Below are 42,636 nucleotides of genomic sequence, written 5' to 3'. Positions count from 1 at the left end.
CTATTCGTCGGCCGCGTCAGATGTGTATAAGAGACAGCCCGATCCCGGTGGCGGTCGTCGGCATCGTCGCGCTGCTGGTGCTCGGCATGGTGGCGTTCCGCGCCGACGACCTGCCGCTCATCGGCGGCGGCACCACCTACGACGCGTACTTCTCCGAGGCCGCCGGGCTGAAGCCCGACCAGGAGGTCCGGGTCGCGGGCGTGAAGGTCGGCAAGGTCACCGGCGTCGAGCTGGAGGGCGACAAGGTCAAGGTCACCTTCCGGGTGAAGGACACCTGGGTGGGCGACTCAACCCGCGCCGCCATCATGATCAAGACGCTGCTGGGGTCGAAGTACCTCCAGCTCGACCCGCTCGGCGCCCGTGCCCAGGACCCCGACCGGCCGATCCCGCTGGAGCGGACGATCGCCCCCTACGACGTGACGACCGCGTTCCAGGACCTGGGGCGGACGTTCGAGCAGCTCGACACGGCCTCGCTGGCGGCGAGCCTCGACACGATCGCCACGACGTTCGAGGACACCCCGGCCAGCGTCCGCGTGGCGCTGGAGGGCCTGTCGTCGCTGTCGAAGACGATCGCCTCCCGGGACGCCGAGCTCGCGCAGCTCCTCGCCGGCACCAAGAAGCTGTCGGGCACCATCTCCGCGCAGAACGCCCAGTTCGAGGCGCTGTTCGAGGACGGCAACCTGCTGCTCGCCGAACTCCGCCGGCGGCGCGAGGCGATCCACGCGATCCTCGTCGGCACGCGGCGGCTGGCCGACGAGCTGGTCGGCCTCGTCGACGACAACCGGCGGACGCTCGGCCCGACGCTCCAGTCGCTGAAGAAGGTCACCGACCTCCTCGAACGCAACCAGCGGAACCTGGACCGGACGCTGGAGAACGCCGCCCCCTACCTGCGCCTCGTCGGCAACACGACCGGCAACGGCCGGTGGGTCGACGGCTACCTGTGCGGCACCGTCCCCAAGGAGTACCTGGAGAACGGCCGCTGGACGCCGCCCGTGAAGGGCTGCGAGCCGCCGCACCTGACGGGAGGCCGGTGACATGGCGTCGTCCCCGACACGCACCGCGAAGCTGCCCCGGCTGCCGTCCGCGGCCCGGGACCGGCAGGTGCGCGTACTCGAAGCGATCATCCTGGTCTTCGTCCTCCTGCTCGCGGTCGCGCTGATCCCGATGCTGGGCGACGGCCCCGGGCGCAGGATCACCGCGTACTTCGCCACCACCATCGGCGTCTACCCCGGATCCGACGTCCGCGTGCTCGGCGTGAAGGTCGGCACCGTCGACTCCATCGAGCCGCTCGGAACCCGGGTCAAGGTCGACATGAACGTGGACGAGGACGTGGACGTCCCCGCCGCCGCCCACGCCGTCGTGATCGCCCCGAACCTCGTCTCCGACCGGTACGTGCAGCTCGCCCCCGCCTACAGCGGCGGCCCGAAGATGGCGCCCGGCGCCACGATTGACGTGAGCCGCACCGCGACGCCGCTCGAACTCGACCAGCTCTACACCGCCGTGCGCACGTTCGCGAACGACCTGGGGCCGCAGGGGCTGAACGCCCAGGGCGCGCTGTCGGACGTGATCAGCGTCGGCGCCGCCAACCTCGGCGGCAACGGCAAGCTGCTCAACACCACGATCGCCGACCTCGGCAAGGCGTCCCAGACGCTCGCGGACTCCAGCGGCGACCTGTACGCCACCGTCGCCAACCTCAACAAGTTCAGCGAGATGCTCCGGAACAACGAGGGGCAGATCAGGCTGGTGGAGAACCAGTTCGCCGAGGTCAGCGGCTTCCTCGCCGCCGACCGGGACGAACTCGGCGCGGCGCTGGAGAGCCTCGCGCGGGCCCTCCGCGAGGTGAAGCTGTTCATCGCCGAGCACCGCGAAGAGCTCAAGGTCAACGTCGACCAGCTCACCCGCATCACGAAGGTCCTCGTCGAGCAGCGCGCGTCCCTCGCCGAGATCCTCGACACGGCACCGCTGGTGGCGCAGAACGCGCTGAACGCCTACGACCCGAAGACCCGGTCGCTGGTCGCCCGCGGCAACCTGCTGGAGATCACCAAGGCGTTCGGCAGCCTCGACCACCCGGGCGTCGACCCGCAGGCGACCAACGCCAGCCCGCTGTGCGCGTCGGCGGTCTCCGCGCCCGCGACGATCCGCGAGCAGTGCGAGCGGCTCCGGAGGCCCGGCCTGGCGGCCGTCCCGCCATCGCAGGCGGGTGGCGCGCCCCCGCTGCCGCTACCGCCCGCGGGCCCGACGTACACGGGCAACGGCGACAAGGGAGGCCGCTGATGCGCGTGCCGGCGAAGGTGATGGCGGTCTGCACCGCCGCGGCCGTCCTGACGGGCTGCTCGATGCAGGTCGAGGACATCCCGCTTCCGGGCGGCGCCGACCTCGGCGACCACCCGTACACGGTGAAGGTGCAGTTCGAGGACGTGCTGAACCTCGTCCCGCAGGCGGCGGTCCGGGTGAACGACGTCCCGGTCGGGCGGGTGAAGACGGTGTCGCTGCCGAAGGGGTCGTGGGACGCCGAGGTCACGCTGCTCGTGAACGGCGACGTGCGGCTCCCGGCGAACGCGACCGCGAACCTGGAGCAGTCGAGCCTGCTGGGGGAGAAGTACATCGAGCTGTCCGCCCCCGCCCAGCCGGCCGCGCAGCCGCTGACCGACGGCGCCGTGATCCCGGTGGCCCGCACGTCGCGCAACGCCGACGTGGAGGAGGTCTTCGGCGCGCTGTCGCTGCTGCTGTCGGGCGGCGGGCTCCCGCAGATCCGGACGATCAACAAGGAGCTCAACCAGGCGCTCGGCGGCCGGGAGGACACGATCCGGTCCGCGCTGCGGAACCTCGAACAGCTGACCAGCACCCTCAACCGCAACCGCGAATCGATCACCAGCGCGCTGGACGGGCTGAACCGCCTGTCGTCCACGGTGCGGTCCCGCAACGGCCAGGTCGAAACGGTCCTGAACGACCTGTCGCCGGGGCTGAAGGTCCTGGAGGACCAGCGCGGCCAGCTCGTGGAGATGCTGCGCGAGCTGGAGAAGCTGTCGGACGTCGCGGTCAAGACGATCAACGCGAGCAAGGACGACACGGTCGCGAACCTGCGCTCCCTCGCGGTCATCCTCCGCAAGCTCGCCGACTCCGGCCGCGACCTGCCGAAGTCGATGGAGGTCCTGCTCACCTTCCCGTTCACCGACGAGGCGCTCAAGGCCGTCAAGGGCGACTACTTGAACGGCTACCTCACCGTCGTCGCCGCCGAGGGGTTCAACTGCGTCGTCCCGCCGGTGAAGGAGGAGGGCCCGTTCGACGGCATCGAGGACGAGGACGCGCAGGCGCGCGGCGCGCAGGATCCGGCGGCACGGGCGCTGGCCGCGGACGGGGCTCCTCCAGGGCCGCGGCCGGAGCCGTGCCCCACCACCGGCCAGCTGAACGTGCCGGGCGCGCAGTCGCCGGAGGCCCCGCGCCAGGTCACACCGCAGGTTCCGTCCGGCGAGCCCGGCCCGGGCGTCCCCGGCGACGCACCGCCCCTGCCGCTGCCGACGCTCGGGGAGGGCGACTGACATGCTGACACTGGGCACCCGCATCAAGATCGTCACGTTCATCGTGATCGCCCTGGCCGTCGTCGGCTACACCAGCGTCCGGTACGCCGACCTCGGCCGATACGTCGGGATGAGCGGCTACTACACCGTGCGGCTCGACTTGCCGGCGACCGGCGGGCTCTTCGAGGGGTCGGCGGTCTCCTACCGCGGCGTCACCGTCGGCGAGGTCGGCAAGCTCGACCTGAGCGACGACGGCGTCATCGCCGACCTCCATATCGAGAACTCCGCGCCGGACATCCCGACGAGCCTGGAAGCGGTCGTCGCCAACCGCTCCGCGGTGGGTGAGCAGTACGTCGACCTGCGGCCGCGGACCGAGGCCGGGCCCTACCTGGCGCACGGCGCCATGATCCCGCGCAGCGCGTCCACCACCCCGGCGCCGGTGAACGAGACGCTCAAGAGCCTCAACGACCTCGCCGGGTCGCTGCCGCTGAACGACGTCCGGATCCTGATCGACGAGCTGGGCCTGGCGTTCGCCGGGCAGGGGCCGCACCTCCAGCAGCTCCTCGACACCAGCGCCCGGTTCGTGGCGGCGTCCGACGCCGCCTTCCCGGAGACCCGCGCACTGATCCACAACGGTGAGGACGTGCTGCGCACGCAGAACGAGCTGTCGGGCGCGTTCAAGTCGTTCTCGCTGAACACGCGCCTGCTGGCCCGGCAGCTCCGCGACTCCGACGCCGACCTGCGCGAAGTCATCCGGTCCGGGCCGGGCGCGGGCGCCGAGATGTCCCGCCTGCTCCGCGACCTCGACCCCGGGCTGAGCGTGCTGCTGGCCGACTTCCTCACCCTGGCGCGGCTGGGCCAGCCGCGCCAGGCCGCCATCGAGGAACTGCTGGTCCGGCTGCCGCAGGTCGCCGGGATGGTGTCGACCCTCGTGGCCGGCGACAAGCTGCGGGTCGGCTTCGCGACCACGTTCTTCAACCCGCAGCCCTGCACGCGCGGCTACGGCGGGACCCGCTACCGCAACGGCCTCGACCTGTCCAAGGCGCCGGCGTTCAACAGCGGTGCCCGGTGCACGGAGGCCCCGAGCACCGGCATCAACGTGCGCGGTGCGGCGAACGCGCCGCGCAAGGGGGTTCCGGAGCCCGCCAAGCCTGGGTCGCTGTCCCGGACCGAGGTCACCGACCTCCTCAGCACGTTCGGACTGCCGGCCGTGACCGAGCCGGGCGTGCCCGCGGATCTGCGCGGCCTCCTCGGACTGGGGGGCGCGCGGTGACCCGCGCCGCGGCGGCGCGCCGCGCGGCCGTCCGGGCGGTCCCCCTGATCCGCCCGGCCGGCTACGTGCTGGTCGCCGTGGCCACCGTCTTCCTCTGCACGTCCCTCTGGTCGCTCTTCCAGGCCGGGCGGGGCGCCGACAACGAGTACGCGGCCGAGCGGGACGACCTGACCCGCACGGCCGTGCAGCACATCACGCAGCTCAACAGCATCGACCCCAAGCGCGTCGACCTCGACCTCGCGCACCGGCTGCGCATCGCCACCGGGCCGTTCCACGACGCCTTGGAGGCGGAGATGCCCGCCGCGCGCCAGAAGTTCGCCAAGCAGACCGCCCCCTCCCACGGCAAGATCACCGCACTCGCCGTCACCGACTTCGACCGGTCCGCCGGGAAGGCGACCGTCATCGCGTCCGTCCGGATCTTCACCGAGGCCACCGGGGACGACGGCCGGCGCACCGAGCAGCGCAAACGCTACGAGGTCGGGATGCAGCGGGTCGGTGGCGCCTGGAAGGTCAGCGAGCTGAACCCGCTGCCGCCCGGGGGCAAGCCGGCCGAGGGGAGCGGGTCGTGAGCATCACCGAGCAGGAGCCGCGGACCGGACGGGAACGCCCGGCGCGCCGCGGTCGCCCCCCGCGCAGGAGACCGGTCCGGCGCCCGTCGCTTCCCATGCTCAAGCGGGCCGCCGGGCTGGGCTGGCCGGTGGCCCTCGCCCTGGCGATCTGCGTGTCCGCCTTCGCCGTCGACGGCTGGGCCGACAGGCGGAGCGAGGGTTCACCGGCCGCCAACCGGGCGCTCGTCGACAAGGCCGCGACCGAGAAGGTCATCGTGGAGGTCTCCGCGCAGGTCGCGCGGATCTTCACCTACACCCACACCGACCCCGCGGCCACCGAGCGGGCCGCGAACGAGGTGCTCACCGGAGACGCCATCGGCGAGTACCGCAAGCTGTTCGGCGTCGTGAAGAAGAACGCGCCGGTCATGAAGCTGTCCCTCACCACGAGGGTCGCCAAGGCCGGGGTGATCAAGCTCACCGAGGACGGGACGGCGGTGCTGCTGGTCATGCTCGACCAGACGGCCACCCGCGACGGCAAGCGCACCGGCCCGCCGGTCGCGGCCCAGCTCATCGTCACGGCGCGCAACGACCAAGGCTGGCGCATCAGCGACCTCCGGGCCGCCTGAGGAAAGGGGTGGAATCACGGTGAGCAAGATCAAGACCGCCGTGCCGAAGGCGGAGGAGCCCGAGGCCGAGGTCCCCGAGCCCGCCGAGGACACGGCGGCCGCCCCCGAGCCCGAGGAGCCGGACGCACCCGAGGCGTCCGGGGACGTCGACGAGTCCAAGACTTCCAAGAAGACGGGTAAGTCCGGGACGGCCAAGAAGGCGGATGAGCCCGCGCCGCGCCGCCTCTCCCGGGACCCGCTGATCCGGGTGGCGTCGCTGGTGACGGTGATCGCGGCGGCCGCCGCCGCGTGGTTCGGCTGGTCGTACAACACCGCGGCGGGCAATGACGACCTCGCCTATGCCGCCGAACGCGACAAGGTTCTCGCCGTCGCGAACCAGGCGATCGTCAACCTCAACACCCTCGACCACCGCAACGTGGACGCCGGGCTGAAGGTCTGGCAGGACTCGACGACGGCCGAGTTGTACGACGAGATCGCCAAGGGCCGCTCGCGGCTGGAGGCCGAGGTGAAGAAGGCCGAGACGACGAGCACCGCGAAGATCCTCGAATCCGGCCTCACCGAACTCGACACCCGAGCCGGGAAGGCCGCGGTCATCGCGGCCGTCCGCATCACCATCACCGGCGCCGAGGGCAAGCCCGGCGAGAACACCCGCCGGTTCGCCGGCCAGCTCACCAAGACCTCGTCCGGCTGGAAACTGTCGGCCCTCGGCCAGGCCCCGACCGGAACGCCCTGACGGGGAGGAGACGAAATTGGCAGCGATCAGCACCATCGGCCGGGTGTTCCCCGGCACCGCGCGCATCCGCCTGGCCGTCCTCCTCGGCGTGCTGACAATGGCGCTGGGCGGAGTGGCCGCCTGGTCGTTCGATCAGGAACGCGGCCTCACCAGCGCGGCCTCGGCGGACAACGCGGCCCTCAGCGACAACGCCCGCACCAGCGAAGTCAGGGGCCAGATCACGACGGCCGTCAACACAGTGTTCTCGTACAACTACGCCGACGTCGCCAAGACGGAGAAGGCCGCTCAGGAGCTCCTCACCGGAAAGGCCGTCCAGCAGTACAACCAGCTTTTCGCCCTGGTGCACAAGCAGGCGCCGGCGCAGAAGCAGGTGCTCACCACCACGGTCACCGACACGGCGGTGAAGACGCTGACCGGTGACCGCGCCCGCCTCCTGGTCTTCGCCGACCAGCGCAACACCCGCACCGACAAGAACGAGACGAGCTACTCCGCGGCCGTCTTCGCCGTCGACGCCGTCCACACCGACGGCAAGTGGAAGATCACCGAGATCGACACCCTCGGCGCCTGACGCGCCGAATCCGGGAATACTGAACGGAGGACCAAAATGCGACGGCTCGTTCACCGGGCGTTAGCCGTGATCGCAGCCACGGCCACCATTCTCGGGCTCACCGCGGTCCCTGCATCCGCCACTCCCTTCACCGGGACGAACACTTCCGACTTGCTACTTGTCGACGTGACTCTAGGCACCTTGGTGACCTGTACATCAACAAGCCTCGTCGGCGATGCGCCAGGCCCACCTGGTTCCGCACTCAAGATTACCGACGCATCCTTCTCGGAGTGCACACTGGACGGGTCACACCCCGTTACGGATGGGCTCGACGTGCATATAGAGGCGCGGTTTCTGCCCTGGAACTTCACCATCATCAGTGGCTACTGGGGTCGGCTGACGTATGTTGAGCTCGAATTGTGGATACCCGCTCTGGGATGCCGGGTACTGATCAATGCGCCTGTAGGCGTCTCAGGTACTTACGCGAGCGGCTCCCCGAACGTCCTTCAGCTGGAAGCCTTCAACCTCGAGGCGTCAGCGGTCTATCCCCAGTGCGGTTCGGGTCTGTTCAGGAACTTTCACCCCGTCGGGCTCCTGGCCCAGTACGAGATCTCCTAGGTCGGCATGACATCACGCTTCTCGGCCAGTACGAAGTGGTGCCGCCGGGGCAGAGCATCACCAGTCCGTGAGCAGGCGGGTGCACTGCGGCGGGCCGACGGTGAGTCTCGTGACCAGATTGGATGAGATGTTGTAACTCAGCGACAATCGAATAGTGATCGAATGCTAAGTTGAAGACAAATCTGAAGCATCCGACCAAGTGACCTTAAAAAAGCCTTGACCGGCTCTTGATACGTACATTACCGGCAGGTACATTCAACTTAGAGAACGGCAGGACTGGGTGGTCTTGCGCAGAAGTCGAAGGAGTTCGGCTTCCGGGGTTCTGCTCCCGCCAACCCGGAGGAGTTCGTTTCTGCAGAACGCGGTCAGTGTCCCTACGAGTAGAAGAAACCACCCCCCTGAAGGGAAACAGAACTGACATGCGAAAGATCACCCGCAAGGCTCTGACCGTCTCCGCGGTCGCCGCCAGCACCGTTGCCCTCACCGCCCTCCCCGCCGCGGCTGCGACGGGGATCAGTCTCCCCGGAGTGACCACCTCCCCCGCGGCCATCACGGGGCAGAACAACGGTTCCGTCGTGGCTTTCAACACTCGCAGCGGTGCGGTCCTGACCTGCACCACTCTGACGGCCGCAGGCACCGTGAAGCTCGGGACGAATGTGTCCACACCCGAGGCCCAGGTGACGGGCCTCACCTTCAGCAACTGCACGGTCAACGGGCTGACGGCCACCGTGACGGCTCAGAACCTGCCGTGGTCCCTGTCGACGACGAACATTACTGCCTCGGGAGTCACGCCCGGCAAGCTGACCGGCGTCCGGGTGGCCGTGAACATCCCCAGCCTCTCCTGCACGGCCACCTTCCAGGGGTCGACCGCTACGAACGGAGAAATCGCCGGTACCCACACCAACCCGGCGAGCGCCGGGGCCCCGAGCAAGCTCTCGCTGCCGTTCGGGGCCGCCAACAACCTCCGGGCGACCGGCGTCTCCGCTGCCTGCCCCGCCAGCCTGGTCCTGCCGAACGACGGAGCCTCGCTCGCCGGCGTGGTCGACCTCCGAGGGGTCAGCTCCACCGGCAACGAGGGGCCGACGGTCATTCGCACGTGACGAAGTGAGGGCACGGCCCTGAACGAAGCCGCACCCGGGCGCCCGCCGCCCGGGTGCGGCTCCCATAGATCGAGGATGTGAGATGCACCGGATGTTCAGAGGCGCCGCGCGGATCGCAGCGAGCGCGCTGACAGCGGCTAACCGGGGAGGGGCGGCCGACATGAGAAAGGGGGCCGGAAGGACTGCGGTCCCCATCGCAGTTGTGGTCACCGTCGCTACTCTTACAGCGGCCCCCACTGCGGCATCGACGCTCGAAGTCGACGTCTCACTGCCCGGGGTGACAGCACCCTCCAACGAGGGCATCTCATGGCAGAACAATGGTTCCGTCGGGGCTTTTAACACTCGGAGTGGTGTCGTTCTGATCTGCAGCGGTCTTCATGCCGAAGGCACAATTAATGTCGACGACAATCAACCTGCGACTGGAATTGGCTCGGTAGCGTCTTTGACCTTCAATGGATGCACGATAAATGGGCTACCGCTCCAGATAACGCCGATGAACATGCCTTGGCGCATGGACGTCACAGGTGCTACCTCGTCGGGAGTTGCGCCTGCAAAGCTGGTTGGTGTCAAGCTTCATATGTATTGGCCGAGCTTTGGGTGTCAAATGTATCTTGAGGCACCGAGCGGCGCAGATGGAGAGATCGCTGGCGAGTATCATGACCCAGCAAGTCCTGGAGCTGCCGGGAAGTTTCATATCCCGTACCTTTCTTCTATCAACAACCTTAGTTTGAACGATCTCAGTGGCGCCTGCGCGAAAAGTCTGTTCGCGCAGGGCGATTCGTTCCAGTTTTTCTTTGTTGCTGATCTAAGAGGTAACTCGGCTACCAATAACGAGGGGCCGACTCTACTTTCCAAGTTGGTTCCATGAGGTGAGGCGCAAGGCTTCGAATTGCTCTGTCTCCGGGCGCAGTTGTCCGGATGCGGTTCCCATAGATCAAGGATGTGAGATGCACCGGATGTTCAGAGGCGCCGCGCGGACCGCGGCGATCGCTGCACTTATCGTGAGCAGCGGGGCGTTGGTCGCCGTTCCGCCGGCGATCGCGGACATCGGTGCGGACATCGGACTGGTGTGTTCCGGAAAGGCTGGAACACACCAGGTGGCCCTGCGGATCGACTCGACCATCCCGTCGTCCGGGGCTGTCGGTCAACCGGTCCAACTGGGCACCATCAAGGTCGACGTCAGTCTTCCTCCCGAACTGGTGAAGGAAGTCGAGCCGGCTCCCTCGGTCGAGGCGTCGGCACCGCCGGTGACGGGAGTGACGCCGTCCTCGGCTGCTGCCCCTGCGCTTGGAGGAGTCGCGGAGATACAGGTCGCCGTCCGCGGCCCCGGTGGCGACCGGCGCGGCGGATGGCCGGCCTTCGCGTTGGCGGCCGCGCCGCCGCGAGGTGACGGAGCGGTCCACCTGACCGGTAGCGGGGTGGCCCCGCCGGTGGTCCCGGAATCACCGGGTGGGCTCTCATGGTCCGCGGGGGCGGTGGGCCTGTCGCTGGTGCCGGATGACACGGCGGGGCAGGACTCGGAGGAACTGGCGCTGCGTTGCGCTGCGGAGAAAGAGACGGTGCTCGGCACCGTACAGGTGAGACGCGAGAGCGGGATTGCGGTGCCCGGCGCGTCGAGCGCGTCACCCCGTCAGGCCGCCGCTCCCGAGGAGCACTTGTGCGAGACGATTCCCGCCCGGGGGGAAGACCCGCGTTACGCCATTAGCGACGATCCTAAACTGAAGGAGATCTACGAATCCCCGGAAACTCCGAGCACGTTGTTCCCCATGGACGGTCCTGGCGAGATGTACTGCATCAAAGCCACTGGGTTCTTCAATGTCAAGAAGGCTGGGAACGCCGTCCCTGTAGCCGTGGAGAACAACGTGCGGGCGCTGACCACGTCATATGTCGGTAATCCGCTTTTCGGCCCGAACTGGTCGGAGTTCCACGGATATTTCGTTAATCAGACATACCCGACTCCTGCCACGATGCTGGGTTTCGGTTTCATGCCGACTCGTGCGACGGCGACGGCCCTCCAGGTCGGTGCTCCGGGATCCGGAGCGGCTGACCCGATCACCGGAAATATGCGGATCCTTCAGCGACTTGCGACGTTCGCCATCCCGGACCCGACCGTCGAGAACCAAGAGATCCGAGCCAACGCGTATATCCGGATCAAAGCGGATCAGGCCGAAGTCAACGGAGTGCCCCTCGATCTCGGTGATAAGTGCACGACAAGTCCGACCCTGCTTTCTGCGAGCGGGTTCATGGGAAATCTGAGAACCGGGACGACTCAATACGACCAGGGGCAGACCCTCATCGCCCAAGATTTCGCGATTCCGGCCTTCTCCAATTGCGGAGTTGGCGAAGATCTCAGTCCCATCCTCACCGCCAGTGTCTCCGGGACGGGAAACTATGCGAATCTGGAATCAGGGCAGTGGTGCATTGTTATCAATGGCCATAACTGTGTGGATGGTGCGGGTGCGCTTCCTCGTACCTTCACCGTCAATCCGGGTGGGACTGTGACCGCGGTCGCGAGACCGTTTACCCTGACCCAGGGGAATGCAGAGTTCAGGTGTGAGTCAGCGACGATGCAGCTCGATATGGACCGTGGGCACTGGCAGTCTCGCTTCAGGCTGGCCAAGGGCGACATGTCCCTTGCCGGCTGCGAGGTCGAGTCGTCCGACGGTGTCGTCCACCAGGTGAGGGGTGAAGTCACCCAGGACGGGGCACTGTGGATGAACATGATCACCAATGAAATTGGCAATCCGGAGATGAGAATAAACGGGGTGTTGCTCAACGCGACCGTGGATCTCGGCGGAAGCCAGACGTGCACACTGCGGATATCTGAAGTACTGACAAGACTCTTCCCCATATTCAACGAAGTCGTCGATGAGCGCCCTGCGGATATGAGTGGGACCTACGACAACGGTACCTTCTCCGTGAAGACCCATTTCCTTAAGCCGTCGATGAAATCGACGTGCAGCATTCCGGGGTTCACGGACTTCCTCAACGGCTTCACTTCCATCAAGGCTGATTTCGCCTTCGACCCGGTGCAGCAGATCACTACACCTTGAACGAGGCCGGCGCCATGGGCTGACCGTTTTGGTGCGAACTGAAGCGGTGACCGAAGTCCTCGTGCTCCCAGTGCCGGACGTGCCGTCGCCTGCACCACCCCAGGCGACGGCGCGGCCAGGTCGGCTCGCCGCAGGCCGTGCACGGCCTGCGGCGAGTACGGCGTCAGGTCTTCTCCCCGCCGATCGCTGCAACCCGGGTTGACCGTATGTGGGACGGGCAAGCGCCGCCGCAGATATGTGTTGAGTGACAATATCGATCGCCCCCAGGACGCCTATCCTGGCCTTCGCTAACAAGGCGGAAAAAACTTCACGTTAGAGTGTTGCAGCGTATTGAACCGTCATTGCTTCAGTATTACTCTCCGGTTGGGAATCAAGGATTCATCGCTTTGATGATCCGTTGCACGAATCCCGCGTCGGCTGGGATCACGCAGTGGCCGCCCGGCGCTCTGTGTCCGTTTCTCCCGGTACGAAGAAAGGACAGACCGGTGAAGTTCACTCGTCTCCGCAGACGCAGTTCCCGGCTCGCGCTTCCGGCCGTGGTCGGCGCCGCACTGCTCAGCTTCGGCTTGGCCTCCCCCGCATCGGCGGCCAACCCCGACCCGATCCCGGGGAGCTTCGACTTCTCCGATTGCCCGACCCTCCCGGCGGGTGCGTCGCCGCAGTTCTCACACTGCTGGGTCGGCGTGGTCACCAGCGGAACCTTCAAGATCGGCAACTTCGACCAGACGATCGACAAGCCGATCCGGATCACGTGGGCGACCACGTTCAACACCACCACCTTCGAGAGCGGCACCGTCTTCGGTGGGCTCCACACGGAGAAGATGAAGATCCAGGACGGCCTGTTCGGTGACCCGTTCCTGACGGCCGTGTACGCCAAGGTCGAGTACGCCGGCACCTTCGAGATGCCGCCCGGCGACGATCTCCGTATCAACCTCGGAATCAAGGTCCGCATCCAAAACCCGCTCCTCGGGAACAACTGCGCGCTCGGGTCCAACAGCAACCCGATCATGCTGAACCTCACCACCGGCACCACCAGCCCGCCGGCCCCCAACACCCCGATCACCGGAGAGCCCGTCTCGGTCGCGCGGCAGGAGCCGCAGCCGACCGTGCTGCAGGCCAAGCACGTCGGCAACTCGTTCGCGGTGCCCGGCGCCTCCGGCTGCATCTTCAACTGGGGCGCGGGCAACTGGCTCGTCAACCAGATCGGCGGATTCCCCTCGGCCGCCGGGAAGAACAGCATGGTCCAGAACGAGTACATCGTTTCGAAGCAGTACAGCCAGCTCTAAGCCGAGCATGGTCTGACGCACGCCGTGCCCGCGACATCATCGCGGGCACGGCGTACGTGCGTTCCGGCGGCGACCAAGCAGGGGTGCTGCCGATGTCCGCGGCGGGGCAGAGGAGGCTGATCATGAGACCCGAGGACACTCCGGATGGGTTCTCGGATGACGCCTACATCGCACGGCAGACCTGGCACGGCAACCTGCCGATCCTGGTGGTCCTCGGTGTCGTGGACGTGTTCCTGCTGTACCAGACCATTCGAAACCCCCAGCCCGGCGCCGTATTCGCGCTGGCCGCGTTCTGCACGGTCACCGTGGTCACGGCCGTCCTCGTCACAAGGCCGGTACGTCGCGGGGAGGTGTCGTTCGCGGTGGACGCCCGCGGCGTCTACTTCGGCCCCACAGGTACAAGGGAGTTGGCAGAGCTGATCCCGTGGGCGTGGATCGACTGCATCGTGACCTTCGACCGGATCGTGCACCGCGGTGACCAGAAGGGACGCCGCCACTGTGTGGGGGTCGAGCTCAATGCCGCCGGCGTCTCGGAGCGGATGAGGTGTTTGCCCAGGCCACCAGGGCTGCCGCCGCCTACCGCGCTGGAGCAGGAGTTCAACGAGGCAGCCCTGTGGCCCTGGTTCAACCGCCTGCTCGGGCCACCGTCGCTGGTGCAGACAGATATTCAGGGCTGGCGACTGGACACGGCAAGCCTGGCCCGAGCGGTCGCGCGGTACGCGCCTGACACGTCGATCCAGCGTCGCCCCACCCAGCCGGCCCTGAACATCGCAAGGGTCGCGGCCACCGCCTGGGAGGTCCACAAAAACCTCCAACGCCGAGCCGACCGAGACGACCCCACGGACTAACGCGGCGCCCGCCAGGCCCACGGGTTCGTTGACTTGCGGCGTGTTGTTGTTATGAGTGGCCGGATAACGACAACACGCCGCAAGTCAACGGCTGGTGGTCACCGGTCGCGAGAGTGCGCGGAGGTGTTTGTCGCCAGAGCGGGATCCTCGTGGGCGCCGTCAGCGGGACGCGGCGGAGTTGGTGCGTCCTGCGGCCCGGTCGGGCGAGCGTCGGGCGGCGCGGTGTGCGGGACCTCGAACCAGACGCGCAGCCGGCCGTCGTCCAGCTGGTCGAAGCCCCATGACTTAGCGAGCATCGACAGGATGGGCAGGCCGCGCCCGTGTTCGCCCTGGGGATCATCGACATGATGCGGGACGCTGGCACCGCCCTCGTCGGTGACCTCGATCCGGATGTTGGCCGTGTCCACGTAGGCGTCCACCTCCACGAGGTGTCCCTCGCCGTGGACGATCGCGTTGGTGAGCGTCTCGGACAGCAGCAGGACGCTGTCATCGCACGCGCTGTGCTCCGCCCCGAGCAGCGGTTCGAGCCGTCCGAGCAGCCATCGCCGTCCGTTCACCACGTTCCTCGGGCTGGACGGAATGACGCACGTTCCCAAATGCTTCACCGGGCCCGCACCGCCCACGCCACCCGTGCGGCCGTCTCCCCGACGTCCCCGGCCATGCACCACTGCCCGCCGAAGGCGTAGCGCCACCGTCCCCGATGGTCGACCGCCGAGACCCCGAGCCATGTGCGCGGCCACGCCCGCTCCGGCACCCAAAGCACGGCCTCACCGCGCGACGGGTGGACGAGCATAGAGGTGCATTGTTGGCTTTCGCCCAGTTTGTAACACAGAGCAGCCAGGAGGCTGAACCGCACCGAATGCGGCCGCTGATCCGCTGACATCGTCTGACGCCCTTTCCCCGGGCACGCGAACGACCACGATTCACCCGACTTTCTTGCGTGATCGCCCGTCTACCGTGCGTGACTATCGCTACGGTCAGAGCATGGGGCGGACGACCTGAGTCTGTAAACCCAAAGAAGTGAACTCGCTCAAAGAATCATGGTCCGCCCGATGGGCATATACCAAGCGGAGGAACAAACGTGGCAAGTCGGACGAGCCCCACGGTCCGCAGGCGCCGCCTCGCTTCTGAAATGCGAAGGCTGCGCAGGCAGTCGGGAAAGACTCGCGAAGAGGCGGCAAGGTTCGCGGACATCGCCCCGGCCACGGTCAGCCGGATCGAGGCCGCCGTCCACGCGCCGAAGGTCGCCGACATCATGGCCCTCTGCAAGTTCTACGGCCTGGACGACGAGCGCACCGACGTCCTCGTCACCCTCGCCCGCCAAAGCCGCCAACGCGGCTGGTGGCACCAGTACAGCGGCACCATCCCCGAGTGGTTCGAGGTCTACGTCGGCCTTGAAGAAGAAGCTGCAGAGATATCGGACTACGCCTCTGAATTCATACCTGGCCTCCTGCAGACGGAGGAATACATCAGGGCTTTGTTCCACGCCAGTCTTCGGACGTGGTCAGAGAAGGAGATCGAGCGCCGAGTCGCGCTGCGCCTCAAACGACAGGAGCGGCTTGCCAGCAAGGACCCCCTCAAGGTGTGGGCGGTCCTCAATGAGGCAGTTATCAGGAGGCAGGTCGGCGGACGTAACAGCATGAGGAAGCAGCTCCATCACCTCATGGAGATGTCCCGGTTCCACCACGTCAATCTCGTGGTCTTGCCCTTCTCTGTGGGGGCTCACCCGTCAATGGACGGAGCCTGCACGCTCCTGCGCTTCCCTGAGCCGGCTGACCCCGACATCGTGTACATGCAGTACCGCCTGGGGAGCGTCTATCTGGAGGACCCCTCCGACGTCGGTGTATATGCCGACCTCTTCGATCACCTTCGCTCTCGGGCCCTCGGCCCCGACGAGTCCCTTGCGCTGATCGCTGAGGTGGCTGACGATCTCTCATAACCCCCAACCGGACAGGAGTGCAGGATGATCACGAAGCACTCATTCGTACAGTGGCGCAAGAGCGGCTATAGCGCGGAGGAAGGCCACTGCGTCGAGGTCGGTACCTGGCGCAAGAGCGGGCGCAGCACTGACCAAGGGCACTGCGTTGAAGTTGGAGCTTGCCAGACGGGCACCAGTGGCGGAGGAGGCCGCATTCCTGTCGGCCTGTTGACAATGAGCAGCCGTAGCAATCAGCAAGGTGACACTGTCGAGGTGTCTTCGGGCCAGGTGGTGGTTCTGGCGCGGGACTCCAAGGATCCGGACGGGCCGGTGTTGGGCTTCGGGGCCGACGCGTGGGGTGCTTTCCTCGACACCGTGAAGAGCGGGCGACTCGACCTCACCTGACAGAAGTCCTGCGATTAGCGGTGGCCGTCATCCGTCCATGAACAAGGCGTAGATGGCGGCGCCCATCGCCATGGGGCCGGTGATTGCGTAAGTGAGGTAGCCCAGGTAGCCGAGTACGTCCGGCCGGTCGAAGAGGGCGGCCACTACCACCAGGAGGAACGGGGTGGAAAGGGCGGCCAGCCATCTGTGTCCGGTGAGCAGCCACAGGATCGGTGCGGACAGGAGGGCGGCCCCCGCCAGGCCGCAGACGAGGCGGCCGTACGCCATCAAGTGGGCCTGCTCCTCGCTGCCCGAGTACACGACCGGGGCTGCGGCTACCAGGCCGCGCAGCAGGTAGCCGCCGGCCACGGCGATCACAATGAATGTGAGCGTCGACGTCAGGGTGACCGGTGTCCCGGGGGCCAGCATGGTCCGCAACGCCATCGCCGCGCCCACCGGCACGATGACCAGACAGGGATAGAGGGCGACGACGTGGTCGGGGCCCGGCATGATCAGCAGGACGGGGGCGACCGTGGTGGCCAGCACCGCCAGTGCGGGACCCCGCTCACCCGTCAGGGCGAACCCGGCGGCGCCCGCGGCGACCAGCAGGGCCGCGAGGTAGACCAGGAGTCGGTCGCGCTGGAGCAACTGCGCGGACTCGTCCGAGCGCAGACCGGCCCAGTCGTACACCCCATTGAGGAGCCACAGCTCACCGGCGAGCACGATGGCGAACGAGGCCGCCGCCAGTGGATTGGTCCATGTCGTCGCGCCCACCGGCGCCCCCTTCCTGCGGGCTACGACGCGTTGGGAGAGCGGCGGCAGTGGGTCGCTGCCCGGCGAAACGAATTCGCATCCCATGGAGAGATCCACGCGATGTGAACACGTGGCGGTCGGCGCGTCAACCGACCGGGAATTCTCCTCGGTCGTCGCCAATCGAGCGAGCACCTGTGATCCGCCGGCTGTCAGCCGATGATGACGTGCGTCCGCTTCAGGACAGTGATCTGGAAGGGGGCGACCGCGCGGGTTAGCCTGCGTCCGCTGATCGTTCCGCGGTTCCCCAGGGAGAAGGTCCACACCGATTCTCGGCAGCGCTTATGCGGTGCGGGCCACGGTGCTCGGCCGCGCCAGGCCGTCAGGAGTGTGGGTGAGCGGTATGGAGACCCCGGCATCTCGGACGGACGAGGACTTCGAAGCGATCCGCGTCCTGATGATCGGGGCGATGGTGCTGTGCGCGGTGGGCACGCTCGGGGCGGTGGCCAAGGCGGCGGCACCCGCGAACATCGCCGGGCGCGCCCCGGGGTTCGCCGACGTGTTCCGCATCAACCCCGGCGTGGTCTCCGTGGAGGCGGCCGTCGTGGTGGCGGTCGTGACGATCGCCGGAGTGGCGGCGCTGTGGTGGTCGGTGCGGCGGACGTGGCCGTGGCTGCTGGTCGCGGGCGTGGTGTTAGTGCTGATCGGCGAGTCCGCCGCGTCTCCCGTTCCCGTGACCTCGACGACTTCCGGCGGGCCCTCCTGGCTGGCCCAGGGGACGGCCGTCGCCGGGGCGCACCTCGTGCTGCTGGGGACGCTGGGCGCCGCGCTGATGTTCGTCGGCATCAAGGCGGCCGGCGCCGGTGCGGTGCTGATCGGGGCGGGCCTGGGCGCCCAGGTGTTCGGCGCGGCCACCGACGTGCTGATGGCCGAGGCCCTGCCGCTGGAGCCGGGAGGCCACGGCTACGACTACGCGCCGGTGGCCAAGTCCCTGCTGCACATCGGGCTGCTGCTGGGCGCCGTGGGCGCGATGGTACTGGTGGGGACGCTGCACCTGCGCTACGGGAAACGTCCCGAGCTGGCGGTGCCGTCCGACGCCGAGCCCGCGGTGGACCGGCTCATGGCGCTGGCGGGCGCGGCCGGTGCGCTGCTGTTCGTTCCCGCCGCCGTCATCGGTGACGGCGAATTCGGTGTGGCGGCTTCGGCGCTGCTGCTGGTGGCGGGGCTCGTGTTCTCCGTCCTCGCGGGCCCTCGGGCCGTCGCCGGACTGGTCCTCGCGACGGCCGTCGTCGCCGGTGTATCCGGTCCGGCGGGTGCGCTGATCCAGGCGGGGGCGCTCACCACGGTGAGCATGTGGTTCTGGACCGCGTCCGGGATAGTGGTCGGAGCCGCCGTCGCGTTCCCGGTCTGGCGGTCGTGGTCGGCCGCGGTCGGGTGCGGGCTCTGCGGGGTCCTGCTCCTGGTGCTGATGGCGGTGCGGCCGGACGGGGTGGCCCTGGTGATGCTGGCGCTCCTGATCGCCGCGGCCACCGCGGCGGTCGCGTCGCTGGGGGTGTGGCTCGCCCGGGACGGTTCCCTCCCGGTCGTCCTCGGGCCGCTGGCGTTCGCGACGATCACCGGGGCCTGCGGGCTCCTCGCGCACTGGCAGGGATCCGGACGTCGCGCGCCCGGCGAGGAGCTGTTCCGCGAGCCCGGCCACCTCTGGCTCTACGCCGCCCTGCTCCTGGCGGCGGCGGCCGCGTTCGCCTTCCGCGCACGCGGCCGCTCGCCCGTCAGGTGAAGATGCGGTCGAGGGGCTCGCCTGCCGTGGCGCGGCGGGCCCAGGTGTGGAGCTGTTCGTGGTCCTGGCAGGTGGTGATGCGTTCCCGGAGGTCGTCGTCGATGGTGAAGCCGCGCGTCTCCAGGACGGTGAGAAGCAGCTTGGCCTCGCCCTTGGCTTCGCCTTCGGCGATGTGCTTGAGGGCGAAGTCGCTTTTCCACTCGTAGACGCCGGCCTGCATGATCTCCTCCAAGCAGTGTCGCGCGGACCCGTCTGCACCCGCGGCGCAGGCCTCCATGTCCATGCTCGAATGTGGAGGGCTTGTACGCGTCCTGCAAGCGGGAAAGAGAGCGCCTGTGCGGACGGGAATGAACAACCCACCTGGCGGAGGGATGGACGGGACCGCGGTTGAGCCGACGATGGTCGTGGCGCGGAGCCAAGCCGTCATCGGCTCATACGGTTACGGCGACATCCCGTCTCGTTCGCGTTTGCTACGCGGCAGCTCGCCCGTCAGGTGAAGATGCGGTCGAGGGGCTCGCCTGCCGTGGCGCGGCGGGCCCAGGTGTGGAGCTGTTCGTGGTCCTGGCAGGTCGTGATGCGTTCCCGGAGGTCGTCGTCGATGGTGAAGCCGCGCGTCTCCAGGACGATGAGAAGCAGCTCGATCTCTCCTTCGACCCTGCCCTTGGCTTCGCCTTCGGCCCTGCCTTCGGCGATGTGCTTGAGGGCGAAGTCGCTTTTCCACTCGTAGACGCCGGCCTGCATGATCTCCTCCAAGCAGTGTCGCGCGGCAGCGGAGAGCTGCGACCGCACGTAGTCATGATACAGCTCGCCCCTGTCACGGTCCGTGACCTCCAGGGCTTCGGCGAAGGCCGTCAGGATGGCCTTCCGGTCGGGGCCGTCGGCGTGTGCGACGGTGCTCAGGATCGCCAGTTCCGGCAGGGAACGGGCCTTGTCCAGGTCGGTGACGGCGGGCACCTCGGTGAGGTTCAGCACCCAGGGGCGCAGGACCCAGCCCTCGTGTCCGCTCTCGATCGGCTCACGGCACCAGGCGGAGGTTCTCCTGTCCGGGCACAGCACCAGCAGCGTCACCGGACACTTGCGCCGGGCCCGGAGGGTGGCCAGATAGACCGGCCAGCTGTAGTGCTTGCGCGGGTCCGGCTTGAGCTGGACCTCGACGACGATCGCGAGGTCCGGGCGCTTCGGGTCGCCGAGGAGGACGGTCGAATCGCATCGGTACTCGGTGGGGTTGCAGTCGGTGAGCGACTCCGATCCCAGTGATATCCGGTCGTACTCGGGGGGTTTGATTCCGGATGCCGCCTGGAGGAGTTCCGGGGCCAGCGCGGGCTGGTTCCGGAACAGGTCGAGCGGCACCTCATGTTCGGCGGAGGGCATGAGGTGGACGCTATCGGTGTTCATGTCGCTACGAAGAGCTAAAATCGTTACGTGGGGTAATGGGGGAGCTTGTGTTGCATGTCCCTGTTCGGGGGCGGGCGGCGCCGGCTTTGCGCCGGTCACGCGCGTCGTGCGGACCGGCCCGGACGGTAACGATTCGGCCGGGCACATCGAGCGACTTAATCATCCGGTGATTAACACCGAACGTTATTCGCTCGTGAAGTGAGCACGTATGTGGTGTACGGGGCGAGATAGGCAAGCATAAGTGAGCAATTGCCGAGGTGAAACAGCCCGTACGGAGTGTGAAAGTTTTTCAGGAATGGTGCGCGGCGTGCGCCGTTGGGTTACTTTCATTGCATCGTTCCTCTGCCGGCGCGAAGGAGGCCGACGATGACGGGGACCGTCACCGGGCGGGGGCGTCCGGGACCGATCCCGCCGAAGGTGATCGCCATTCTGAGCGCGGAACTGCCGTCCCTCACCGAGGAGATCGTCAGCGAGGTCAAGCGGTCGGTCCCGACGGATCCGCGGAAGGCCCCGCCGGTGCCGCAGCGGACGATCCGGGTCAGCGTGGAGCAGGTCATAGCCGCCTTCGTCGACCAGGTGACCGGCATGGGCGACACCCACGAGCGCCGCGACGAGCTGTGCCGCGAACTCGGGCGCACCGCGGCCTACGAGGGGCGCAGCCTGGACGCGCTGCAGGCCGCGTACCGGGTGGGGGTCCAGGTCGCGTGGCGGCGCGTCGCGGACGTCGCGAGCAGGCGGCGGCTGCCGTCACAGGTGATGACGCAGCTCGCCGACGCGCTGTTCTCCTACATCGACGAGCTGGCCTCGCTGACCGTCCAGGGGTACCTGGAGGCGCGGTCGCGGTCGGCGGACGAAGTGGCGGGGGCGCACCGGAGGCTGCTGCGGCTGGTACTGCGGCCGGGAGCGCCCGGCGGCGCGCTGGCCGAGACGGCGAAGACCGTCGGCTGGACGGTGCCGGAAGAAGTGACGATGGTCGCGCTGCCCGCGCGCACGCGGTGCATCCGGGCCGCGCTGGACGCGGACGTGCTCGCCGACCTGGGCGACACCGAACCCCACCTGCTGGTGCCGGGCCCCTTCGGCCCCGCGCGCCGGGAGATGCTGGTCGAGGCGCTGCCCGAACGCCGCTCCGCGGTCGGGCTGACCGTCCCGCTGGCGGAGGCGGCCGACTCGCTGCGATGGGCGCGGAAAGCGCTGGCGCTCGTCGAGGCCGGCGTCCTGGAGGACGGCGGTCCGACGCTGTGCGAGCGGCACCTGCTGACGCTGTGGCTGCTGTCCGACGAAGCCTTGCTGGACCAGCTCTCCCGGCGCCGGTTGGCGGCTCTGGCGGGGATGAGCCGAACCCAGCGATCCCGGATGACCGAAACCCTGGGCGCATGGCTCGAAGCGCAAGGAAACGCGGTCGAGACCGCCCGGCGGCTCCGCGTCCATCCGCAGACCGTGCGGTACCGGATGCGGCGCCTCAGTCAGACGTTTGACGAGCAACTGGCCGATCCGGCGTCGCGTTTCGTGCTGGACGCAGTGCTCCGGGCGAGCCGGTTGCGGCAGGAGCGGAGGCCGTCAATGCGGTGATCGGAGCTTGGCCGTACCGTGCGTGTCCGCGCGGACGGCACAGAGTCATTTTATGTTCTCTTTACCTTGGGCCACGGCGACTTGGACCTACCGTCGGCGTGTCTCAGTCCACAGCCTGTCGGGGGCGCACAGGGGTCCCCCGCTCGGTGCGTCCTTGTCATGTCCGTAGCGAAAGCCGACCGTCCGGGACGCCGGGTGCCCCCTGCCCGGAACCACGCCACGACCCGTGACGGCGGCGTTCTCGGAGGTGTCTCGATGACGCGGACGCTCACGCAGGAGGCCGTGCGGCCGCAGCTCAAGCTGCCGCGGCGGCTGGCAGCGATGATGCGCCCGGAGCTCCCGAGTCTGTCCAGGGAGATCATCCAGGAGGTACGCAGGTCGATTCCCGAGTACGGACGGCCCATGGAGGGGCCGTACGTGGAGACGCTCCGGATCGGCGTAGAAAGGGCGCTGACCGACTTCGTCGAGCAGGTCGCGAACCCCCGCGCGCCGCGGGAGCGCTACCGCGAGACGTACCGCAGGCTCGGCCGGTTCGAGGCGCAGGAGGGCCGGACGCTCGACACCCTCCAGGCCGCGTTCCGCATCGGCGCGCAGGTCGCCTGGCGCCGCATCATGAAGGTCGGCCCCCGCCGGCACCTGTCCAGCGACGTCATGGCGCAGCTCGCCGACGCGCTGTTCACCTATATCGACGAGCTCGCCGCGCTGGCGCTCCAGGGCTACCTGGAGGAACGGCCGGACGGCGAGATCAAGGGCCACCGCAGGCGGCTGCTGGAACTGCTGCTGCGCCCGCGCGGGCCTCGCAGCGTCCTGGACGAGGTCGCGGCGCGGGCGAGATGGCCGATCCCGGATGAGATGACCGTGGTCGCCGCCCCGCCCGGCTCCCCGTACGTGCGGGGGGTGCTGGAGGACGACGTGCTCGCCGACCTCAACGCGCCCGAGCCGTTCCTGGTGGTGCCGGGCAGGCTGACGCCCGAGCGGCGCCGGACCCTGCTGCGGGTGCTGCCCGAGGGGCAGCTCGTCGCGGGCCCCCGCGCGGCCGCCGCGGGACTGGCCGACTCGCTGCGCTGGGCGCGGCACGCGCTGCGGCTGGTGGAGACGGGCATCCTCCCGGGCGCCCCGGTGACCGACTGCGACGAGCACCTCATCACCCTGCTGCTGCTGTCGGACCAGGCCCTCGTCGACCGGCTCGCGCACCGGCATCTCAGCGAGCTGTCGGAGTTCCCGAGCCGGCAGCGCGGCCGGCTCATGGACACGCTGCGCGCCTGGCTGGTGAGCCGCGGCACCGCCGCCGAGATAGCCGAGGAGCTGAACATCCACCCGCAGACCGTCCGGTACCGGATGCGGCAGCTCGAAGCCGTTCTCGGCGACCGGCTGAACGATCCCGAAGCGCGTTTCGCGATCGAGGTGGTGCTGCGCGCGACCTCGCTGCGGCAACAGTCCGCGGAGGACGCCGGCGACACGCGGAAAAGGCTCACTCGCTGACAATCGGAGAATGTCGCCCCGTCCGTCCGTAAGCACGCGGCAATGACATTGGCGGACGGGGTTGATTGCCCATTCATGTGCGTGCTTCCATCCAATTCTGAGACATTATCGGGATGGTCGCCACGGGGTGGAGGTGCGTGCAGGGTGCGCTCACGTTCGGCACGTTCGGTCGTGGCGGTCCTGGGCGTGGCAGCGCTCGTGGGACTGACGGGGGCGCACCCGGTGAGCGCCGACGAGACGAGCAGCCCCACCCCCACCTTGAGCGCTACGGACGCTCCGACTGAGACACCGACGGACACACCGAGACACCGACCGAGACTCCCACTGAGACACCGACGGAGACCCCCACCGAGACGCCCACGGAGACGCCCACCGAAACACCCACCGAGACTCCGACTGAGACACCGACGGAGACCCCCACCGAAACGCCCACGGAGGACCCCACCGGGTCACCGACCCCGAGCCCGACCCCGAACGACCCGCCGGGCACGCCGGGCACCCCCGGGAAGCCCAAGACGCCCGTGCTGTCCCTCGCGCTGTCGGTGTCGTCGGCGACGATGAAGCCCGGCGGATCGGTCACCGCGACGGTCCGGGTGGCGTCCGCGAACGCGACCGCGCAGAACGCCGTCGTGCGGATCTCGGCGTCCGGCGCCTCGGTGAGCCCGGGGACGCAGGGCATCGGCGCGGTCGGCTCCGGCGGGGCCGCGGCGATCGCGACCGTCCGCGCGCCGTCCGGCGCGAAACCCGGGCTGATCACGGTGCGGGCGACCGCCTCGGCGTCCAAGGCGAGCAGCGTGTCCCGCAGCTACAAGCTGATCATCACCGACGCCTCCGGCGCCCCGCCGCCCGGGGTGAGCCTGGCGAACCTGCCGCCCGGCGTCCCGCCGCTGACCCCGTCGACCTTCAACCCGCTCGCCGGGATGAAGGGCCCGCAGGTCGCGCTGCCCCCGATCTCGTCACCGCAGATCGCGACGAGCCCGGCGCCCATCGTCCCCGTCGCCGGCCTGCGCACGATCGAGGACGAGACGCTCACCGTGCAGCGGCTCTCGTCGCTGCAGGCGGGCTTCCTCGCCGCGATGGCGGTGTCGGTGGCGCTGCTGCTGCTCCGGGTGCGGCTGTCCCGCCGCGTGCCCGCGGTGCGCATCCCGCTGCCGCGGGCGCAGCGCAGGCGGCTCGCCGGCAAGCGGCTCACCGAGGCCCGGGTGCGGGCACTGCCGCCGCTGCCCGCGCGCAGCCCCGTCCGGATCGTCTGGCTGCCGGTCAGGCCGGCCCGCGTGGCGCGCCTCTGAGCGCACCGCCGGACACGGTCACCTGCCGGCGGTCACTTCTCGGGGGCGAACATGGGGCGGAAGCCCGCGACGAGCTGCCGGATGACCGGGCGCTGCTCGGCGGGGGTGCGGCCGCGCAGGTCGTGGACGGGGTCGAGGCCGTCGTAGTACGGCGCGAGCGCCAGGAACGGCAGGATCGTCAGGATCAGCGTCGCGAGGACGTCGAGGTCGGCGTCCTCCCGGATCGCGCCCGCGCCCCGCCAGAGCTGCAGCGTCGGGTGGATGACCTGGAGGTAGTGCTGGTTGGCGGTGTCGCGGACCACGGACCGGACGCTGTTGTCGAGCTCGAAGTTGGTCGCCGCGGTGACGCCGCGCTCCAGCGGGTGGTCGGCCATGTACTCGGTCCAGTCGCACAGGACGTCGAAGAGCCACTCGTCGAACGACTGGTCGAAGTCGATCCGCTCGATCCGGCGCTCCATCTCCTCCCGGATCCGCCGCGACGTCTCGTCGCAGACGAACGCGAAGAACTCCAGCTTGTCGCTGAAGTACTGGAACAGGGACCCCTTGGCGATGCCGGCCTCGCGCGCGATGGTGTTCAGGCTGCCCGTCGAGTACCCGTTCTCCCCGAACTCGCGCATCGCCACCTCGAGCACCCGCTCGCGCTTGGCGACGTTGAGGCGGAACCAGGTGGACGTTGGCATGGACCCTTCGACTTCCGTCAGGAACCGGTAACCCGACGGTCAGGATAACGGTCCGTGCCGTCCCGTGTGACCCGAAACATCACCGGCGCCCACCCGGGCCGGGCGGGCACGGCGGGCCGGGGATTCAGCGGGCCAGCCGGATGAGGATGCGGCAGACCTCTTCGATGATCTCGGTGGCCTCGGCCTCGCTCTCGGCCGTGGCGATCTCCCGACCGGCCTCGCCGATGACCGTGGTGAGCACCAGGCTCAGCACCTGCTCGGCCCGGCCCGCGGGCTCGCCGGCGCCGCGCAGCAGCTTGGTGTTCTGCGCGATCCAGTGCTGCGCGCGGCTGCGGCGCATCAGCGACGACCCGGACGGGCCCTCGCCGCCGAGGAACAGCCGGGCCGCGTCCCGGCGCTCCCAGCACACCCGCAGGTACGCGCGGGCGCCGGCGATGAACAGCGTGATCGGGTCGGTCTCGCCGTCCTTGCGCGCGGCGGACACGGCCTGCGCGGCGCTCGCCTCCTGCTCGGCGCTCAGGTCCTCCCACAGCGCCACGTACAGCCCGGCCTTGCCGCCGTAGTGGTGGTAGAGGCTGCCGACGCTGATCCCGGACCGCTCGACGATCTCGGCGATGCCCGCGTCGGCGTAGCCGCGGTCGGCGAACACCTCCAGCGCCGCGCTCAGCAGCGCCTGCCGCGTCGCGTCGGCCCGCGCCCACTGCCGCCCGCCGGTCACCGTGCCGCCCGCCGCGCCGTTCTCGGTCTCGTCCGCGCCGCCGGCCCGCCGCGCCCTGCTCGTCCGCATCCCACCATGGTGCCAGGCCGCGGGATTCCGGCACGGTCCATCACGCCAGGGAGCGGGGACTCAGTACCAGTTGTTGCGCTGCCAGAAGGCCCACGCGCCGCACGGGTCGTCGTAGCGGGCCTTGATGTAGCCGAGCCCCCACGCGATCTGGGTGGGGGAGCTGGTGCGCCAGTCGCCCCCGGCGCTGGCCATCTTGCTGCCGGGCAGCGACTGCGGGATGCCGTAGGCGCCGCTGGACGGGTTCTCGGCCCGCTCGTTCCAGTTGCTCTCGTGCTCCCAGAGCGTGAGCAGCGACGGCCAGCAGCGGCTCCACCCCTTGAGGGCGTTCATCTTCTTGCCGTACGCCTTGTTCTGCGCCGAGCTCGGGTTGGACTTGGCGAGCCGCTCGCGCTCCTGCCGGGCCTTAAGCTCCGCCCGCGCCTTCGCCTCGCGCTCGGCCTTCTTCTTGAGCCTCGCCAGCTCGCGCTTGTGCTCCTCGTAGGCGCGCTTCTTGGCGGCGGCGACCGCGTCGGCGGCGACCGGGTCCATGTCGGACGCGGACGTCAGCTTGGCGAGCATGTCGTTGGTCGACAGGTCGGCGGCGGCCATCTTCGGGGGCTTGGAGTCGTCCTCGACGAACCGGTCGATGTCCACCAGGACGACGGCGGCGCCGACCGCGCCGATGGCGACGGCGGTGATGGTGACGTTGCTGGTGAGCGCCCGCCGCAGCCGCCGCTTCTTCTCGGGGCGGAACCCGGGCGGCCCGTACGGGTCGAGGTGGTGGGACTCGGCGGGCTCCCGGGGCGGGGGGACACTCGCGCGCCGCCTGCCGGCGCTGTGACTACCGCGCGTGCCGCGACTCTTTGGCATAGGTGAAGCCTGCCTTATCGCCCGGGAATCGTGTCGTCCTGGAGGAGGTACGCCGACAGGGTGACACATGGTTCACCCTCCCGGCTCACCCGCCGGGGTCCCCCCGGTCCCGTCCGGCGCCCGGGTTCAACAGTTCCACGTCGCCCGCCGCCAGTCGCGCGGGTTGCAGGGATTCGAAGATGTGGCGGTGCATCCCGCCGAACACCGCGAGCTCCCCGTCGGGCGCCTCCAGCGCCAGGCTCACCTCGTTCACCCGGTCGCGGCCCGCCGCGGTGATCTCGACGAGCGTCGCGCGCCGGTCGCGGGGGTGCGGGGCGCGGGTGACCAGGCCCGCGGTCTCCAGCTGGTCGGCGGTGAGCTTCACGGTCGTCGGATGCATCATCAGGATCCGGCCGAGCGTGCTCAGCCGGGACCGGCCGCGCCGGGACAGGGCGAGGGTCGTCAGCAGGAAGTACCCGGTCCGGGTGAGGCCGAGGCGCTTCAGCTCCACCTCCAGCGCCTTCGTCAGCAGCTGGTTGAGGCGTCCGACGGCGCAGATGGACATGAACGGCCACGGCCCGCCGCGGAGCCCCTGCCCCTCCCAGCGGTCCCTGACGCCCATGACCAGAGGGTCGATACCGTCGCTCATCTCGTCTTCTGCCTCGTCAGCGATGTCGCGTCGCGCCTCGGTTCGCACCGGCCGATCGTAGCTTCGGACAAATCAACATGTAAGTACTCGCTTCTTAGACCTTCTTCCAATAGAGTGCCTCAGATCACACGCGGTACCCAAGTGCTTGCTAGGGCGCGCGGGACCGCCGTGATCCCGGTCTCTGCCGAGACCAAGGCGGCGCGAATCAGAGCAGGTACGACGGCGTCGCCTATGGCCCGGCGGATGCCGTGCATCGGATGGGCGCCGACGTCCGAGATCGAGGGAGGCTGTATGGCCCTTCGCGAACCCGCGAGGCGGGGCTCGTCCCCGCGGAACGGTCCACCCGGGTCCGGGGTGCACACCCCGCCGCGGGAGGTCATCGGCTGATGGCCGTGAGCCTGACGAAGGCCCCCGATCTGGCGCGCAGACGCGTCGGGCGAGCGCTCGACGAGACCGGGCTGCTGTGCGTGACCCTCCTGGAGGGGCTGCGCCGCACCTGGGACGTCCGCCAGTGGTGGGGCGAGTTCATCGAGCAGTGCTGGTTCCTCGCCCGCGTGACGGCCGTCCCGGTCATGCTGATCGCGGTGCCGCTCGGCGCCACCATCTCGCTGCAGGTCGGCGACATCGCCCGCCAGCTCGGCGCGCAGTCGGGGACCGGCGCGCTGCTGACCGCCGCGATGATCCAGCAGGTGGCCCCGCTGGCCGCCGCGCTGCTGGTCTCCGGCGTCGGCGGCTCGGCGATCACCTCCGACATGGGCGCCCGCAACATCCGCGACGAGCTCTCGGCCATGGAGGTCATGGGCATCAACCCGATCCACCGCCTCGTCACCCCCAGGCTGTGGGCGGCGAGCATGGTGTCCGGGCTGCTCTGCTCGGTGGTGATTCTGGCCGGCGTCCTGGGCGGCTACTACTTCAACGTCATCCAGCAGGGCGTCAGCCCCGGCGCGTTCTTCGACGGCGCCACCACCCTGCTCCAGTTCTCGGACCTGATGATCACCCTGTTCAAGGCGTGGGTGTTCGGTTTCATCGCCGCCGCCGTCGCCTGCTACATGGGGATGAACTGCGACTACGGCCCCGTCGGTGTGGGCCGCGCGGTCAACCGGGCGGTCGTCGTCACCTCGATCGTGGTGTTCGCGACGAACTACATCCTCACCATGATCTACCAGGTCCTGTTCCCCCCGAGGTTCTGATGGTCGCCATATCCCCCGTACGCAAGCTGGGCCGTGCCGTCAGGGTCCGGACCGCGGGTCTCGCCGGCTCGGCGAACCTGCCGGTCTTCCTCGGCCGGGTCCTCTACCACCTGTTCGTCGACATCATCATCCGCCGCAAGTACGGCAAGACGCTGGCCAAGCAGGTCAGCGACATCACCGTCGGCGTCGGAGCGCTGGTCATCGGCGGCGGCATGATCTTCGTCATCGCGACGATGTCGCTGGCCACCGGCGCGATGGTCGGCCTGCAGGGCTACCCCGGGCTGGAGCGCATCGGCGCGGAGGCGTTCACCGGGCTCGTCGCCAGCTACTCCAACGTCCGCGAGGTGACCCCGATCATCGCGGGCGTCGCGCTCGTCGCCCAGGTCGGCACCGGCTTCACCGCCGAGATCGGCGCGATGCGGATCTCCGAGGAGATCGACGCGCTGGAGGTCATGGGCATCAACTCCCTGGCCTACCTGGTGTGCACCCGGGTCGCCGCCGGCGTCATCGCGCTCGTGCCGCTGTACCTGGTCTCGCTGTTCATGGCGTTCTTCGCCACCAGGTTCATCACGATCCAGTACTTCGGTCTTTCGCCCGGTATCTACGACTACTACTTTCACCTCTACCTGCCGCCGATCGACGTGTTCTACAGCGTCATCAAGGTGGCGGTGTTCGCGTTCATCATCATGTTCATCCACTGCTACCGCGGCTACTACGCGGCGGGCGGGCCGGTAGGCGTCGGCGTCGCCGCGGGCCGCGCGATCCGGGAGTCGACCATCCTGATGATCCTGATGAACCTGGTCCTGTCCTACATCTTCTGGGGCCACGGCAGCACGGTGAGGTTGACCGGATGAGCGAGGAGACACTGTCCGCCCGCTCCCGGACGATCTACGGGCTGGTCGGCGCGGGCGTCATCGCGGCGGGCGCGGTGCTCGTGGCGGTGGGGACGACCCCGTCGCACTCGGGCTCCACCTACTACACCGCGACCTTCGACCGGGCGGGCCAGGGCCTGGACCCCGGCAAGTCGGACGTGAAGGTCCGCGGCATCGCGGTCGGGACCGTCGACGAGCTGACGCTCGAGGACAGCGGCCGCGTCAAGGTCCGGTTCCGGGTCGACGAGGGCATCAGGGTCGCCGACACGACGATCGCGGCCATCGAGCCCGTCTCGGTGTTCGGGCCGAAGGACCTCGTCCTCGACCTCGGCGCGAACGAGCTGCGCGGCCCGTACCTGAAGGACGGCGGGACGGTCGCCAAGACCGTGGACCCGGAGGAGCTGTCCGACACCGCGTGGCCGGCCTACGAGCTGACCAAGGCCATCAACCCGGACGAGGTGGCCACGATCCTGCACACGTTCGGTGCCGGGCTCTCCGGAGAGGGCCCCGCCCTGCGCCGCACGATCGACAACGGCTCCGAGGTCGTCGACGCGACCTACCGGGACCGGGCCGCGATCAACGCGCTGATGCGCAACGTCAACGGGCTGTCGGACACGCTGGCGTCCCGCGGCGACAACATCACCGGCATCACCGCCGACCTCAACCGGATCTCGCAGGTCGTCACCGAGCGGCCGGACAAGATCGAGCAGCTGCTCGGCGAGACCGGCGAGCTCGGGGACAAGGTCGGCAACACCCTCCAGGCGCGCGGTACCGACCTCGGCTCGATCATCGACAACGGCGGTGACGTCGCCGACGTGGTCAACGACCAGCGCCGCAACCTGCCGGTCCTGATGGACGGCCTGATCGGCTTCTTCGGCCTGCTGTCGCGGATCATCCGCGTCCCCGGCCCGGAGGGCAGGACGATCGCCCAGGCGCGGGCCACGCTGCCGCTCGACATGTGCAAGATCTTCATTGACGCCTGCACGCCCCGGGGCGGCAACGGGGGGCGGCCATGAGCCCGCTGCGGCGCGGCAGAACCGCGCGCGGGCCCGAGCAGGCCACGATGCTGAAGTTCCTGGCGTTCGTGGCGGTGACCGGCCTGCTGACCTTCTACATCGGCCAGATGATCCTCGGCACGAGCTTCCGCGACCGCTACGACCTGACCGCCACCTTCGACGACGTCACCGGCCTGCTGGAAGGCGACGACGTGAAGGTCGCGGGCACGCCCGTCGGGCGGGTCGAGTCCATCGAGGTCGTCCGCGGCAAGGCCGTGGTCGGGATGCGGATCGACCGGGAGGTGCGGGTCCCGACCGACTCCACCGCCGCGATCCGCTGGCGCAACGTGATGGGCCAGCGCGTCATCTACCTGGAGCCCGGCAAGGAGCAGGCCAGGCTCGGCGACGGCGACCGCGTCCCGCACACCAAGTCGGTGGTGGACCTCGGCGCGATCGTCAACGCGCTCGGCCCGCTGACCCGCAACCTGGACCCGAACCAGCTCAACAAGATCCTCTTCTCCTTCTCCCAGGCGCTGGAGGGCAACGAGCAGAACATCTCGCTGCTGAACCACAACCTGGACGCGCTGCTGCAGACGTTCGCGCTGCGCAAGAAGACCATCGAGGGGATGATCGACAACTACGAGACGGTGAGCCGGGCGGTCGCCAAGCGGGACCAGCAGATCGCGGCGAGCGTCGACAACCTCGAGTCGCTGACGAAGGTGTTCGCGAACAACCGCAAGATCCTCGAGGACGCCATCGTGGAGATCGGCGGGGTCACCACCAACCTCAACGCCGTGCTCGGCGGGCAGGACGCCCAGCTGGCCCGCATCATCGACAACCTCGGCCTGTTCGCCGAGACGTTCCGGCTCAACGTGAAGCAGCTGGAGACGATGGTCCAGCAGCTCCCGCTGACGCTGCGGCAGCTGTTCGCCGCGACGAACGGCGGCCACTTCCTGCGCTCGAACGCGCTCTGCCTGAACATCGAGCAGGGGCCCTGCCCCTTCGAGATGAGTCTGCCGCAGGCCCCCGGGACCGACGCGCCCACCAAGAACGAACTCGACCAGCTGCGCAAGATGCTGCAAGGGGGTGGCTGATGGCGCTCAAATCCCTGCGCGACGTCAACCACAAGATCGTCGCGATCGTCACGCTGACCGCGCTCGGCGCCGCCTGCGTGTTCGCCTTCGCCGTCGGCCAGCTGCACCTGTTCGACCGCGGCTACACGATGAGCGGCGAGTTCACCGACGTCGCCGGCCTGAAGAAGGGCCAGGACGTGCGGATCGCCGGCGTGAAGGCCGGCCGGATCACCGGCGTCGAGCCCGACTTCGCGCGCGGCAAGGTCCTCATCACCTGGCACATGGACGCCGGCATGGACCTCGGGCCGCAGACCCGGGCCGAGATCCAGACGACGACGCTGCTCGGCGGCCGGTACCTGCGGCTGACCGGCCCGGTCGCCAAGCCCTACATGGCGGACGTGCCGGAGTCCAAGCGCCGGATCCCGGTGTCGCGCACCAGCGTCCCGTTCACCATCCCCGAGGCGCTGGAGGGCGCGCAGAACATCGTCGGCAAGCTCGACCAGAAGAGCGTCGACAAGCTGCTCACCCAGATCAACGAGATCGAGTCGCCGGGAGCGAAGAAGCTGCACCGGATCCTGACCAACGTCCAGGAGCTGTCGCAGATGCTGAACGACTCCTACCCGGAGATCGAGCGGCTGATCGAGAGCAGCAAGACCATCACCGGCACGCTGGCGGCCAAGGACCAGCAGCTCCACGAGATCATCAGCGCCAGCCAGACGCTGCTGGACACGCTGGTGCGCCGCCGGAACGAGCTGGCCGCCACGATCGGGCAGGGCAGCCGGACGGTGCAGACGCTCTCCAACGTGATCTCCCAGAACCAGAAGAAGCTGGACAGGCTGCTGGACAACCTGCACCTGCTCACCACCCGGCTCGCGCCGAACATGGACGCGCTGAACACCAACTTCTCGCTGCTGGGACCGACGTTCGCGCAGGTCGCCAAGGTGCGGGGGAACGGCCGCTGGGTCGAGGGCCTGATCACCGGGCTCGGGCCGCTGCAGCCGGTCGGCCCGCACTCCACGCCGCGCAACCCCTCGGGAGGCAACTGATGAGGGCGCGCACCGTCGCCGTCGCACTCGGCCTCGCGCTGACCGCCTCCCTCGGCGGGTGCTCCGTCGTCCCGGCCGCGGGCGGCGACCGGACCATGGTCGTCTACGTCCCGAAGGCCCGCTCCTTCTACGAGGAGTCCAAGGTCAAGGTGATGGGGGCCGACGTCGGCCTGGTCGACAAGGTCGAGAACCAGGGCGACAAGGTCAAGGTGACGTTCCACCTGCGCCGGGACGTCCCGCTGCCCAAGGGGGTGCACGCGTCGATCGTCCCGCTGAACCTCATCGGTGAGCGGAACCTCGTCCTGCACCCGGCGTGGCAGCCCGGCCAGCCGAAGGAGACCGCGGACGTCATCCCGATGGAGCGGACGCACGTGCCGGTCGAGGTGGACGACGCGCTCAGCTCCTTCACCAACCTCGCCAACGCGCTCGACCCGACCAAGATGCAGTCCGCGCTCGGCACCGCCGCCGAGACCCTCGGCGGCAACGGCCGGCAGTTCAACGCCACCCTGGAGCAGAGCGCCCGCCTCGTCGAGAACATCGCCGGGCAGGACAAGGAGCTGATCGAGGTCGCGCAGAACCTCGACCGGCTCGCCGGGGTCGTGCGGGGACGCGAGGAGATCCTCGGCAGCCTCATCCGGGACTTCGGTGAGGCGTCCCGCGTGCTCAGCGCCGAGCGGGGCGAGCTGCAGCAGCTCATCCGGGCCATCCTGGACCTGGCCCAGAACGGCGACCGGCTGCTCCAGAAGTACAAGGGGCAGCTGCCGTACGACCTGGCCGTCCTCACCAGGACCGCGCTGATGCTCAAGGGCAACACCAAGCAGATCGCCCAGCTGGTGGAGGCGCTGCCCGACGTCGGCGACGCGCTCATCGGCGGCTACCACCACGACACCAAGTCGCTGCACATCAGGTTCGCCACCGACGCCTTCCTGCGGACGTGGCTGAAGAGCCTGCTGAACACCGACGACGTCGGCTGCCCGCTGCCCCCGCCCAACTCGAACTGTCCCTGGGACAACGGAGGCAACTGATGGGCCGGACCGTACTCGTGCTCGTCGTCGCCATGGCCGTGGCGCTCACGGGCTGCTCCTACCAGACGGCCGGCGCCCCGAAGGGCGACCTCACGCTGACGGCCACGTTCACCGACGTGCAGCAGCTCGTCGCCGGCCACAGCGTCAAGATGTCCGACATCACGGTCGGCACCGTCACCAAGGTCGAGCTCGTCGGCTACAAGTCCAAGGTGACGCTGTCCATCGAGGACGGCATCCGGATCCCGCAGGGCACCCTGGCCGAGATCAAGGTGACGTCGCTGCTCGGTGAGAACTACGTGGACCTGCGGATGCCGCCCGGCAAGAGCATGAACGCCGGGCCGTTCCTCGCCGATGGCGCGGCGATCGACAACACCAGCGTCCAGCCGTCGTTCGAGCAGGTCGTCGGGCAGGCCGGGCCGCTGATCGAGGCGCTGGCGGGCGACGACGTCGCCACGGTCGTCAACGCCGGTGCCACCGCGCTCGACGGCAACGGCCAGAAGCTCAACAGGACGATCGCCCAGGCCAGCGGCCTGCTCAAGATGTTCGCCGACCAGCGCCGCGAGCTGGGGGAGTCGGTCGACCGGTTCGCCCGGCTCGGCCGCTCCCTCGCCAAGGGGAGTGACGCGCTCGAAGAGGCGCCCGGCCGGCTGGAGGAGACCACCCGGCTGCTGGACGAGAACAAGGAAGAGATCATCCAGTCGGTGGACCGGCTCACCCACCTGGCCCGCCAGCTGAACGACAAGGTCCTGGAGCGGCGCATCGGCCGGTTCCGGAAGCTCCTGGCGGACCTGGACCCCGTCCTGCAGTCCCTCGGCGGCAACCGCAAGCGGCTCACGGAACTGGTGAACGGGCTGGTGACCTTCACCGACAAGCTGCCCCAGGCGAGCTACGACGGCCAGCTGCTGCTCTACCCGATCCTCCGGTTCCTCTGGCCCGACGGGTCGCCGGTCATCCCCGGCGTCGACTACCCGACCGGGACGGCGAACGCGAACAGGACCAAGGTTCCGGAGGAGCTCAAGGGCGCCCTGCCCGGCATCGAGAACATCCTGGAGCCGCGCCGATGAGCACGCGAATCACGATCAACCTGGCGGTCTTCGCCGCGCTCGCCGTGATCATGGTGGTCTGGGCGTTCAACAACGTCATCCGGTTCGACTTCATCGACCGCCCGTACCAGATCACCGTGGAGTTCGAGTCCTCACCGGGCCTCCACCCGAACTTCGAGGTCGACTACCTCGGCCTCCGGATCGGCAAGATCGACTCGGTGGAGCTGGTGAAGGACAAGGTCGTCGTCAAGCTGGACATCGAGCGGGGCGTCAAGATCCCGCAGGGGGTCACCGCCGCCGCGGCCCGCAAGTCCGCGGTCGGCGAGCCGGTGGTCGAGCTGACCCCGGCGCCCGGCAGGACCGACGCGCCGCCGATGAAGCCGGGCTCGCTGATCCCGGTGTCGCAGACCAGCGTCCCGCCCAAGTACGGGGACCTGTTCGGCGCCGTCATCGACAGCCTGGAGGCCATCGACCCCGACGACGCCAGGGTCGTCACGCACGAGCTGGCCGAGGGCTGGTCCGGGCGCGAGCAGTCGCTGCAGCAGATCATCCACGGCGGCGACCAGCTGACCTCCACGTTCGCGCAGAACACCGAGCTGCTCGACGGGCTGACCGACGACCTCGCGAGGATCACCCGCGTCCTGAACCAGAACCGCGGGTCGCTCGGCGCGGGCATCGACAACCTCGCCGCGCTGACCTCGGCGCTCAGCCAGGTCCGCGGCGAGCTGGCGGAACTGCGCGACGACGGGCCCGGCCTGCTGGCCACCGTCAACGACCTGCTCGACAAGACCGGCCCCGACTTCGAGTGCACCGTCGAGGTGCTCGGCAACTGGGGGCTCAAGCGCCACAACCCCGCGATCCTGGCGGACCTGCGGGAGACGCTCGCGAAGGCCCCGGAGCTCACCGTCGTCCTGGACAACGTGGTCGGCACCGACGAGGGCGTCCCCATCCTGAACATCTACTTCGAGCTGACGCTGAACACCCCGGCGACGCTGGAGTACGACCGCCCGCTGCCGCAGCCCGAGACGGGCGGGATCCCGAACTGCCCGGACGGCAGGTCCCCGGCGGCGATCGACCAGAAGCCCTACAAGGCGAAGGACCCGGGCGACACGATCCCGACGCACAATCCCGCGCTCAACCAGCGCGATGTCGAGGCGCAGAAGGCCGCCGGCCGCGAAGACTCTTCTGGCGGGCCGCCGATGTGGCTAGTGTACGTTCCCCCGGTCATCGCCCTGCTGGTGCTGATCAGGGTCATGATGGGCTCGGTGCCCGTGGTGTCCCGCCTGTCCCGGCTCCGCCGGCCCAAGGACTGACCCAACCCCGAGGAGTACCCGAAGTGACAGCCAAGACCGGCAAGAACGAGGCCGACGAGGTCGAGGCGGTCCCTGCCGAGGCGGAGATCGAGGAGACCCCGGAGGCCGACACCGCGGAGAGCCCGGCGCGCCCCGCCGCCAAGCGCAAGCGCCGGGTGCGGGTCATCGAGGTCATCGACGACGAGGACCTCGACGAGGTCCTGGAGGCCCTCGACGCCGAGGACGAGGAGGAGGACGAGCCCCCGGCCCGTTCCGCCGCCTCGGCGAAGCCCGCCGCCAAGAAGCGCCCGACCCGGATCGACCCCCCGGAGGAGGAGGTCGAGGAGGACGAGAAGGCGACGCCCGGCAAGAGCGCCGCCGCGACCTCCACCTCCGACGAGGGATCGCCCCGGCCCGGGATCTTCGGCCTCACCATGGTGCAGGCCGTCGTGGTCGTCGTCCTCGTCGCGCTGCTGGCGAGCCTCGCCATCTGGCAGGGGCGGAGCGCGAGCGGCCTGTCGTCCGAGGCGGACGAGCGGGAGGCCGTGCGCAAGGTCGCCGCCGCGTACGGCGACGTCGCGTTCAACTACAACGCGCAGAACTACCAGACGCAGGTGGACAAGGCCCAGAAGCTCATGGGCGGCGACCTGCTGGAGAGCTACAAGACCAACACCCTCACCCAGCTCGGCGAGACGTTCCAGAAGAACCCCGAGGCGGGCCTGTCGTCCAAGACCGACCAGGTGTTCGTCGGGAGCGTCGACGGCAAGTTCGCCAACGCCGTCGTCATGGTGGACATCGGCCTCAAGACGAAGGACGGCTCGACCACGGCCCCCGCCACCCTGCTCCGCCTCGCCCTCGCCAAGATCGACGGCGAGTGGAAGGTCACCAAGCAGTACGCGTCCGGCGGAAACGACCAGAACCAGGGCCAGGCCCAGGGCCAACTCCCCACGGCCCCGACCGCCGGCGCCTCCCAGTCCCCGAACCCGGAGACCAGCGAAAAGCCCGGCGACTGACCCCGCCACCCGCCCATGTTGACCTGCGGCGTGTTGTTGTTATCCGGCTTGCCATAACAACGACACGCCGCAAGTCGATGATGGGTCACCGCGGGTAGTGCTCGACCGCCGGCTGCTCGTTGCGGCGGGATGCCGAGCGCCCGCGACAGGCGAACTTCGGGACGGGGGTTGTTCAGCATGCTCCTCGGATGGTTAGGTAAGCCTAAGTTAGGCGAGCCTAACCTACGAGTCGAGGAGGGCCACGGTGCCGCCAGCGGAGACCACGCAGAGCACGGAGACCACGAAGGGGCCGACCGCGGCGGAGCGGGCGCGGACCCTCGCCTACGGCATCGCGGACGGCGTCCTCGTCACGCCGGGCGTCCCGTACGCGCCCGTCCCGGCGTACTCGACCGACCGGGACGGCAGGCCGCTGCTGCTCGTCCGCACCGCCTCGCCGGCCGCCGCCGCGCTCGCCGCCGAGCCCGACCTGCCCGCGACCCTGCGGATCTCCGACGTCGCCCCCGTCACGCTGGCCGACCGGGTCCGCGGCCGGGCCTGGCTGCACGGATGGCTCACCGAGGTCCCCCCGGAGGAACTGCGCGCCGCGGCGCTCCGGCTCTCGCGCGTCCACCCCCGTCCCGAGCTCCTCGACCTCGGCGACGAGCGCCGCGGACGCAGTGGCGAGGACGAGTGGACGATCCTCACGCTGGAGGTCGCGCAGGTCGAGGTCGACGACGCGTGGGGGAGCGCCACCCTGAAGCGGGAGGAGTACGCCGACGCCGCGCCCGACCCGTTCGTCGCCATCGAGGCCGGCATCCTCACCCACCTGGACTCCCGCCACCGCGACGAGCTGACGGGGCTGCTGCCCGCGTCCGTCCCGGCCGGGCCCGTCCGGCCGCTGGCGCTCGACCGGTACGGCATGTGGCTGCGCTGCTCCGCCCCGCCGGGCGCGACCACGTCGTTCGACCTGCGGCTGGCGTTCGCCGAGCCCGTCGGCGACCTGCACGGCCTGCGCCGCGTGTACCGCCGCCTGTTCGCCCGCGCCGCCCGCAGCGACCCGTAAGTAGAGCGACCCCTAAGTGGTACGTACGCCCGCGACCCTGAGTTATCCACATGATTTGGCCGTGTTCTCCCGGATGGCGGAGCGGTGCCCTTCCGGGTGATGCTCGTCTTGCCGGCCGGGACACAGGCCGTGACCGACCGGACGGCCCGATCACCGGTTCGCCCTCGCGGGGTGGGCGACCCGGTGAACGGGCCGCTTAGTCGTTCGCGGTCGCCGCGCGGGCCACTGGTCGGGATTGGCCGTTTTGCATGGGCGGTGCTGCGCCGCAGGGTGAAGGTATGACCGGACTTCATCCGCAGACCCGTGCCGTGCATCCGCCAGTGATCGTCCCGGAGGGCAGCGAACCCGTCGGGGTGCCCATCTACCAGGGACATCTGTTCTCGTTCGACAGCGGTGACGGGCTGGCCGCCGCGTTTCAGGGGCCGGACGAGGCGTTCTTCTACGGTCGGATGGGCAACCCGACCGTCCGCTCCCTCGAACGCGCCGTCACTGAATTGGAGGGCGGCGCCGGGGCACTCGCCACCGCGTCCGGCATGGGTGCGATCAGTGCCGTGCTGCTGGCGGTGCTGCGGAGCGGTGACCACGTCGTCGCGCAGTCCGCTCTCTACGGCGGCACGCACGCGCTCCTGCTGGACCTCGCCGAGCGTTGGGGCGTCGAGGTCACCTTCATCCCGGGCGACGACCCGGCCGAGGTGCGGGACGCGCTGCGCCCCGACACCCGTGTCCTCTACCTGGAGACGGTCGCCAACCCCACCACCCACGTGACGGACCTGCCGGCGTTCACCGAGGCCGTCCGCGGACGGGACGTCCTCACTGTGGTGGACAACACCTTCACCCCGATCCTCTGCAAGCCCATCGACCATGGGGTCGACGTCGTCATCCACTCGACGACGAAGTACCTCAGCGGCCACGGGGACGTCGTCGGAGGGATCGCGGTCTTCGCCGACTCGGCTGTGCACCACCGCGTCTGGAAGCACTCCCTCGAACTGGGGACCGCCGCCGCGCCGTTCGCCGCGTGGCTGACCATCCGGGGCCTGGCAACGCTGCCGATGCGCGTGGCCCGGCAGAGCGCGTCCGCGCTGGACATCGCCGGACGCCTCGCCGCGCACCCGTCCGTCACCCGCGTCCACTACCCGGGGCTGAGCGACCACCCGCAGCACGAGGCGGCGCGCCGGCTGCTGCCGGACGGCGCGGGCGGCGTCCTCGCGTTCGAGCTCGCCGGCGGGCGGGACGCGGGCGGCACGTTCTCCGAGGCCGTCCGGCTCATCGGGCTCGGCCCGTCGCTCGGCGCGGCCGTGTCGCTGGTCATGCATCCCGCGAGCACGTCCCACCGGCAGATGGACGCCGCGTCCCTCGCCGCCGCCGGCATCGGCGAGGGAACCGTGCGGCTGTCCATCGGCCTGGAGCACCCCGACGACCTCTGGGCCGACATCGAGCAGGCCCTCGCCAAGGCCGCCTAGAGGTAGAAGCCGGTCGCGGACACCGGGGTCTCCTCGGTGTCCGGACGGCGCTCGCCCTTGCGGAGCGCCGCGAGCTCGGCGAGCGTCGCGCCCTCCGCGCCGATCTCGTCCGGGGAGGCGTCGGTGCCCTCCAGCCACGCCGCGGCCTCGGCCTGGGTGAGCCGCCCCACGTCGATCTGCGCGAGGCACCGGCCGGGGCGGACGACCGCCGGGTGCAGCCTCGCGAGGTCCTCGTTGGTGGTGATGGCCACGAGGACGTCCCGGCCCTGCCCGAGCATGCCGTCGGTGAGGTTGAGCAGCCGCGACAGGCCCTGGCCCGTCGACTGCTTGGCCTCACCGCGGATCAGCTCGTCGCAGTCCTCCAGGATGAGCAGCCGCCAGCGGCGGTTCTCGTCCTCGTCGTTGCCGACCGCCACCTCCATCAGGTAGCTGGGCGTGCCGAACAGCGCCTCCGGGTCGAGGACGCAGTCGGACTGGCACCAGCCGTTCCACGCGCGGGCGAGGGCGCGCAGCGCGGTGGTCTTGCCGGTGCCGGGCGGGCCGTGCAGGAGGAGCAGCCGTCCCGGGACCTCCGGGCCGGTGAGCCGCATCACGTCGTCGAGGGCCTCGGCGACCGGCGCGGTGTAGTTGCGCCGGATGCCGTCCCACGGGTCGGCGGTGATCGAGCGCTCGCTGCGTATCGGGCCGTGCGTGCCCATGTGCCAGAAGCCCATCTCGACGCTGCTGTCGTCCACCTTCGGCGGCTCGGTCGCGTCCTGCACCGACGCGTCGAGGACGCTCTCGGCCAGTTCCTCGGTGACCGCGGAGACGGCGACGTAGGCGACGCCGTTCCGCCACCGGTTCGTCAGCAGCGTCCAGCCGTCGCCCTCGGAGAGGACCGACTCCTTGCCCTTCTCGTGCGCGGCCCGCACGACCCTGGCGCCCTCCGGGCGGAGCGGCGCGTCCGCGCGGACGTGCTCCAGCCGCGTCGAGCGCGACCAGGGCTGCTCACCGGACGCGAAGGGGCGCAGCGACAGCACGTCCATCACGTCGGCCGGCGAGTTGCCGTCGCTCAGGTTGAAGACCACGGGCAGCGTGGACTCCGGCCCCGGGTCGGTGATGTTCTTGCGCGGTTCGACGAGATGCAGAACCTCCTGCGGCCTCTCCTGCGACATGGTCATGCCACAAATGATCAGGCGCGCCGGCGGATCGCGTCCACCGAATTAGCCCCGGCCGCGTCAGGCGTCCTTCTGCGACTCCCGGGCCTCGCGGGCCTCGCGGGCGGCCTTGCGGGCCTCGGCCTCCTCGAGGTCGAGCTTCGCGGCCTCCTCCGGCGTCGGCGCCGTGCCGCCGAGGTAGGCGGGCTGCCACCACGTCTCGTCCTGCCGCGGGACGTCGGGGTACTCGCGCTGCGCCCGCTCCAGCAGCTCCGACATGCGGGCGTGCAGGTCGCGGGTGACCTGCTCGTAGTCGTCGCCGCGCTTGGGGTACATCGGCTCGCCGACCAGGATCGTCACCGGCACGTTCCGCTGCAGCAGCCGCCGCTTGCGGCCCTTGGTCCAGAGCCGCTGCGGCCCCCAGATCGCCACCGGCACCAGCGGGACCTTGCCCGCCACCGCCATCCGCACCGCGCCGCTCTTGATCTCCTTCACCGTGAACGAGCGGCTGATCGTCGCCTCCGCGAACACCCCGACGATCTCCCCGCCCTTCAGCGCCTTCAGCGCCGCCGCGTAGGACGAGGCGCCCGCGTTGCGGTCCACCGGAATGTGATGCATGCCGCGCATCAGCGGCCCGCCGATCCGGTTGTCGAAGATCTCCTTCTTCGCCATGAACCGCACCAGCCGCTTCGCCGGGTGCGCGGCGAGGCCCGCGAAGATGAAGTCGAGATAGCTGACGTGGTTGCTGACCAGCACCGCGCCCCCGGTCTTGGGGATGTGCTCCGTCCCCTCCAGACGGAACTTCACGTTGAGGGCCTTGAACAGCCCGAGTGCCGTCTTGATCACCGGCGGGTACACGATTTCGGCCATGGGAGCACCGTACTTGAGCCGTTCATGATCAGCGAGTGCCCCCGGGGATCGCGATGGATCCCACAACGGGGCCGAACTCTGAGAAGGTGGGATAGACGTGATCCGCTGATGGGTGAAAGGGGATGAGCACTCTATGGAACCGTTGGACGCGGCGGCGGACGTGCACGCGCTCATCCGCGACGTGCTCCCCGCCCTGGCGCCCAGCGCCTGGTTCGACTCCGGCACCTCCGAGGTGGTGCTCCCCGTGGGCCGGTCGGAGGCGCGGGCCTCCAGCTGGACGGTGCTGGAGCGCTGCTCCCGCGAGCCGCGCTCGGCGTGGCCACGCGTCGTGGACGAGTGGGTGCGCGAGGTCGGCGACCGCGCGTTCCTCGCGGTCGGCGAGATGGAGCTGTTCGGCGACGTCCGGGAGCTGCTGCGGCTGCGGATAGTGCCGAAGCTCGCGCCGGGCGACCGCGAGGGCCTCGTCGTCGTCCCCGCCGGCGACCACTTCGACGCGATGGTGATGATCGAGCACCCGCGCTACGGCGGGCCGCTGACCAAGGCCCGCGCCGGCCTGCTCGGCCTGCACAAGCTCGGCTATGTGATGACGAACACCCATGACCGCGAGCTGGCCGACGTCGCCGTCCGCGACCAGCCGCTGCTGCCGGGCCGCAACGTCCGCGTCGTCACCAAGCCGGGCAGCCGCTACGTGTCGGCGCTGCTCAGCGAGGTCGACCAGTTCCTCCCGGGGCCGAACGAGCACGGCGCGCTGGTCGGCGTCCCGTGCCACAGCACGCTGCTGCTGTACCCGATCACGTCGACGGCGGTCCGCGAGGTGCTCCCGGTGTTCTCCGACGTCGTCCGCGAGATGCACGCCGACGCCGACGACCCCTGCGCCCCCGGCGTCTACTGGAGCCACGGCGAACGCCGCCTGACCCC

At 69.3% G+C, this 42,636-nt stretch carries 43 protein-coding genes; 32 read left to right on the top strand and 11 right to left on the bottom strand.

The features are described 5' to 3' along the window. The first annotated feature begins 47 nt into the window (after positions 1–47). From E1266_RS11225 to E1266_RS11160, 14 genes are all read left to right on the top strand, one after another. Positions 48–1,034 carry an MCE family protein gene (locus tag E1266_RS11225; RefSeq protein ID WP_347876712.1) on the top strand — a complete coding sequence of 329 codons (987 nt, stop codon included), beginning with the start codon at positions 48–50 and terminating at the stop codon, positions 1,032–1,034. A gap of 1 nt (position 1,035) precedes the next feature. Further along, positions 1,036–2,274 carry an MCE family protein gene (locus tag E1266_RS11220; RefSeq protein ID WP_132046261.1) on the top strand — a complete coding sequence of 413 codons (1,239 nt, stop codon included), beginning with the start codon at positions 1,036–1,038 and terminating at the stop codon, positions 2,272–2,274. Then, positions 2,274–3,539 carry an MCE family protein gene (locus tag E1266_RS11215; protein WP_132046260.1) on the top strand — a complete coding sequence of 422 codons (1,266 nt, stop codon included), beginning with the start codon at positions 2,274–2,276 and terminating at the stop codon, positions 3,537–3,539. Before E1266_RS11220 ends, E1266_RS11215 begins: the two co-directional genes overlap by 1 nt. 1 nt (position 3,540) lies before the next feature. Continuing rightward, positions 3,541–4,791, top strand: coding sequence for an MlaD family protein (locus tag E1266_RS11210; protein ID WP_132046259.1), 1,251 nt, complete (start codon positions 3,541–3,543; stop codon positions 4,789–4,791). Next, entirely contained in the window at positions 4,788–5,360 is a 573-nt protein-coding gene (locus tag E1266_RS11205) for a hypothetical protein (protein ID WP_132046258.1), read from the top strand. Before E1266_RS11210 ends, E1266_RS11205 begins: the two co-directional genes overlap by 4 nt. Continuing rightward, positions 5,357–5,965 carry a hypothetical protein gene (locus tag E1266_RS11200; RefSeq protein WP_132046257.1) on the top strand — a complete coding sequence of 203 codons (609 nt, stop codon included), beginning with the start codon at positions 5,357–5,359 and terminating at the stop codon, positions 5,963–5,965. The genes E1266_RS11205 and E1266_RS11200 overlap by 4 nt, the downstream gene beginning before the upstream one ends. Positions 5,966–5,984: 19 nt before the next feature. Then, positions 5,985–6,698 (top strand): hypothetical protein, encoded by a 714-nt coding sequence (locus E1266_RS11195; RefSeq protein ID WP_243718364.1) that lies wholly within the window; start codon positions 5,985–5,987, stop codon positions 6,696–6,698. Positions 6,699–6,714: 16 nt separating this feature from the next. Beyond that, the gene (locus E1266_RS11190) at positions 6,715–7,266 is read left to right on the top strand and encodes a hypothetical protein (protein ID WP_132046256.1); all 552 of its coding nucleotides are present in this window, start codon (positions 6,715–6,717) and stop codon (positions 7,264–7,266) included. Between the two features lie 66 nt (positions 7,267–7,332). Next, entirely contained in the window at positions 7,333–7,863 is a 531-nt protein-coding gene (locus tag E1266_RS11185) for a hypothetical protein (RefSeq protein WP_132046255.1), read from the top strand. Between the two features lie 419 nt (positions 7,864–8,282). Beyond that, a complete protein-coding gene (locus tag E1266_RS11180; RefSeq protein ID WP_132046254.1) occupies positions 8,283–8,963 on the top strand; it encodes a hypothetical protein in 681 nt (226 codons plus the stop codon). A gap of 202 nt (positions 8,964–9,165) precedes the next feature. Continuing rightward, the gene (locus E1266_RS11175; protein WP_132046253.1) at positions 9,166–9,831 is read left to right on the top strand and encodes a hypothetical protein; all 666 of its coding nucleotides are present in this window, start codon (positions 9,166–9,168) and stop codon (positions 9,829–9,831) included. 79 nt (positions 9,832–9,910) lie between these two features. Next, positions 9,911–12,016: a hypothetical protein gene (locus E1266_RS11170; protein WP_132046252.1), complete on the top strand. Its 2,106-nt coding sequence runs from the start codon at positions 9,911–9,913 to the stop codon at positions 12,014–12,016. 485 nt (positions 12,017–12,501) lie between these two features. Beyond that, positions 12,502–13,302, top strand: a complete 801-nt coding sequence (locus tag E1266_RS11165; RefSeq protein ID WP_132046251.1) for a hypothetical protein — start codon at positions 12,502–12,504, stop codon at positions 13,300–13,302. Between the two features lie 122 nt (positions 13,303–13,424). Next, entirely contained in the window at positions 13,425–14,150 is a 726-nt protein-coding gene (locus E1266_RS11160; protein ID WP_132046250.1) for a hypothetical protein, read from the top strand. 98 nt (positions 14,151–14,248) lie between these two features. On the opposite strand, the gene E1266_RS11155 is transcribed toward E1266_RS11160, so the two are convergent. Both E1266_RS11155 and E1266_RS37885 read right to left on the bottom strand, forming a co-directional pair. Next, positions 14,249–14,755: an ATP-binding protein gene (locus tag E1266_RS11155; protein WP_279436315.1), complete on the bottom strand. Its 507-nt coding sequence runs from the start codon at positions 14,753–14,755 to the stop codon at positions 14,249–14,251. Then, positions 14,752–14,913 (bottom strand): hypothetical protein, encoded by a 162-nt coding sequence (locus tag E1266_RS37885; protein ID WP_165966029.1) that lies wholly within the window; start codon positions 14,911–14,913, stop codon positions 14,752–14,754. Before E1266_RS37885 ends, E1266_RS11155 begins: the two co-directional genes overlap by 4 nt. A gap of 318 nt (positions 14,914–15,231) precedes the next feature. On the opposite strand from E1266_RS37885, the gene E1266_RS11150 reads away from it, so the two are divergent. Together E1266_RS11150 and E1266_RS11145 are read left to right on the top strand one after the other, a co-directional pair. After that, positions 15,232–16,089, top strand: coding sequence for a helix-turn-helix transcriptional regulator (locus tag E1266_RS11150; protein WP_132046248.1), 858 nt, complete (start codon positions 15,232–15,234; stop codon positions 16,087–16,089). 24 nt (positions 16,090–16,113) lie between these two features. Continuing rightward, positions 16,114–16,473: a DUF397 domain-containing protein gene (locus E1266_RS11145; protein WP_132046247.1), complete on the top strand. Its 360-nt coding sequence runs from the start codon at positions 16,114–16,116 to the stop codon at positions 16,471–16,473. A gap of 27 nt (positions 16,474–16,500) precedes the next feature. On the opposite strand, the gene E1266_RS11140 is transcribed toward E1266_RS11145, so the two are convergent. Beyond that, entirely contained in the window at positions 16,501–17,226 is a 726-nt protein-coding gene (locus E1266_RS11140) for a hypothetical protein (protein WP_165966028.1), read from the bottom strand. Positions 17,227–17,596: 370 nt separating this feature from the next. Here E1266_RS11140 and E1266_RS11135 point away from each other — a divergent pair, with 370 nt between their 5' ends. Further along, the gene (locus tag E1266_RS11135; protein WP_132046245.1) at positions 17,597–18,982 is read left to right on the top strand and encodes a hypothetical protein; all 1,386 of its coding nucleotides are present in this window, start codon (positions 17,597–17,599) and stop codon (positions 18,980–18,982) included. Here E1266_RS11135 and E1266_RS11130 read toward each other — a convergent pair. Both E1266_RS11130 and E1266_RS11125 read right to left on the bottom strand, forming a co-directional pair. Beyond that, positions 18,975–19,202, bottom strand: a complete 228-nt coding sequence (locus E1266_RS11130; RefSeq protein WP_165966027.1) for a hypothetical protein — start codon at positions 19,200–19,202, stop codon at positions 18,975–18,977. The two genes, E1266_RS11135 and E1266_RS11130, sit on opposite strands and share 8 nt — an antisense overlap. Before the next feature lie 269 nt (positions 19,203–19,471). After that, positions 19,472–20,377 (bottom strand): hypothetical protein, encoded by a 906-nt coding sequence (locus tag E1266_RS11125; RefSeq protein ID WP_132046243.1) that lies wholly within the window; start codon positions 20,375–20,377, stop codon positions 19,472–19,474. A gap of 366 nt (positions 20,378–20,743) precedes the next feature. On the opposite strand from E1266_RS11125, the gene E1266_RS11120 reads away from it, so the two are divergent. The 3 genes from E1266_RS11120 to E1266_RS37880 all read left to right on the top strand — a co-directional run bounded on the left by E1266_RS11120 (position 20,744) and on the right by E1266_RS37880 (position 24,717). Further along, the gene (locus tag E1266_RS11120; protein ID WP_132046242.1) at positions 20,744–21,946 is read left to right on the top strand and encodes a PucR family transcriptional regulator; all 1,203 of its coding nucleotides are present in this window, start codon (positions 20,744–20,746) and stop codon (positions 21,944–21,946) included. 255 nt (positions 21,947–22,201) lie between these two features. Next, positions 22,202–23,428 carry a helix-turn-helix domain-containing protein gene (locus E1266_RS11115; RefSeq protein WP_132046241.1) on the top strand — a complete coding sequence of 409 codons (1,227 nt, stop codon included), beginning with the start codon at positions 22,202–22,204 and terminating at the stop codon, positions 23,426–23,428. 521 nt (positions 23,429–23,949) lie between these two features. Continuing rightward, positions 23,950–24,717, top strand: a complete 768-nt coding sequence (locus tag E1266_RS37880) for a hypothetical protein (RefSeq protein ID WP_165966026.1) — start codon at positions 23,950–23,952, stop codon at positions 24,715–24,717. Between the two features lie 32 nt (positions 24,718–24,749). Here E1266_RS37880 and E1266_RS11100 read toward each other — a convergent pair whose 3' ends face one another. The 4 genes from E1266_RS11100 to E1266_RS11085 form a co-directional block, all read right to left on the bottom strand. Further along, positions 24,750–25,397 (bottom strand): TetR/AcrR family transcriptional regulator, encoded by a 648-nt coding sequence (locus E1266_RS11100; RefSeq protein ID WP_132046240.1) that lies wholly within the window; start codon positions 25,395–25,397, stop codon positions 24,750–24,752. 124 nt (positions 25,398–25,521) lie between these two features. Further along, the gene (locus E1266_RS11095; protein WP_132046239.1) at positions 25,522–26,184 is read right to left on the bottom strand and encodes a TetR/AcrR family transcriptional regulator; all 663 of its coding nucleotides are present in this window, start codon (positions 26,182–26,184) and stop codon (positions 25,522–25,524) included. Between the two features lie 60 nt (positions 26,185–26,244). Continuing rightward, entirely contained in the window at positions 26,245–27,033 is a 789-nt protein-coding gene (locus E1266_RS39355; RefSeq protein ID WP_132046238.1) for a lytic transglycosylase domain-containing protein, read from the bottom strand. Between the two features lie 85 nt (positions 27,034–27,118). Further along, a complete protein-coding gene (locus E1266_RS11085) occupies positions 27,119–27,661 on the bottom strand; it encodes a MarR family transcriptional regulator (RefSeq protein ID WP_132046237.1) in 543 nt (180 codons plus the stop codon). Positions 27,662–28,047: 386 nt separating this feature from the next. On the opposite strand from E1266_RS11085, the gene E1266_RS11080 reads away from it, so the two are divergent. The 11 genes from E1266_RS11080 to E1266_RS11030 all read left to right on the top strand — a co-directional run bounded on the left by E1266_RS11080 (position 28,048) and on the right by E1266_RS11030 (position 39,712). Next, on the top strand, positions 28,048–28,851 hold the full coding sequence (locus E1266_RS11080) for an ABC transporter permease (protein WP_132046236.1): 804 nt from the start codon (positions 28,048–28,050) through the stop codon (positions 28,849–28,851). Beyond that, the gene (locus E1266_RS11075) at positions 28,851–29,705 is read left to right on the top strand and encodes an ABC transporter permease (protein WP_132046235.1); all 855 of its coding nucleotides are present in this window, start codon (positions 28,851–28,853) and stop codon (positions 29,703–29,705) included. Before E1266_RS11080 ends, E1266_RS11075 begins: the two co-directional genes overlap by 1 nt. Beyond that, the gene (locus E1266_RS11070) at positions 29,702–30,739 is read left to right on the top strand and encodes an MlaD family protein (RefSeq protein WP_132046234.1); all 1,038 of its coding nucleotides are present in this window, start codon (positions 29,702–29,704) and stop codon (positions 30,737–30,739) included. Before E1266_RS11075 ends, E1266_RS11070 begins: the two co-directional genes overlap by 4 nt. Next, positions 30,736–31,812, top strand: a complete 1,077-nt coding sequence (locus E1266_RS11065) for an MlaD family protein (protein WP_243718362.1) — start codon at positions 30,736–30,738, stop codon at positions 31,810–31,812. The genes E1266_RS11070 and E1266_RS11065 overlap by 4 nt, the downstream gene beginning before the upstream one ends. Continuing rightward, complete coding sequence (locus E1266_RS11060) at positions 31,812–32,837, top strand: MlaD family protein (RefSeq protein WP_132046233.1); 1,026 nt, start codon at positions 31,812–31,814, stop codon at positions 32,835–32,837. The genes E1266_RS11065 and E1266_RS11060 overlap by 1 nt, the downstream gene beginning before the upstream one ends. Then, a complete protein-coding gene (locus tag E1266_RS11055) occupies positions 32,837–33,862 on the top strand; it encodes an MCE family protein (RefSeq protein WP_132046232.1) in 1,026 nt (341 codons plus the stop codon). The genes E1266_RS11060 and E1266_RS11055 overlap by 1 nt, the downstream gene beginning before the upstream one ends. Beyond that, a complete protein-coding gene (locus tag E1266_RS11050) occupies positions 33,862–34,926 on the top strand; it encodes an MCE family protein (RefSeq protein WP_132046231.1) in 1,065 nt (354 codons plus the stop codon). Before E1266_RS11055 ends, E1266_RS11050 begins: the two co-directional genes overlap by 1 nt. Further along, positions 34,923–36,218 carry an MCE family protein gene (locus tag E1266_RS11045; protein WP_132046230.1) on the top strand — a complete coding sequence of 432 codons (1,296 nt, stop codon included), beginning with the start codon at positions 34,923–34,925 and terminating at the stop codon, positions 36,216–36,218. The genes E1266_RS11050 and E1266_RS11045 overlap by 4 nt, the downstream gene beginning before the upstream one ends. A 23-nt stretch (positions 36,219–36,241) precedes the next feature. Continuing rightward, positions 36,242–37,210 (top strand): hypothetical protein, encoded by a 969-nt coding sequence (locus tag E1266_RS11040; RefSeq protein ID WP_132046229.1) that lies wholly within the window; start codon positions 36,242–36,244, stop codon positions 37,208–37,210. A 244-nt stretch (positions 37,211–37,454) separates the two neighbouring features. Further along, positions 37,455–38,252 (top strand): DUF2470 domain-containing protein, encoded by a 798-nt coding sequence (locus tag E1266_RS11035; protein ID WP_132046228.1) that lies wholly within the window; start codon positions 37,455–37,457, stop codon positions 38,250–38,252. A 278-nt stretch (positions 38,253–38,530) separates the two neighbouring features. Beyond that, entirely contained in the window at positions 38,531–39,712 is a 1,182-nt protein-coding gene (locus E1266_RS11030; RefSeq protein WP_132046227.1) for an aminotransferase class I/II-fold pyridoxal phosphate-dependent enzyme, read from the top strand. On the opposite strand, the gene E1266_RS11025 is transcribed toward E1266_RS11030, so the two are convergent. Together E1266_RS11025 and E1266_RS11020 are read right to left on the bottom strand one after the other, a co-directional pair. Continuing rightward, positions 39,709–40,872, bottom strand: a complete 1,164-nt coding sequence (locus tag E1266_RS11025; RefSeq protein ID WP_243718361.1) for a DUF5925 domain-containing protein — start codon at positions 40,870–40,872, stop codon at positions 39,709–39,711. The genes E1266_RS11030 and E1266_RS11025 overlap by 4 nt on opposite strands. Positions 40,873–40,929: 57 nt before the next feature. Next, positions 40,930–41,718 carry a lysophospholipid acyltransferase family protein gene (locus E1266_RS11020; protein ID WP_132046226.1) on the bottom strand — a complete coding sequence of 263 codons (789 nt, stop codon included), beginning with the start codon at positions 41,716–41,718 and terminating at the stop codon, positions 40,930–40,932. A gap of 133 nt (positions 41,719–41,851) precedes the next feature. On the opposite strand from E1266_RS11020, the gene E1266_RS11015 reads away from it, so the two are divergent. Continuing rightward, the coding region (locus E1266_RS11015; RefSeq protein ID WP_132046225.1) for a hypothetical protein at positions 41,852–42,636 on the top strand (785 nt) is incomplete at its 3' end.

The organism is Actinomadura sp. 7K534 (genome assembly GCF_004348575.1).
Classification (GTDB): Bacteria; Actinomycetota; Actinomycetes; order Streptosporangiales; family Streptosporangiaceae; genus Spirillospora; species Spirillospora livida.
This window is presented reverse-complemented; position numbering and strand designations above follow the sequence as displayed.

Excerpts from the sequence above, each read along its gene's own strand:
- E1266_RS11030 (WP_132046227.1), top strand. The coding sequence starts at position 38,531 with ATGACCGGACTTCATCCGCAGACCCGTGCCGTGCATCCGCCAGTGATC.
- E1266_RS11065 (WP_243718362.1), top strand. The coding sequence starts at position 30,736 with ATGAGCCCGCTGCGGCGCGGCAGAACCGCGCGCGGGCCCGAGCAGGCC.
- E1266_RS11125 (WP_132046243.1), bottom strand. The coding sequence starts at position 20,377 with ATGAACACCGATAGCGTCCACCTCATGCCCTCCGCCGAACATGAGGTG.
- E1266_RS11130 (WP_165966027.1), bottom strand. The coding sequence starts at position 19,202 with ATGCAGGCCGGCGTCTACGAGTGGAAAAGCGACTTCGCCCTCAAGCAC.
- E1266_RS11210 (WP_132046259.1), top strand. The coding sequence starts at position 3,541 with ATGCTGACACTGGGCACCCGCATCAAGATCGTCACGTTCATCGTGATC.
- E1266_RS11045 (WP_132046230.1), top strand. The coding sequence starts at position 34,923 with ATGAGCACGCGAATCACGATCAACCTGGCGGTCTTCGCCGCGCTCGCC.
- E1266_RS11060 (WP_132046233.1), top strand. The coding sequence starts at position 31,812 with ATGGCGCTCAAATCCCTGCGCGACGTCAACCACAAGATCGTCGCGATC.
- E1266_RS11070 (WP_132046234.1), top strand. The coding sequence starts at position 29,702 with ATGAGCGAGGAGACACTGTCCGCCCGCTCCCGGACGATCTACGGGCTG.
- E1266_RS11085 (WP_132046237.1), bottom strand. The coding sequence starts at position 27,661 with ATGAGCGACGGTATCGACCCTCTGGTCATGGGCGTCAGGGACCGCTGG.
- E1266_RS11220 (WP_132046261.1), top strand. The coding sequence starts at position 1,036 with ATGGCGTCGTCCCCGACACGCACCGCGAAGCTGCCCCGGCTGCCGTCC.
- E1266_RS11160 (WP_132046250.1), top strand. The coding sequence starts at position 13,425 with ATGAGACCCGAGGACACTCCGGATGGGTTCTCGGATGACGCCTACATC.
- E1266_RS11215 (WP_132046260.1), top strand. The coding sequence starts at position 2,274 with ATGCGCGTGCCGGCGAAGGTGATGGCGGTCTGCACCGCCGCGGCCGTC.
- E1266_RS11115 (WP_132046241.1), top strand. The coding sequence starts at position 22,202 with ATGACGCGGACGCTCACGCAGGAGGCCGTGCGGCCGCAGCTCAAGCTG.
- E1266_RS11145 (WP_132046247.1), top strand. The coding sequence starts at position 16,114 with ATGATCACGAAGCACTCATTCGTACAGTGGCGCAAGAGCGGCTATAGC.
- E1266_RS11095 (WP_132046239.1), bottom strand. The coding sequence starts at position 26,184 with ATGCGGACGAGCAGGGCGCGGCGGGCCGGCGGCGCGGACGAGACCGAG.
- E1266_RS11050 (WP_132046231.1), top strand. The coding sequence starts at position 33,862 with ATGGGCCGGACCGTACTCGTGCTCGTCGTCGCCATGGCCGTGGCGCTC.
- E1266_RS11075 (WP_132046235.1), top strand. The coding sequence starts at position 28,851 with ATGGTCGCCATATCCCCCGTACGCAAGCTGGGCCGTGCCGTCAGGGTC.
- E1266_RS11025 (WP_243718361.1), bottom strand. The coding sequence starts at position 40,872 with ATGACCATGTCGCAGGAGAGGCCGCAGGAGGTTCTGCATCTCGTCGAA.
- E1266_RS11100 (WP_132046240.1), bottom strand. The coding sequence starts at position 25,397 with ATGCCAACGTCCACCTGGTTCCGCCTCAACGTCGCCAAGCGCGAGCGG.
- E1266_RS11020 (WP_132046226.1), bottom strand. The coding sequence starts at position 41,718 with ATGGCCGAAATCGTGTACCCGCCGGTGATCAAGACGGCACTCGGGCTG.
- E1266_RS11170 (WP_132046252.1), top strand. The coding sequence starts at position 9,911 with ATGCACCGGATGTTCAGAGGCGCCGCGCGGACCGCGGCGATCGCTGCA.
- E1266_RS11080 (WP_132046236.1), top strand. The coding sequence starts at position 28,048 with ATGGCCGTGAGCCTGACGAAGGCCCCCGATCTGGCGCGCAGACGCGTC.
- E1266_RS11120 (WP_132046242.1), top strand. The coding sequence starts at position 20,744 with ATGACGGGGACCGTCACCGGGCGGGGGCGTCCGGGACCGATCCCGCCG.
- E1266_RS11055 (WP_132046232.1), top strand. The coding sequence starts at position 32,837 with ATGAGGGCGCGCACCGTCGCCGTCGCACTCGGCCTCGCGCTGACCGCC.
- E1266_RS39355 (WP_132046238.1), bottom strand. The coding sequence starts at position 27,033 with ATGCCAAAGAGTCGCGGCACGCGCGGTAGTCACAGCGCCGGCAGGCGG.
- E1266_RS11180 (WP_132046254.1), top strand. The coding sequence starts at position 8,283 with ATGCGAAAGATCACCCGCAAGGCTCTGACCGTCTCCGCGGTCGCCGCC.